We start from the raw sequence: 57671 nt of genomic DNA on the forward strand, positions 1-57671 counted from the left end.
AAACAATTGATTGGTAAGTTTTTCACTGTGGGTATTGAAGGAAATAATTGTCGATTGAGGCATCGCATCAGGCGAGGATTTAGGAGAAGCTGTAACTTCTCCAAAAAGCTTGAGAATCATTTCAAAGCGTTTGATTTAGTGTTCTTTTATATCAACAATGGATCCGTCTAATGCCAGCATACTTTTTGAAACACCACCGCTTATTTAACTTTCAACAGTTCCACATCAAAAATTAAAGTGCTATTGGGGCCAATGGCATCGCCTGCGCCAATTTCACCATAACCGAGTTTCGCCGGAATAAAGAAACGTGTTTTTCCACCTTCTTTCATGGTTTGTAAACCTTCTGCAAAACCTGAAACCACTTGGTTGACTGCAAAGTCCGCAGGTTGTTGGCGAGCAAAAGAACTATCAAACACTGTGCCGTCAATTAAACGACCTTCATAATTGACAGTCACAGAACTGGTTTTTTTCGGGCTTGTGCCAGTACCTGCCTTTAAGACTTGGTACTGTAAGCCAGATGCTGTGGTAATCACACCGGGTTTTTTCGCATTTTCAGCTAAGAATGCTGCACCATTTTTAGCATTGACTTGCGCTTGCTGCTGATGTGTTTGTAAATCTCGGGCTTCGGCTTGTTTTTTATATTCAGTTAAGGCATTGCCCATTTGTTGTTCAGACAGTGCTGGGGGTTGATTATTCGCAGCAGCACCTAGCCCTTGGGTGAATGCCTCTAAATTGAGACCTTTAATCGCATCGATATTATTTTTACCCAATAAAAAGCCAAAACTATAACTGGCTTGATCGTTCATTGAGCTTTTTGCATTAATGCTTGGTGCGGCCCATGTAGTTGACGTAAACCAAACCAAGGCAAGGCTTAAGCTAAGCGTTTTTTTCATTATTGAGATCCTAAATAATGGGTAATTAACAGTTTCTATACTATAGGGATTTATTTGACACGAAGTAAATTAACTTTAAAGATTAAAACGCTGTTTGGCGGAATAGACACATTGCCTTCTGCGCCATAAGCCAATTTTGCAGGGATATACAGCATGATGCTGCCACCTTCTTTAATTAAAGGGATACCTTCTTGCCAACCAGTAATTACATTTTTGAGTGGAAATTCAACAGGCTCGTTGCGCTTAAAGCTGCTATCAAACACCGTACCATCAGCTAATTTACCTTCGTAATTGACTTTAACCGTCGAATTTCGTGTGGGTTTTTTGCCTGTACCTTCTTTTAACACTTGATACTGTAAGCCAGACGCAGTGGTTTTAATGCCTGGTTTTTTAGCATTGTTGGCCAAGAAGGTTTTATTGAGCTCTTCTAGCGAGTTGGTTTTGCTCTGCATTTCTTTCTGGTAGGTAATAAATGCTTGTTTCAACTGTTCATCGTTATAGGCAGGTTTATCGTGTTTTTGACCATCGCGAACACCATCAGCAAAATAATCCGTTGCAACATCGGCAGGCATTTCACTACCGATTCTATAACCTTCTGCATAACTGATTATATCAATAGGTTTGGTTGAATGCTCTGGTCTATTGTTAGATGTTGATTCGAAAGTTGTATTGGTATTTGTTTTTTTCTCGGTGAGCGTTTGAGATGGTTCCGCCCAAAGGCTAGAGCAAATCAGCAAAGATGATAGTCCAAGTATTCTTTTCATTATTGATATCCTTAAAAGCATTATGGCGCGTTTAAAGCGCGCCATAATAAGAGTTTTATTTAACTTGAAGCAAGTCAACTTTAAAAATTAAGACACTGTTTGGTGGAATGGCTGGATTGCCTTGTTCACCATAAGCAAGGTTTGCAGGCACATATAACATGATACTGCCACCTTCTTTCATCAGTGGAATGCCTTCTTTCCAACCCGGAATGACATTTTGTAATGGGAATTCAACTGGCTCATTACGTTTAAAGCTGCTGTCAAAAACAGTGCCATCGGCTAATTTACCTTCGTAATTCACTTTAACCGTCGAATTAACTGTAGGTTGTTTGCCTGTACCTTCTTTTAACACTTGATACTGTAAGCCAGACGCAGTGGTTTTAATACCCGGTTTTTTTGCATTGTTGGCCAAGAAGGTTTTATTGAGCTCTTCTAGCGAGTTGGCTTTGCTTTGCATTTCTTTCTGGTAGGCAATAAATGCTTGTTTCAACTGTTCATCGTTATAGGCAGGTTTATCGTGTTTTTGACCATCGCGAACGCCATCAGCAAAATGATCGGTTGCCACATCGGCAGGCATTTGACTACCCACTTTATAGCCTTCTACATAACTGATCACATCAACAGGTTTGGTTGAAAGCTCTTTTTTGTCGCTTGAAGATGGGTGTTGAGTGGCATAGTAGATAGGAACAAGGGCTGCTCCACCTAAAATAACCGCAATCGCAACGGGTAACGCTTTACTCATGGGTCGAGATGTCCAAATTGATTTATGGTGTAAATAAGCGATTGGCACGGCCAATTACTTCGTTGATTAGCATATAACGTATTGTAACTAAACGTCCAAATATTTTCAGATAAAGCTGTGGATGAAAGAGATAAAACGTGTTTTAAAACTGTAACCCATGTCAAAAGTCTGTTTCAGTTTGGCTGTTTTTATCCGAACAAGAAAAGTCATTTCTGTTATGATTGCGGCTATTGATTTGGCTATTTTTAACTTTTTAGGATCGGACAGTTTATGTTGCAACAAGATCAACTTAAAATCGCGATTGTCGGTTTAGGCTATGTGGGACTGCCACTTGCGGTCGAATTTGGTAAAACGATTGCAACGGTTGGTTTTGATATTCAGCAAAAACGCATTGATGAGCTCAAAAATGGTCAAGATCATACCCTTGAAACCTCATCTGAAGAATTACAACAAGCGCAGCACTTAGGTTACACCACCCAAATTGACGATTTAAACGCGTGTAACTTTTTTATTGTGACCGTTCCAACCCCAATTGATGACTCAAAACAACCCGATTTAACGCCATTAATTAAAGCCTCTGAAAGCATTGCCAAAGTGCTAAAAAAAGGCGACATCGTGGTGTATGAGTCGACCGTATATCCGGGGGCAACCGAAGAAGTTTGTATTCCTGTACTTGAGAAAAATTCAGGTTTAATCTTCAACCAAGATTTTTATGCAGGGTATAGCCCAGAACGGATTAATCCGGGGGATAAAGAACACCGTGTCACCAATATTTTAAAGATTACCTCAGGCTCAACCCCTGAAATTGCCGACTTTGTCGATGCGGTGTATCAACGGATTATTGTTGCAGGCACGCATAAAGCGCCAAGTATTAAAGTTGCCGAAGCGGCTAAAGTGATTGAAAACACCCAGCGCGATGTCAACATTGCCTTAATTAATGAGTTGGCGCTGATTTTTAATAAAATGGGCATCGATACCGAAGATGTGTTAAAAGCGGCAGGTACCAAATGGAACTTTTTACCGTTTCGTCCAGGCTTAGTGGGCGGGCATTGTATTGGCGTCGACCCGTATTACTTAACCCACAAAGCGCAGGCGATTGGTTATCATCCTGAAATTATTTTGGCCGGCCGCCGTTTAAATGATGGCATGGGCGCCTATGTGGTGACTCAATTGGTGAAAACCATGCTGAAAAAACGCATTCAGGTGGAAGGCGCAAAAGTTTTAGTTTTAGGCTTAAGTTTTAAAGAAAACTGCCCTGATATTCGTAATACCCGTATTATCGATATCATTCACGAGTTGCAGGAATATCACATTCAAGCCGATATTTATGATCCGTGGGTGGATGCTGCTGAAGTTAAACACGAATATAATTTGGAATTAAGCACTGAATTAAAACAGCATTATTACGACGCAGTGGTGTTGGCGGTGGCGCATCATCAATTTAAAGCGTTCAACCGAGAAGATATTGCCAAACTCTGCAAAGCTAATTTTGTGTTATACGATTTAAAATATGTGCTGGATAAAGACAGCGTTGATATTCGCTTGTAAGTTGCACTATGTCTAAAAAAGTCTATTTAAACTCGATATGGATGATGGCTGAAAAGCTGTTGTCCATTTTTGGTTTAATCTTTGTGACCTCGTTTGTGGCGCGTTATATTGGGCCTGCCAATTTTGGTAAGCTCACCTTTGCCACCTCCATTTTTGCCATTGTGCAAACTTTATCGTTATTTGGTTCAGACAATTTAATTTTTCAAAAAACCAGTCAGAACCGTAAAACAGGTGAGCATTTAATTTATGCCAGCCGTGCGTTACGTAATGTCTTTTTTGCCTTTTTTGCCAGTGCGGTGTTGCTCTATTTATATTTAACGGTTGATGCACTGACCTTTATTTTTTCGGTGGCGGCCTGTATGGGCGTGTATTTTTCCCTGCACGATACTGCCTATAGCCTATATTTTAATGCCACATTGCAGTCAAAATTTAACACCATGTGTAATGTGGTGGCGATTGTAGTCAGCTTAACGGTGCGATTCTTGATTGCAAAATTGCAACTTCCAGTCAGTTATTTAAGTTTGCCGATTGTGTTGGTTGCCTTAGTGCCATTTTTAATGCGCCGCGTCATTTTTCAGCGCAAACAACTGTCCAATCCACAAAAAATGGGCGCAAAATTAGCCCATTACCGTGGCTATGTGCTGAAAGTTGGGCGTAAATTGGTGTTATATAGTTTATCGATTGCTATTTTTACCAAAACGTCACAGCTATTTTTAGGCATGAAGTCGCAGCACGATTTAGGCATTTATTCGGTGGCAATGACGCTGGGCAGTAGTTTTTATTTTGTGTTGAATGCCTTTATTTCATCTTTTTTAACCCAAATTTATGCCGAAAAAGATTTTGAACGTAGCCAAAATATGGTGGCACGCTTAAATTTAATGGTCATTGTGATTGCATCCAGTGCAGCCGTCTTTTTTGCGCTATTTGGGCATTGGATTATTGCGTGGCTGTATGGTGCAGCGTATCAGCAAGTCAATGATTTACTGGTGATTGCTGTGTTTGTGACCTTGTTTTCTGGCATGTCGACTGTAGCAGAGAAATATTTAATTAAATTTAATGCCTATGATTATTTACATCATAAAACGTTATTATTGGTCGCCTTTAATGTGCTGATCACTTTTTTTGCAATCCATTATTTTGCGTTATATGGGGCAATTTTTGCCATTTTAGCCACTGAAATTTTATCTTTAACCCTATTTAATTATTTTTATAAGCGCGGTTTAATTTTAGATACGCATCTTCGTATTTTTAAGCCCTCCACCTATTGCAAACGCTGAGAAATTGCCGATGAAGCTAAGCTTGATCATTCCTGTGTATAATGTTGAACGCTATATCGAGCAATGCTTAGCGAGTATTTGTCAGCAATTGCCACAGCCAAACTTTGAAATCATTATTGTCGATGATGGCAGCCCTGACCAAGCGATTGCCACAGCGAAACGTTTTTTGCAGCAGCAACCCGAGGATGTTCGCCGTCAATTTAAGATTATTCAACAAAAAAATCAGGGCTTAAGCGGCGCACGCAATACCGGCATTGCGCATGCGCGTGGCGAATATGTGGCGTTTTTAGATTCAGATGATTTTCTCAACCGCAATTATTTTGCCGAGGTGTTCAAGGGCATTCAAACCGAAGCCGACATTATTCAATTTGCCGTGCAGCGCGTAGATGATGCAGGTCAGAAATTTCCTTTTTTGCACCCGATGTCAAAGCAAGGTTTGCATGGAATCGACCGTGATATTTTGCTTGAGCTTTCGAATCGTGCTGCGTGGTTTGCATGGCTGCGGGTCTATAAAACGTGTTTATTTGGGCATATTCGCTTTCCTGTGGGCAAAAATTATGAAGATGCTTACACCACGCCGTTTTTATTTTTTGCAGCAAAAACGGTGTATTTTTGCCCTGACGTGTTAATCAATTATCGCATTAATCCAACCGGCATTACCGCCACAAAATCTGCTAAAAATATGGAAGATTTAGGCAATGTGCCGATTTTTTATTTAAAGCACTTGGCGCAGCATCCCGAGCTTGCTGCAAGTTTAGTGGCAATTAGCCAAACGTATATTATGGATGTGTTGAATATCGATGGTTTTGCCGCGGCACAGCGCCGTTGGGGTGCATTAAAAATGCAAATTCAACAGCAAAAAATTCAAGCGGATGTACTGCGGAATCGGGGTAATCGTTTATTTTTAAAGTATGGCGTGTGGTTTTTATTGCTAGATCGTTATCTTCGCCGCGTAGGTTTAAAAAAATGAGTGGCAAAATTTGCTTTTTAATTGGTAATTTAAACTTATCTGGGGGCACAGAGCGCGTTACTACTTTGATTGCCAATAGTTTGGCGGCTGAAGGCGAGCAAGTTTGTATTTTAAATTTATCGCAGGGGGAAACGCCTTTTTTTCCTTTAGATGCACGCATCGAAAACTATGCTCTCTATCCACATGCTGTGTCGATGAAACGGCAGTTTCTTGCCACTGTGGTGAAAATTCGCCAATTTGTAAAACAGCATTGCATTCAACATTTGGTGGTGGTGGATAGTATTTCCTGCGTTTTTACTGTGCCTGCGTTAATCGGTTTGAAGGTGCAGCATATTTGTTGGGAACATTTTACCTTTAATGTCGATTTAGGGCTGCGCTTACGTCAGATTGGGCGATGTTTAGCTGCGCGTTATTGTGATGCCGTGGTGACTTTAACTGCAAAAGATGCCGAATTATGGCAACAGGCAATCGCTCAGCTTCGCGCTAAAATGGTGACGATTGCCAATCCATCACCTTTTAATGTTGCAGCGACTTTGCCAACTCAAGCCGTGAAAACTGTGCTTGCGGTGGGACGTTTGCGTCCTGAAAAAGGCTTCGATTTATTGCTACAGGCTTGGCAGCAAGTGATCAAAAATGATTCTGACTGGACCTTGCGCATTGTGGGCAGTGGCGAGCAAGAGCAAAGCTTAAAACAACTGGCAAAGCGCTTAGATATTGATCCATATGTGCAATGGATTGCTGCGACCCCCAATATTTCTACAGAATATCAACAGGCTTCGCTGTATTGTTTAAGCTCGCGTTTTGAAGGTTTTGGCATGGTGTTGCTTGAAGCTTTAAGTTTTGGTTTGCCGATTGTGAGTTTTGATTGTCCGATTGGACCGCGTGAAATTCTAAAAGACAGCTCTAATCTTCTCATTGAAGCGGAAAATATTGAAGCCTTAGCCGCGGGCCTTGAACAAATGATGCACTTAGAATATTCGGCTTACAGTCAGCTTTGCAAAGACAATCAACACCGCGTTGCCGATTATTCGGCCGCAAAAATTGTGCAACAATGGCAAAAATTATTGGCCCAAGCTTAGAGCATAAAATGAAAATATTATTTTTAATAACAGGCTTAGGATTGGGCGGGGCAGAAAAAGTGGTGACCAGCCTTGCCGATCAACTTTTTTTGGCGGGGCATCAGGTTAAAATTGCCTATTTAAAAGGCGAGGTGATTGTTCGACCTGAACAAGACGACATTGAGCTGATTGATTTAGGTTTTCATGGTATTACCAATCTGATGCACAGTCTGCAAGCAATGAAGCAATTGTTACAACGCTTTCAACCCGATGTTGTTCATGCGCATATGTTCCATGCCATTGTCTTTGCGCGGTTATTAAGAACTCATCTGCAAATTCCGTATTTAATTTCTACCGCACACAGTAAAGCTATTGGCGGGCAGTTACGGAAATTTTTATATCGTCTGTCTGATCGATTCAGTGATCTAAATACCAATGTGAGTGAAGAAGCCACGGCTTTTTTTGTTGCACAAAATGCCTTTTCGGCGACAAAATCGGTCAGTGTCACTAATGGTATTGATACGCAAAAATTCCAATTTTCACCCCAAATACGTCAGCAGATGCGTCAGCAGTTTCAGTTGATGGATAATGTGCCTGTATTCATGGCGGTGGGGCGTTTAAATCCCGCCAAAGATTATCCAAATTTAATTGCAGCGTTTGCTTTATTACATGCAAAACATCCACAGGCCAAGCTGTTTATTGTGGGCGAAGGCGAACAGCGCTCAGGCTTAGAGCAACAAGTCCATAAGTTAGGCCTACAAAACCAAATTCATTTTTTAGGTGCAAGGCCCGATGTGAACGCCTTGTTGTCGATGGCAGATGTGTTTGTGTTAGCCTCGGCTTGGGAAGGTTTTGGTTTGGTGGTGGCTGAAGCCATGAGTTGTGAACGCGTGGTGGTGGCAACCGACTGCGGCGGTGTGAAAGAAGTTTTAGCGCAGCCAGAATGGTTGGTTGAGCCGCAAAATACACAAATGCTTCACAAAAAAATGGAGAACGCGTTACAATTATCTGAAAATGAAAAAGCCCAATTAGGTCAGAAAAATCGACAACGTGTGATTGCCCAGTATTCGATGCAGCATATGTTGCAGCAATGGTTGGCGCTTTATCGTCAAGCAATATAGAGAAACTCAAATGACTCAATATCAACAGTGCTGTGAGCAATTGCAGCGTCAGCCGAAAATGTGGTTAATTACTGGTGTTGCTGGCTTTATTGGCTCAAACCTACTTGAAACTTTATTAAAATTAAATCAACACGTGGTCGGTTTAGACAATTTTTCTACTGGTTTTCAGCATAATTTAGATGAAGTGCAGGCGAGTGTATTACCCGAACAATGGGAAAATTTTAAATTTATTCAAGGGGATATTCGTAGTTTAGAGGATTGCAGAACTGCCTGTGCCAATGTGGATTATGTGTTGCATCAAGCCGCACTTGGTTCGGTACCGCGTTCAATTGCAGACCCGATTGCCACCAATGCCTCTAATATTGATGGCTTTTTAAATATGTTAGTGGCGGCAAAAGAAGCGAAGGTACAGAACTTTGTTTATGCCGCAAGTAGCTCGACCTATGGCGATCATCCTGCGCTACCCAAACAAGAACCAAACATTGGTAATCCACTGTCGCCGTATGCGGTGACCAAATATGTGAATGAATTGTATGCCAACGTGTTTCAGCGTTGTTATGGCTTCAACTCAATTGGGCTGCGTTACTTCAATATTTTTGGTAAACGCCAAACGCCTGAGGGTGCTTATGCTGCGGTGATTCCAAAATGGACGGCTGCCATGATTCAAAATCAGCCGGTGTATATTAATGGCGATGGTTCGACCAGTCGCGACTTTAATTATATCGACAACGCTGTACAAGCTAATGTATTGGCTGCAACCACAGAAAATACTGCAGCGCTGAATCAAATTTATAATGTTGCCGTTGGTGGCAGAACCGATTTAAATCAGTTATTTGCGATGTTAACAGACACTTTGGCAAAAAATCATGTCAATTATACCCAAACCGCAATTTATCGTGATTTTCGTGCTGGCGATGTACGTCACTCTCAAGCCGATATTTCTAAAATTGCCACTTTGTTGGGTTATGTACCGGCTTTTGATATTGCTCAAGGTATTGAACAAGCCATGCCGTGGTATGTGCAGCATTTAAAGCATACGGCTCAATAATTCATGAAATTTTGTATTATTTCTAATGATTTACACAGTGTGCGTAATTTTCGTGGTGATCTGTTAAATGAGATTGCCGCACGAGGCTATGCTGTGCATATTATTGCACCCAATATTCAAAATCACCCCAAAGATGCAGCACATTTTCAAAAACTGGGCTTTCAATTACATGCCTTTTCAATGCAAAAAATGGGCACTAATCCCATTGCAGATACGAAAACAATTTTAGATTTATACCGAATTTTAAAACAAATTCAGCCGCAAAAAGTGCTTAGTTACACCATTAAGCCGGTGATGTATGGCAGCATCGCGGCCTATTTTGCCAAAGTGCCTGAGCGTTATCTATTATTGAGTGGTTTAGGATTCGCTTTTCAGCAAGATAATCGTGAAGGTGGTTTTAAATATATTAAAAAATTTTTTGATCAAGTCTTCCATTTTGCTTTAAGTAAAGCCTCTCGTGTTATTTTTCAAAATGCAGATGATTTGGCGTTAATCCAATCGCTCGGTCATTTAAACAATATTCCCACTGCGGTGGTGAATGGTTCAGGGGTCGATGTCGAAAAATTTGCTGTCGCTCCTTTGGTTTTAAGTGAACAACAGCAACCCAAACCTATTTTTTTAATGGTGGCTCGCTTATTAAAAGATAAAGGCATCCTTGAATATATTGCAGCCGCACGGCAAGTCAAACGCATTTACCCAAAAGCCGAATTTCATTTGGTGGGCTTTATTGATGCAAATCCTAAAGCCATTCGCCAAGCTGAACTTGATGCGTGGATTGCAGAAGATCTCATTCATTATTGGGGGAAATTAGATGATGTGCGTGTTGCAATTGCACAGGCCAATGTTTTTGTGTTGCCTTCGTACCGAGAGGGTATTCCGCGTTCTGTGTTAGAAGCGATGTCTATGGCGCGTGCGATTATTACGACCGATGCACCGGGTTGTAAGGAAACCGTAGTTGAAGGGCATAATGGGTTTAAAGTGCCTGTAAAAAATGCAGATGCGTTGGCCAATGCAATGCAGCACTTGATTGTTGAACCAGCACAAATTCAGTCTATGGCGATGGCATCGCGTCACATCATATTAGAAAAATATGATGTTAAAAAGGTGAATGAGGAGATGCTATGGTTTATGAAATTATGTAAAATATAATTCTTTCAGAATTTACTTAAAGGCTGTTCTAAGTCTTTATTAAGGTAAATGTTATTTTATAAAATATATAAGTGCAGTTAAGTATGAAAATTTTAGTTACAGGTGGTGCTGGTTTTATTGGATCAGCTGTTATTCGCCATGTTATTCAAAATACACAAAACCATGTATTAAATGTCGATAAACTCACCTATGCGGGTAATTTAGAATCTCTATCACTGATTGAAAACAATCCTCGCTACCAATTTTCGCATACTGATATTTGTGACCGTGCTGCACTGGATCAAATTTTCGCTGATTTTCAGCCAGACCTTATCATGCATTTGGCCGCGGAGTCACATGTCGACCGTTCGATTACTGGTTCGGCAGCCTTTATTGAAACCAATATTATTGGGACTTATCAATTATTAGAAGCCACTCGTCACTATTGGAGTGCTTTAGCAGAAAATAAAAAAACAGCATTCCGCTTTCACCATATTTCCACCGATGAAGTGTATGGTGACTTAGAGGGCACAGACGATTTATTTTTAGAAACTACGCCATATGCGCCAAGTTCACCGTATTCGGCCAGTAAAGCCAGTTCGGACCATTTAGTGCGTGCATGGAATCGGACCTATGGTTTACCCACGATTATTACCAATTGTTCAAACAACTATGGCCCTTACCATTTTCCAGAAAAATTAATTCCACTGGTGATTTTAAATGCCTTGGCAGGTAAATCTTTACCTGTGTATGGCAATGGTGCGCAGATTCGTGATTGGCTTTATGTAGAAGACCATGCTCGTGCGTTGTACCAAGTGCTGACTGAAGCGCAAGTGGGCGAAACCTATAATATTGGTGGGCATAACGAACAGCAAAATATAGATGTGGTGCATGCGATTTGTGATTTACTGGAAGAGCTTGCGCCAAATAAACCGGAAGGCGTAGCGCAGTATAAAGACCTAATTACCTATGTCACCGACCGCCCAGGGCATGATTTACGTTATGCGATTGATGCGAGTAAAATCAAACAAGATTTGGGCTGGGTACCACAAGAAACCTTTGCAACGGGTTTGCGTAAAACCGTGCAATGGTATCTAGATAACCAAGATTGGGTGGCTAACGTACAAAGTGGCGAATACCAAAACTGGGTGGCGCAGCAATATCAGTCAGAACAGGCGTAATCCGAGTTATTTATGAAGATTTTATTACTCGGTAAAAATGGCCAAGTGGGTTGGGAGTTGCAACGTGCATTACAGCCCTTAGGTGAGGTGATTGCACTGGATCGACATCTTGATTCACTGAGTGGCTTAAGTGGTGATGTTGCAAATTTTGATGCTATTTCAATGGCTATAGCACAAATTCAGCCCAATATTGTGGTGAATGCCACAGCATATACTGCGGTTGATCAGGCAGAGTCTGATGTTGAACAAGCCGATTTAATTAATCATTTGGCGGTGAAGCACTTGGCAGTGCAATGTCAAACACATCAGGCATTGTTGGTGCATTACTCTACGGATTATGTATTTAGTGGTGAAGGCACAACCGCTTGGCAAGAAGACGACCAAACTGCACCGATAGGTGTTTATGCTAATACCAAGCGTGCGGGTGAAGTGGCCATCGAGCAAAGCAATGTCGATTTTCTGAACTTTAGAACCTGTTGGGTCTATGCATCCCGTGGGCATAATTTTATTAAAACCATGCTCAAGCTTGCTCAGTCACGTGAAGAGTTAAATATTATTGCAGATCAAATAGGCGTACCGACTGGTGCAGCCTTGATTGCGGATGTCACCGCTCAAGCCTTACGTTTTTATCTATTACAAAGTCGTGAAGCACAGCAACAACTGCACGGGCATTATCACCTTGCGCCACAAGGCGAAACCTCGTGGTATGACTATGCACAGTTTATTTTTGCAACTGCGCAACAAAAAGGGCAAGATTTGTTGGTGAAGCAAGTCAATCCGATTGCAACCACAGCGTATCCAACCCCTGCCAAACGTCCACTTAATTCACGTTTAAATACCCATAAATTACAACACAATTTCCAACTCCATTTGCCGGATTGGAAAGTGGGTGTGACTCAAGCTTTAGAGGAAATTATTCAATGACTCAAGTAAACCGTAAAGGGATTATTCTGGCTGGTGGTTCGGGTACACGCCTATACCCAATTACCATGGGGACCTCAAAACAGTTACTACCGATTTATGATAAGCCAATGATTTATTATCCATTGTCAGTTTTGATGTTGGCGGGGATTCATGAAATTTTAATTATTTCAACGCCTGAAGATTTACCGAATTTTGAAAAATTATTGGGTACAGGTGAAAAGCTTGGCATTAAACTTTCTTATAAAGTACAACCCTCTCCAGATGGTTTGGCGCAAGCCTTTATTTTGGGTGAAGAATTTATTGGTCAAGATAATGTTACGCTCATTTTAGGCGACAATATTTTCTATGGTCAGCATTTTAGTGAGCAATTAAAGCGTGCAGCAGCTCAAGAGTCTGGTGCTACGGTGTTTGGTTATTATGTGAATGACCCTGAGCGTTTTGGCGTGGTTGACTTTGATGCTTCAGGTAAAGCACTCAACATTGAAGAGAAACCTGAACAACCGAAGTCAAACTATGCTGTAACTGGTTTATATTTCTATGACAATAGCGTGGTCGAAATTGCCAAGAACATTAAACCCTCACACCGTGGTGAGTTAGAAATTACCGATGTAAATAACGTTTATCTCGAGCAACAACGTTTAAATGTTGAAGTACTGGGGCGTGGTTTTGCGTGGTTAGATACTGGTACGCATGACTCATTGCTTGAAGCGAGTCAGTTTGTACAAACCATTGAACACCGTCAAGGTTTAAAAGTGGCAAGCTTAGAAGAGATTGCTTTTAGCAATGGTTGGATTAATGCTGATCAATTAAAAGCACAAGGTGAATACTACAAAAAGACCGGTTATGGTCAGTATTTACTGAAGCTACACCAAGAGCATCTGAAAAAAGCCTAAGATTAAGCGAAATATCGTGAGCACCTTTTTGGAGTGATGTCAGAAAGGTGCTTTATAACGTCTAAGATTGAGTTGTTGTCATGAATATTATTGAAACTAAAATAAAAGGCTTGTTGATTTTGGAGCCTCGTGTTTTTGCAGATGACCGTGGTTGGTTTATGGAAAGTTTTAACCAACAGAATTTTGAAAATGCATTAACTGAACGTGGCTTAGATGTTCCGAAGTTTGTGCAAGACAATCATTCCTATTCACAAAAAGGGGTGTTGCGTGGTTTGCACTATCAGTTAAATCCGCATGCGCAAGGTAAGTTGGTGCGAGTTGTACAAGGTCGCGCGTGGGATGTAGCCGTAGATATTCGCCAAGATTCAGAAACTTTTGGACAGTGGGTTGGGGTTGAGCTGACCGGTGAAAACCATAAGCAGTTCTGGATTCCTGCGGGTTTTGCGCATGGCTTTATTGCGCTTGAAGACAATACGCAGTTTTTATATAAAACCACGAATTATTACTCTAAAGAGTGTGAAAGAAGCATAGTGTGGGATGATGCTGAGGTTGGGATTGAGTGGCCAATTGAAAATGGTTTGGAATTGAAGTTAACGGATAAAGATAAGTTGGCTGCAACATTTCAAATGATGAAAAATATACAAAATATCTTTTAAACTCACAAGACAAAAGGCTACTACATTTATTTTGAATGAGTGAATGCAGTAGCCTAAATATTTATTAGATAAAGCCATGGGAAAAATTAATTAGATTGATCCCTCTTAAGTTTTTAGATCCAGAAGGTTTGTTGATTAACATGCGATAAAAATGATCCTTCTCAGAGGGGTCTAATAGACTTTGAATAAGTAAGATATCTTGAATACTACAAACGTCTCTGAATAATAAGTCTAATTTAATAATTGGTAATCCTAAATAAACAAGTTGTATGCAATTATTGTGGATTTGGGATCCTTGTATAAAATCGGATACATATACACCGATAATTTGTCTTTTTAGTATTGTGTTTTCTTTAGATGGAGAGAAATCATAAGAATTAAAAAAATCTTCTATTTCTTGTGCCTTTAACTTTTTCGCTTTTAAATTTAAATATTTCTTTATAGCTGTTTTAATGGATATATTTTGTTCGAAAGATTCTGTGATTGTTTGATAATTCCAAAATTTTTTATTTGTACCTTGTCGTTTGAATTTGTAGTAATTTTTAAAATAATCCTCATTATTTAATAAGTTTTTTTCTAGGAATTGACTATCATAATAGGCTTTAAAACCACAATCCATATTAGTTAAGCTTTTTAATACATTGGTTAAAGCCATTTCTCCATTTTTAATAACTAAAGGGCGAGTATTAGTGTTTTTATAGTTCTTCCAATAATTAATAAGCTTTGGATGATTCATTATATGGTTGTTTATGGAAATACAAAATGAACCTAGATGATGAGATATTTCATAATTTTCTGTTGCACCTAATACATCAATGTTAGACTTGATCAAGTTATTAAGGAAAATCTCTAGATTTTTTTTAGAATAAAATAAACTATCATTCAAAATTAAAAGGCGAGAAAGGTCTTCTGAAATTTTATTGTCATAAAGATATTTCATTCCACATTTGTAACTTCCAAAATCACGCCCAAAATTATCTTTTTCTATATAAACATCAATAAGGTCAGATCTATAATTTTCTGGTAATATTTTTAGGGTATTTACAGCAAGAATATATAAACCTTGATTTTTAGCAGCTTGTAATAAATTAATAATATCTTCACGAAGTTTTTCTTTTTCATATAAGGCTAAGAGTAAGACTGGCCCACCATTAAAATTATTAGCAAATTGGACTTTTGTGTATTTTTTAGTTTTTAGATATTCTTTATAAGATTTATATCCATTATACGTAAGTAAAAAAGATTTTATAAAGCATTTATTTAAAAAAGATTTAAGAGACATAAGCTTACCTAATCAAATTTCGTGAATAGTTTGAATTGAACCGTGCTCAAGTGTAATTACCTTGTTGCATAGCCGATTAATCATATCGGGGTCGTGTGAGGCGATAATTAAAATAGAGGATTTTTCAACCATATCTTGCAGTCTTTTCTTTGCTTTTTGGCTAAAATTAGCATCACCCACAGAAAGCCATTCATCCATTAAAATAATATCCGCAGGAAAGCTTGTAATAATAGAAAAGGCTAAACGCATAACCATACCACTAGAATAGGTGCGGATAGGCATATTTAAGAAATCTCCAAGTTCACTAAACTCAGCAATATCATTTATTTTTTGTTCGATTTCTTTGGGTGAAAATCCTAAAAGCACGCCACGAAGCATGATATTCTCAAAGCCTGTAGATTCACCATCTAAACCCACACTAATATCAAGTAAGGAGACGACTTTCCCTTGTACGTCAATACTACCTGAAGATGGCGAATAAACACCTGAAAAAACACGTAATAAAGTAGATTTTCCTGCACCATTGTGTCCAATTAAGCCAATTTTATCCCCTTTTTGGATATTTAAATTAATGTCAGTTAAAGACTGAATAACGACCTTTTTACTGGAATCAGAAGCAATTTTTCCTCCTGTTGCAGCATTTAAAACACGTTTTTTGAGTGAACGATTAGACGTATTGTAAATTGGAAAAGCCACAGAGACATGATTTAGGATAATATGAGCATCAGACATAAGTTATAACCAATATGCAATACGATTTCTAGATTTGTTTAATAATGAATATGAAATAAGTATTGTTGCGAGGAGAAGAAAGATAGAAACTAGCCAGTTGAGTAAAGATGGGGCACTTCCGAGTAAAGGTTGACGGACTAAACTAATCAGGTGTGCAAAGGGATTAAAATGAATAATCCAATGGTATTTTTCTGGTAAAGTTTTTTCCTGCCACATAATAGGTGTCATAAAATAAGCAACCATAATCATATTTTGAATAATAGGTGCTAAATCACGGTATCTTGTACTAAGAATAGCAAAGATAAATGAGCAAAAAAAAGTAACAGCGGCTAACAATATAAAACCAGGGATTGCAATTAATGTTTTCCAGCTCCAATCATAAATTGAAAAGCTAATAATAATAAAAATTAAAATAAAATTATGCAAAAAAATAATAATATTTTGTGAAAGTTGTCTGAGTATATAACTTGGATAGGGAAGTCTATGTTGTTTAATAATATGGGTAAAATTAATAAATCCTATTGTAGATTCATTAAATTGCGTTGAAATAAACACCCATAAAATATTGCCAACAGCAAAGTAAGGTAAATATTCTGCTAAAGGCATTTTAAATAGTGTGGACCAGAGTAAGCCTAAAGCAGAAATCAGAATTGCTGTACTAATAGTGATCCAAAATGGGCCTAAAACTGAACGGCGATAGCGTTGTTTGATGTCAAACCACGCTAGAAGAAGCCATTGATGTGGGTGCTTAAAGGCATGAATAAATTCATGAAATGTGGACTTATAGAACATTTTCAAATTTAAGTTGCATATGCGATTGTATGAATTTTATCAGAAAACAGCATCTTTTATTACTATGATCTGTTATTTTTTTAAAGTGCTATGTGGGGCTAAAACTGTTATAATTTCTAAAAGAATTTATTTTAGTAAGTGAATGAAAATAGCTGTCGTCATTGTGACTTATAACCCAATAGAATCCATTTTATTAGATTTGGTGGAAACTATAAAGGGATGTGTAAATTTTGTTTTTATAATTGATAATTGTTCCCATAAAAGAGATGGGTTGGCAAATAAACTTTCAAAGATAAGTTTTTTCACTCAATTAGAAGAAAACAAAGGGTTAGCCGCTGCTCAAAATTATGGAATTGAACAAGCAATACTTCATGATACGGATCTAATTTTCTTTTTTGATCAAGACAGTGCTGTAGATGAAATATTTGTTCAGAGTATGATTGCTGATTATAAGACTCTTAAAAAAAGTACTATCAATTTAGGCGTGTTGGGTCCAAGAGTTTTTGATGTTAAAGACCAGCACTACTACAAGCCGATTAAAATTAACCGCTGGGGAAAGCGGCTTGCTTTAGTTAACCGAAGCCAACACGCTCCAATAGAAACTTCTTTAGTTATTTCATCTGGTTGTTTGGTCGAAACTAAAGTGCTAAAAGATGTAGGTCGAATGAATGAGGCATATTTTATTGATTACATTGATACCGAGTGGTGCCTAAGAGCTATTCATAAAGGATATCGTAACTTTATTTCTCAAAAAGCTATTTTAAAGCATAATATAGGGGATGATTTTATTTCTTTTGTTTCTCTTAGAATTCCAATGTATTCAAAAAATAGAATTTTTTTTCGAATTCGTAATGCATATTGGCTTGCTAAATGTACTCATACTCCATTGGTTTTAGGTGTAAGAGAGATTGCTAAAAATATTTTTTATCAACTGATTCTTGTTCTTAATAGCCGTTCAAAGTTAGATTTATTAAAAATACTAATAAAGGCAAATTTTTTGGGAATAGTCAACAATGGTGATAAAAATGATTAATAAAATAATTAATGTATCATTAGTAATTTATCAGCATGCTTATGAAGATGTTTCTGATGCAATAAATAATTTACTTTGTAGTCCATACTTGAACCGCTTAATTATCATTGATAATGATGAATGTGATTGGGTAGAAAAATTAAATGATCCTCGTATTTTTTATATAAAATCAGAAAAAAATAATGGTTTTGGCTGTGCTCATAATCTTGCCATTAAAAGATTCGCACATGAGTGTGAATTTTTCTTAATTTGTAATCCAGATATTTATTTTGATCAGGAAGATTTTAATTTATTGGTTGACTTCGCTATAAAAAATAAGGATGTAGGCTTATTTTTACCTAAAATTATTTATCCAGATGGTACAAATCAATTTGGAGCAAGACTACTACCCTCTCCAATAAATTTGTTGGCACGGCGCTTTATTCCTTTTATATCAAATATATTAGATCGAAAATATTTGTTAAAAGATTATGATACTTCTGTACCATGTGCTGTTCCAAACCTATCGGGCTGTTTTATGTTTTTTAGATCGAAGCCATTAATAGAATTGGGGGGGTTTGATGAGCGTTTTTTTATGTACATGGAAGATATCGATTTATCTAGGAGATGTGTAAATCAATTTGGTGGCTTATATTATCCATTGGCTCAAGTCACACATGTTCATAGTCAAGGTTCATATAAAAATAAAAAACTTTTAAAAGTTCACCTTAAAAGTGCGATACAATATTTTAATAAGTGGGGGTGGGTACATGACCCTATGAAGCAGAAGCTAAACCAAACATGTATTTTAGAACTAGGAAAGAGTAAACATATTTAGTCGTCTTACTCGTTTTTGTGGAACAGAATATGCTTAAGCGCTTAGTCGATATCATTATTGCATCGATTGCATTTACAATCTTGCTGCCGGTCTTTTTATACGTTGCATTTAAGGTAAAAAAGAATCTTGGTTCGCCCATATTTTTTTATCAGGAACGCCCAGGTAAAAATGGCAAACTTTTTAAAATGATGAAGTTTAGATCGATGAAAGATGCGATAGATGCTCAAGGTTATCCTTTGCCAGATGAAGAACGGATTACGCCTTTTGGACAAAAATTACGCTCCACCAGTTTAGATGAAATGCCACAGCTTTTAAATGTCATTAAAGGTGATATGAGTGTTGTGGGTCCTCGGCCTATGCTGAAAGAGTTTGTGGCACACTACACCCCAGAACAAGCACGGCGTTTAGAAGTGCGCCCAGGAATGACAGGTCTTGCTCAAATTAGTGGTCGTAATGAACTCGATTACGAAGAGCGCTTTAAATATGATGTTTGGTATGTTGATCATCACAATATTTGGGTCGATTTTAAAATTATGTTTAAAACCGTAGCGGTGATGTCTAAAAAAGAAGGCATCAATGCCCCAGGTCATGTTGGTCCATCTTTATTTACTGGGAATAGTCCAGATTCTTCAAAACAATCTAAATCTTAAAGAGATTTTTATGATTAAAAAAGCCATTCTTCCTGTTGCAGGTTTAGGTACACGGTTTTTACCTGCAAGTAAATCCATCCCTAAAGAAATGGTGACCGTGGTTGACCGACCTGCCATTGAATATGTGGTTAAAGAAGCTGTTGCGGTGGGTATTGAACAAATTATTTTAGTGACACACAGTTCAAAAGCGTCTATTGAAAATTATTTTGATCGTAATTTTGAGCTGGAAACCACATTAGAACAAAAGAAAAAATATGATCTTTTGGCTGAAATTACCCAAATTGTGCCTGAGCATGTGCGTGTGATTAGTGTACGTCAGCCTCAGCCATTGGGTTTAGGCCATGCAGTGCTTTGCGCCAAAGAAGTGGTTGGCGATGAGCCATTTGCTGTACTGTTACCCGACGTTTTGGTAAAAAATGATGCCAATACCCATGATTTAGCACAAATGATTGCACAATATACGCAGTCGAAAGCGGCACAAATTATGGTTGAAGCTGTACCTGAAGATTTGGTTGATCAATATGGTATTGTTGATGTTGCAGTTATTCCCGAACAAGGTGAAAGTCAGGCGATGCAAGGCATTGTAGAAAAACCTGCAATTGGTAAAGCACCGAGTAACTTATCGGTAATTGGCCGTTATGTGTTGCCTGCTAAAATTATGTCATTGCTTGAACAGACGCCGCGTGGTGCTGGCAATGAAATTCAGTTAACTGATGCGATTGCAATGTTGCAGCAGTCTGAAACTGTAGAAGCCTATCGCATGTGTGGGCAAACTTTTGATTGTGGTAGTAAGCTTGGCTATTTGAAAGCTGTTTTGCATTATGGTGTTGCGCATCCTAAATTAGGGCAGCCCTTTATTGATTTGATTAAAGAACTTAAAATTTAGAAAGAGAACAAGCCATGAAAATCGCGGTTTATGGAGCAACATTAAATGCGGGTGTGATGGCGGGATTATTTGCAGAATATGGGCATGCTGTTTCTTGGTGCCCCTTTGCAAAAGATGATGAAAGCAGCGCGATTCAGTATCAAGATAAAACAGTCAATCAACTGATTGCGACACAATCACAAAATAAACGCTTAATGATTTGTGCTTTGAATGAGATTCCCTTAGATGTTGAAGCATATTTTTTCGCCTTTAATTCTAATGAATTACAACAACTTGATTTAATTTTAGAGTATTTGCAGCAGCAGCCGATTATTCATCCCAAACTCATGATTAACGGCTCGAGTTTTGGTTTAAATGGTACCACCTTATTACAACAACGACTGCCACAAGACTATTGGTGTTATTTGCCCGATATGGTGCAAGAAGGTAATGCCATACAAAGTGTTTTACAGGTAAGTCATGTGGTGATTGGTGTTGACCATCTCGATGTGAAGATACAAATTAAAGAAGTATTGCGTCCTTTTTATCGCGCCAATCATCATTATGTATTTATGCCGATACTCGATGCTGAATTTACCAAGCTGAGTATTTCAGGCATGCTGGCAACAAGAATCAGTTATATGAATGATTTGGCGGTCGTTGCTGAAGATTTGGGTGTGGATATTGCCAATGTACGTTTAGGCATGGGTGCAGATACGCGAATTGGTGGCAGTTATTTGGCTGCGGGAGTTGGTTTTGGGGGGGAGAATTTCTTACATGATGTCCGAACTTTATCGCAAACCATTGCTGCAGCTGGGGTTAAAAATCAGTTATTAGAACAAGTGCTCGATATTAATGAGCAGCAAAAAGAAATTTTATTCCGTAAATTATGGAATTACTATCAATGTGATCTCAAAGGCAAAATTATTGCAATTTGGGGGGCTTCTTTTAAAGAAAATACTCCGCGTACGAATTTTTCGCCTATTCATGCCATGTTAACCGCACTTTGGGCGCAAGGTGCGATTGTGCAATTGCATGATCCACAAGCATTGCCGTTGATTGCACGTCAATATGGCCCACGGGATGATTTAATTTTATGTGAAGACCCGTATGAAGCGGCGCAAGGCGCATCGGCGCTGTGTTTATTAACCGCATGGAAACAATATTTAAGTTTGGACTATAAGCAGTTACAGCAGTGTATGCAGCATCCCTTAATTTTAGATGGCCGTAATGTGTACGATCCGGCCTATGTTAAAGCCCAAGGGTTTGCTTATGAAGGCGTGGGGAGAAAATGATGGAGCAGATTATGTTTAACCCAAAACCATCGTCTCAACAGTGCCTTCTCGATTTGGTCACTCAATTTAAAGCACAGCATTTAACTTCGTTATTTGAACATGACCCAACGCGCTTTGAAACTTTTTCTGTGCGCCATCAAGATTTATTTTTAGATTACAGTAAACAGCGCGTAAATAAAGAGATTATTAACCACTTGGTGCAATGGGCGAAGCAACAGCAATTAGGGCATTGGATTCAGCGCCTATTTTCAACTGAAGCGATTAATTACACCGAACAACGTGCGGCAATGCATTGGGCGCTGCGCTTGCCTGTACAAGATGATCAGCATCCAGAATTAGCTTGTGCTGTGCATGCGCAGCTTGAACGCATGTATGCCTTGGTGGATAAAATCCATGCAGGACAATATCGGGGTTCGACCGGTGAAGTCATTCAAGATGTCGTCAATATTGGGGTAGGTGGTTCCGACTTAGGTCCATTAATGGCCAGCCATGCCTTGTCTGACTTTAAAATTAAAACCGCCAAACCCCTACAGGTGCATTTTGTATCGACGATGGATGGCAGTCAGCTTTCCGATATTTTGCATCAATTACGCCCTGAAACTACTTTGTTTATTGTTTCATCGAAATCATTTGGCACCATTGATACCTTATCGAATGCACAAACTGCGCGTTTATGGTTAGAAAAAGCCTTAGGTACCCAAGATAAAGTGGTAAAAAGCCACTTTGTGGGTGTATCGACCAAACCTGAAAAAATGTCTGCATGGGGCATTGCTAAAGATAAACAATTCCTGCTTTGGGATTGGGTGGGTGGCCGTTATTCTTTGTGGTCATGTATTGGTTTGCCGATTGCATTAAATATTGGTGTGGCCGGATTCCGGCAATTTTTGGCGGGTGCATATGCAATCGATCAGCATTTTCAGCAAACCGCATTCGATCAAAATATTCCAGTACTCATGGGCTTGCTAGGCGCATGGAATACGAATTTCTTAGATATGCAAACCCATGCCGTATTGCCGTACGATGGGCGTTTAAAATACTTTGCTTCATATTTGCAGCAGTTAGAAATGGAGTCGAATGGCAAATCGACTCAACGAAATGGTCAGCCAGTTACCACACAAACCTGCCCGATTCTTTGGGGTGAAGTGGGACCGAATGCGCAACATGCCTTTTATCAATTGTTACACCAAGGCACACATGCTGTCAGTTGTGACTTTATTGCACCCGTGAAGCGTTACAATGCCGATCAGTTTACCTATGCAAATAATGCGCAGGCGTTAACGGAACAGCATCATTTAGCCTTGTCTAACTGCTTAGCACAAGCACGTTTATTGGCCTTTGGTAACCAAGCTTTGGATACATCAGAATTAGAGCACTTGCCAAAATATCAGCAGTACGAAGGCAACCAAGCCAGTTCTATGCTGTTGGTTGATGAACTGAATCCCTATAGTTTGGGGATGCTGATTGCTTGCTATGAGCATAAAGTGTTTGTGCAATCGGTACTTTGGAATATTAATCCGTTTGACCAATGGGGGGTTGAAAAAGGCAAACAAATTGCCAATCAACTCTTGCCTATTTTAAATGGTGAAACAGTCGATTGTTCGAGTTTAGATTCCTCGACTCAAGGTTTATTACAGATTTTATTAGGAAAGAGCAATGGCTAAAATTTTAGTTACAGGCGGTGCCGGTTTTATTGGCTCTCATACCTGTGTTGCTTTATTAGAAGCTAACCATGACGTGGTGGTGATTGATAATTTAAGCAATAGTCGGGTTGAATCTTTACTGCGCGTACAAGAGCTGACCTCTAAATCGCTTACGTTTATAGAAGCCGATATCCGTGATGAAGCCAGTTTAGATCAAATCTTTGCAGCGCATGAGATTGATGCAGTGATTCATTTCGCCGGCTTAAAAGCTGTTGGTGAAAGCCAGCAATTTCCGCTACATTATTTCGAGCATAATTTAGCTGGCAGCATTCAATTGTTCAAAGCCATGCAGCGCGCCAACGTGTTTAAATTAGTGTTCAGTTCATCCGCGACGGTGTATGGCGATGATCATGCTTCGCCATTACACGAAAATTTACCGACAGGCATGCCGAATAATAACTACGGTTATACTAAATTGGTGATTGAGCAAATGCTTGAAAAATTAGCAGCAGCAGAACCGCGTTGGTCGATTGCGCTATTGCGTTATTTTAATCCAGTTGGAGCACATAAAAGTGGCCGCATTGGCGAAGACCCACAAGGTATTCCAAACAATTTAATGCCTTATGTAACCCAAGTGGCTGTGGGGCAGCGCGAAAAATTATCCATTTTTGGTCAAGACTATGACACAGTCGATGGTACAGGTGTACGGGACTATATCCATGTGGTTGATTTAGCCGATGCTCATTTATGTGCACTGAATAACCGGTTAGAAAATACAGGATGTCGAGCGTGGAATATTGGCACGGGGCAGGGTTATTCGGTATTAGAGATTAAAAATAGCTTTGAGCAGGTGAATGGTGTTGCGATTCCTTTTGAATTTGCACCGCGCCGTGCCGGTGATGTTGCGACCTGTTTTTCAGACAACCAACGCGCCGTGGCTGAATTGGGCTGGACGCCAAAATTTGGCTTAGAGGATATGTTGCGCGATAGCTGGCATTGGCAAAAGCGGAATCCGCAAGGTTATCAGTAAGTCGTTCTTGAAAATAAAAACTCGGCAGATGCCGAGTTTTTTATTGCCTAGGTTTTCAATTTTAGGCTTCAATTAATTGCGTTAACTCATCCACATAACTTTGCATTGGACGTGGATTTTGGTCGCGGCGGCTTTCAATATTCAAACGCAATAGTGGTTCGGTATTTGAAGAACGCACGTTAACACGCCATGCACCAAAGTCGAGACTTACACCATCCGTTTTATCAATGCTTGGGTTTTGATCGGCATAATGATCAAAAATACGTTGAATGGTCGCTTGGCTATCGGCCACTTTAAAGTTAATTTCACCACTACATGGGAAGTTTGCTATCATCTCTTCGACTAAGCTAGAAAGAGACTGCTTGGTTTCCGACAACAATGCTGTCGTCAGTAACCATGGAATCATGCCGCTGTCGCAATAGGCGAAATCGCGGAAATAATGATGGGCGCTCATCTCGCCGCCATAAATGGCATTTTCTTCGCGCATGACTTGCTTAATAAAGGCATGCCCAGATTTAGATTGCACCGTTGTGCCGCCATGTGCTTGTACCACTTGTTCAGTGTTCCAAACCAAACGTGGATCATGCACAATTTTTTCATTCGGATGTTGCAATAAGAAGGCTTGAGCAAGTAAGCCCACAATATAATAACCTTCGATAAATTGACCTTTTTCATCGAATAAGAAACAGCGGTCAAAATCGCCATCCCATGCAATGCCCATATCTGCAGCATGTTCAAGCACGGCTTGGCGAGTGCTGTCGCGGTTTTCAATTAACAATGGGTTAGGAATGCCATTCGGGAAATTGCCATCGGCTTCGTGGTGAATCTTAATAAATTCAACCGCAATCTTTAAATCGGCAAAGCGTTGCTCTAATGCATCAATCACATGACCTGCCGCGCCATTGCCAGCATTGACTATCAATTTCAATGGGCGGATTTTTTCAGGTTGAATGTAACTTAAAAGGTGTTCGACAAATTCAGGCAAAATATTGTACGCCTGCGTTGTGCCTTTATGGGTAGCCTCGGTAAATTGGTTACTTTCTGCGAGCGCTTGAATTTCTTTTAAACCGGTGTCGGCGCTAATTGGACGTGCATTTTCACGCACCAACTTCATGCCGTTATAATCCATTGGATTGTGGCTTGCAGTCACTTCAATGCCGCCCTGCACATCTAAATGAAATGCTGCAAAATAAACTTCTTCAGTTCCCGTCATGCCAAGGTCAAGCACATTGACACCAGCATCGTTTAAGCCTTGAATGGTCGCTTGCTTTAAGCTTTCACTGCTGAGGCGGATATCACAGCCTACAACCACTGTTTTTGGTTGGTAGATTTGCCCATAGGCGCGTCCAATTTTATAAGCAATCTCTTCATTGAGTTCAGTTTCTAGTTTTCCGCGAATATCGTAGGCTTTAAAGCAGCTCAGCGTGGTCATAATTCAGATTTTAATATGTTGATTTGAAGCCAGTATTATAGCGATTCAGTTGGAAAAATCTGCGCATAAAATGTGAAAATTTTGGTGCGTGCAACAGGTTCTATTAGTAAGATATTTTTCCGATGATTGCTGCTTAATCTGATATGGTTTCAATAAATTGAAGTGGTTGATATAAATACTTTTATTGATAAAAACAACAAAAATATGCATAAAATGATTGTTACTGTTTTATAGAAATAAAATTAAATACATGAAATGTATGGGTAAAATATAAACTATAAAAAATATTGCTATTAGATACACATTTTTGTGTTGACGAAAGAATAGCCTATGGGTACATTAGTCGCGTTTTTAATGGAGCGGCCTCGAAATTGGATTTCGACTTATATGCTTTATTTTCTCTCATCTTCTGCTGTTATTGTCTACTGACTTTGTCATTCATTAACGAGATCGTATAAGGTTTTAGCCTATGAATAAAGTAAAGATTAGTCTTGCTTGGCAAATTTTAATTGCGCTTATATTGGGTATTATTGTGGGTACGGTTCTACATAATGAACCAGATTATCAAGCCTATGTGGTGGGTAATATTTTAAAACCTGCAGGTCAAATTTTTATTAATTTGATCAAAATGATTGTGGTACCAATTGTTATTTCAACGTTAATTTTAGGTATTGCTGGCGTTGGTGACTCGAAAAAACTGGGTATTTTAGGCGTAAAAACTATTGTTTACTTCGAACTAATTACCACAGTTGCCATTGTGTTAGGTATTTTGTGTGCCAACGTATTCCATCCTGGTGCAGGCATTGATATGTCTTTATTACACAAGGTGGATATTTCACAATACGAGCACACCACTGAAGAAGTGCAGTCCGGTGCACATGGGTTTATGCAAACCATTTTATCGCTGATTCCGTCGAATATTTTTAGCGCGATGGCCAGTGGTTCAATGCTACCAATCATTTTCTTCTCGGTGATTTTTGGTACTGGTTTAGCGGCACTGCCTGCCGAAACCAAACAGCCTTTATTAGATATTTTAAAAGCTGTATCGGAAACCATGTTTAAAGTGACGCACATGATTATGCTTTATGCACCTATTGGTGTATTTGCATTGATTGCAGCGACTGTAACCACCTTTGGTTTCGCTTCATTATTACCTTTAGCAAAATTGGTACTGTTGGTTTACGGTGCGATCATCTTCTTTGCAGTGGTGGTCTTGGGTGGCGTTGCCAAAATTTGTGGCTTCAATATCTTTACTTTGTTCAAAATTTTAAAAGATGAATTGATTTTAGCCTACTCAACAGCAAGCTCGGAAACCGTTTTGCCACGTATTATGGAAAAAATGGAAGCTTATGGTGCGCCAAAAGCGATTTCGAGTTTTGTGGTGCCAACCGGTTATTCATTTAACTTAGATGGTTCGACACTGTACCAAAGTATTGCGGCGATTTTTATTGCGCAGCTTTACGGCATTGAGCTGTCTTTGAGCCAAGAAATTATTCTGGTCTTAACCTTAATGGTGACCTCAAAAGGTATTGCGGGTGTACCGGGTGTGTCATTTGTGGTTTTATTGGCAACCTTAGGTTCTGTCGGTATTCCATTAGAAGGCTTAGCCTTTATTGCAGGGGTAGACCGTATTTTAGACATGGCGCGTACTGCATTAAACGTGGTCGGCAATGCATTGGCTGTATTGGTCATTAGTAAATGGCAAAAACAGTTCGATACCGAAAAAGCAGCAGCGTATGAAGCAAGTTTTAAATAAGCTTGAAAGCGCATAAAAAACGGCTCAACTTGAGCCGTTTTTTTATGCCGAACAGTCAACTAAGCTGACTGTTTTTTGCGGTGCAGGGCATAACTATAAAAGAAAATAATTAAACCTGCGGCATATAACGCCACAGAAAGTCCAAGCAAAGATAAGCCTGCGGCATATAACAACCACAGTGCATAAATAGTTGCAACCGAGGCAATGGCAATATGTTTGGCCTGACGTTTTTTACTGGCTTCTTTTAAATAAAATGCAGAAACTAAAAAGTACGGCAGTAAAATCATCACAGATGAGATAAGCAACAATTGGGTATAGTTTTTATTGAAGAAACACACCGCAATTAATGAAAGTTGCACCACAACCGAGGTCAACCATAACGATGAAATGGGTACATTATTGGCATTCGTCTTTAAAAACACCGCTGGGAAAGCGCCATTTTTAGCCGCTAAGAACGGAATTTCTGTGGCAAACAACGTCCAACTTAAGTAAGACGAAGACACCGAAATAATCAAACCCACGGTAATAATAATAGTGCCGGGTAAACCAATCAGTTGCGTTAAAATGGTTGCCATCGATGGATTATGCATTGCAGCAATATCGGCACGGCCGCTAATCCCATAAGATAAAACCGTAACCATGACATAAAAGGCCAGCGCAACCAACACCCCAAAAACGGTGGCTTTACCAATATCGTGGCGGCGCTGCGCCCGTGACGATAACACCACAGCACCTTCAATGCCGGTAAATACCCATAATGTAATCAGCATTAAGTCTTTCACTTGCTGCCACAGCGGCACTTTAAGCGAGAAATCGAGTAGGTTTTTGTTGAATAAATCCAGTTTAAAGGCAATAAAACCAAAGACGATAAACACCACCATCGGTACAATTTTAGCAATGGTGGCAATTAAGTTCACCACTGCTGCTTCTTTAATACCACGGCTGACCAGCCAATGAATGAGCCAAACAAAAATAGATGAGCCAATCAATGCATACAGCGTATTGCCTTCGCCAAAAATAATATGGTCGGGGCGATCGGTAAACATGCCGACACTTGAAAAAGCAATCACCACGTAACCGACAATACCAATGGTGGTACAGAGCCAATAGCCCCATGCCGAACAAAAGCCAATCAGCTCGCCAAAGCCTGCGCGAGCATAGTTATAAATCCCGCCATCCAGTTCAGGATATTCACGCGACAAATACAGCAAGGAAAAGGCTAAAAATAAGATTCCCACGCCAGTAATTAGCCACGCAATTAGCAGTGCAGAACCATTTGCGACCGCAGCCATATTTTGGGGTAAGCTAAAAACCCCAGAACCAACCATCGAACTAAAGACGAGGGCGGTTAAAGAAAGTAAACCAATTTTTGCAGAGGACATGAAGGTTATTCTTTAAAAAATGCCGAAAGTTGTGCGATATGCGATGGTGTAATACCACAGCAACCGCCAATAAGTGTTGCACCTGCTTGTTGCCATTGCTGTGCAAAATGCAGATAAGATTCTGGGGTTAAATCTGGACGAACCTCATCTAAACCATCGTTTGCGGTGGCATTTTCATCTTGTGGCGGAAATGCATTAGCATAGGCACCAATGGTCAGTTCTGGCGCAAGTTGTTTAATTTCTTGTACGGCTTGTAAAATCACTTCAGGTTGGCAGCAGTTAAATAACACTGCTTCTGCACCGATGCGACGCAGCACGGCCACAGCTTGTTCGAGGTTTTCACCCGAACGTAGTGTTGCGCGTTCTTGCTGTAAAACATCGTTAAGGGTAAAAGACACCCAATAGGCTTTACCATCTTTGGGTAACAAGCCATGCACCATTTCAACTTCAATTAAGCTAGATTGCGTTTCTGCAAGCCAAAAATCGACCGCAGGTGCAAGGGTTTCAATAATCGGTAACGCAAGCTCTTTTACATGATCTTCTTGGAATAAATCGGCACGGTACGAACCAAATAAAGGCGGTAAACAGCCGGCAATTTTTACATCCTTGCCACTTTCTTGTACGGCTAATTTTGCTTGATCAATCGCAACTTGAACCAATTCACGGACTTGTTCGTCAAAACGTTCTTGCCCAATGTGAAATGGCACCACCGCATAATTGTTGGTGGTAATGACTTCAGCACCTGCCTGAATAAAGTCAAGATGCACATCTTTCACAATTTCAGGGGCTTCCCATAATGCCAAAGCAGACCATTCTGGCTGACGAAATGGTGCCCCGCGTCGTGCAAGTTCTCGGCCTACACCACCATCTAAAATTTTCATTGTTGCATGTGTCCATTTGCCTCATTTAGGGCAAACAGTATAAAGAAAAGTCATTCTTAGGTTAATGTTGTTTTTGCTATAGTCTTCAGAAAAGATGAAATAGTTCGCCGGCCGATTATAACGCGCCAAGTTTTTGCCATGTTTCGCCGGTTTCAAACGAGGCATAATGTTGCTTGAGTTGCACAAGGCTTTGCTGTTCGGTGTAGCCTAAAGCCAGTAAACCAAGCAGAAATGTGCAGCGCAAAAAAGCGCTATATTGCGTTAAATGTGTATGCCGCGCCCAATAAAGCGCCGAAATTAAAACAGGCAACAGCAAGACCCACATTAAAGATAAATTTTCCCGAAGCATCCATGCACTACAAAAACTAATGACGGCAGTAATACCATAAAACCAAGTTTGGTGAACGTTAGACTGCGCCAAAATATACAGCAGCCAGAAGCCCAACACGAGCCCAAAATAAACGCCAGTGCCGCCTAAAATCGCTAATTTTGCTGCATAGAAAAAAAGCACGCTAAATATAAGATGCGGCAGATATTGATTAAACTTGAAGCAATAACTAGGCATAAGTACTCGAGATCAATTTAAGATACAGATGAATCGTTCGATTCCGGTTTGAGCGTGAACTGCAATAAATTTCGCGTGCGTGCGTAGGTGAGACCCACACTCAGCAAAGATAAACTCCCGCCAATCAGCATAGCAGGGATAATGGTAAAATAACGCGCCATAATGCTTGATTGTAGCGCTCCCAATTCATTGCCTGAAGTCACAAAAATACCATTAATGGCGGCAACACGTCCAAGCATCGCTTTGGGTGGAATCCATTGCAGTAAGGTTTGTCGAATGACAATGCTAATGCTATCGCAAGCCCCCATCATCAGCAGCACAATGATGGCGCTATATAAATGCCGAACTTGGGTGAACATGAGCGTGCAACAAGCAAAGCCAAATACGGCAATTAATAGGGTGCGCCAAATGTGTTGTTGTGGTGGAAATTTGACTAAAAAACTCATAGTAAGCAACGAACCAACGGCAGGTGCTGCGCGCAGTACGCCAAAACCATCGGCGCCTAAATGTAAAATCTCACTGCTAAAAATAGGCAGCAATGCCAGAATTCCGCCAAAAAACACCGAACTTAAATCTAAAAAAATCGCCCAAAACAGCATGGGCTTTTGCTGAATAAAATCGGTGGCTTCTTTTAAACTGCTGATCATTGAATGGTGTTGTAAGGCAGGAAAATGCCGTGCTTGCATTTGCCACAATGCCCAACTGCCTAAAATGAATAACGCCACAGTGACTGCGAAGGTGCCATTGATGCCCACGCGTGCAATCAGTAATCCTGCAAAAATAGGCGCGAGAATGGCATTGATTTGCCAACACAATGCCGTCCATGTGGCAGCCTGACTATAATGTTCTCTTGCAATTAAAAAGGGGCGTAACGAATTAAAACAAGGGCTATAAATTCCGCGGATACACCCCAATAAAAATAAAATGCTATAGGTGAAGGCTAAAAAGAATGGCGTGCTGAGGTTATGTTGATGCTGAGCATAAAAAATGAGCCACAAGGCGAGTGCCAAAGGAATCGAACAACTAAAGCTCCATTGCAGGATTTTTTGTCGATTAAAACGATCGGCGATATAGCCACCAAAAATAGAGAAACACACAAAAGGAATAAATTCGACCACACCGACCAAGCCCAAGCTTATCGGATTTTTGGTCAGTTGATATAAAGCATAAGCAATTAAAATTTCTTGAATTAAAATCGCTTGGGTCAGGCAGCACTGATTTAACGTCAGTCGGGAAAAATCACGATATCGTAAAAAAGAAAACGAGCCGACAGACGAGGAAATAGCTGACATAAAAAATAAGAACAAATTAGGCAAAAGAGAATAAAAAGGACGAACCGAAGTTCGTCCTTTTTCAACACATCACTGGCTTATTGCGCAGTAGGCTCTGCTTGCACAGCTGCGTGAACAGGCGTGTAATGCAAGCCAAGCGTTGAACTGGTGTATTGACGAACTTTATCCAACAACACAGGATCTTTAATTAAATCTTGTTTGTACGATGGAATAATGTCGTGCAATTTAGCATTCCATTCCCCTTTAGTTTGTTCAGGGAAGGCTTTTTCAAGCACATTTAAAATGATGTATGGCGATGTTGATGCACCTGGAGATGCACCCATTAATGCAGCAACGGCATGATCTTCAGAAACAAAGACTTCTGTACCAAATTGCAATTTGGCAGGTTTGCCCGGTTCTTTTTTGATGATTTGAACACGTTGACCACCTTGGCTTAAATGCCAGTCTTTAGGATCGGCATTTGGATAGTAACGTTTCAATTCTTTGAAGCGGTCTGCGTCAGACATCATGACCTGACCAATTAAGTATTTAACGAGGTCTAGATTTTCAATGCCCACAGCAGTCATTGGTAAAACGTTGTTTTTGTTGGTGTTTGCAAGTAAATCAAGCTGCGAACCATTTTTCAGGAACTTGTTTGAATAGGTTGCAAATGGGCCAAACAGGGTATATTTTTTGCCATCGATATAACGCGTATCAATATGCGGTACCGACATCGGCGGCGCACCAAAATCGGCACGACCATACAATTTAGCCGTATGTTCAGCCGCAACTTTTGGATTATCTGTGATTAGGAATTCACCACCCACAGGGAAACCAGCATATTGTTTTGCTTCAGGCAAACCAGTCATTTGCAGCATTTTAATGGCTGCACCACCTGCACCAATAAACACAAAACGTGTTTTCACATGGTTGGTTTTGCCAGTTTTTAAATCTTTAAATTCAACCGACCACGTCTTGTCTGCATTTGGACTAATTGCAGTAACTTCTGTTGAAGTTTGTAATTTAAAGTTCGGATCTTTTTCAAGATGTCCAACCAACTGCGTTGTAATTGAACCGTAGTTGACATCGGAACCGATTTCCATGCGTGTCGCAGCAACTTTTTGCTTTGGATCACGACCTTCCATCACCAAAGGCGCCCATTGTTTAATCTGATTTGGATCTTCAGTAAACTTCATGCCTTGGAAAATTGGGCTTTTAATCATTGCCGCATAACGTTTTTCTAAGAATTTAACGTTGTCGTCCATTACAAAAGCATGGTGAGGCACAGGATTAATAAAAGATGTTGGCTGACCTAAAACATTTTGCTTAACTTGGTATGACCAGAACTGTTTGGCAACTTCAAATTGAGAAGCGACTTTTTCAGCTTTAGAAATGTCCATTTTACCGTCTTTTTCTTCGGTATAATTCATTTCCATAAAGCCTGAATGTCCAGTTCCTGCATTGTTAAAGCCATTTGAACTTTCTTGTGCAACTTTATCTAAACGCTCATACATACGAATTTGCCAATTTGGCTGCAATTCGTTTAAGTAGGTGCCGAGCGTTGCACTCATAATACCGCCACCGATGAGCACGACATCTACAACCGGTTCGTTCGCTTCAGTTTGGATGGATTTAGACGCAACAGGTCTAAATAAGAAAAGAGTGGCTAATACGATTAGTGCTATCAGCAGCACCAATAAGCCTTTTAAGATTTTATGCATTCAATTGCCTTAAATTTAAATAACTTGCCTGACACTAGGCATAAAGATCTAACATTAAAATGAATGTAATCGGTTGATGTGATGCATTCATATAAAGCCAATGTTAGAGAAAAATTCCCATATTCATACTTTAGTAGTATAACAATTGTAAAATTAAATAAACAGATCAAGCCGAAATTGTTTAGATCAATGCTGTTTTTAAATCAATTTTTATTTTAAAAGTGTTTTGAATGAATGGTTTAAGTTTATAGATTATTTTCTGCATTCAATGGAATTGTAAGTTTTAATTAACAATAAAATTGCGCGTTGAAAAGAGAAAAACTGACCGTTTTTTAATGTTTTAAATGCCGTTACAGTCTCATGCGATGCAAAAAAATTTGTGCAAGTTGTATTTTTGAATACTCACAATAAAAGAGCTGAAAGGTAGACTTGAGGGGGAGTGTTGATCATTATGTGCTATTGGGGCGTATTTTTAGCTATTGTTTTAAGCGATAAAAAAACTGAATCCGAAGATTCAGTTTTTTTATATTTAAATAATGGCTTTAAGAAGCAGTCACCACTTTTTCTGGCTGGGCAAGCTTTTGTTTTACGAACGCATAAGCCACGCCTGTAACGACACTACCAATCGCGATTGCGAGTAAATAGAGTCCAGCAGGGTGAATGGCACCCGGAATTAAGAGTACAAAAATACCGCCATGTGGTGCCATCAATTCACATTGAAATAACGCCACCAATGCACCGGTTAACGCACCGCCGGCAATGGTACATGGAATCACACGGATGGGATCTTTGGCTGCAAACGGAATAGCACCTTCTGAAATAAAGCACAAACCGAGAACAAAAGCGGCTTTACCTGCATCACGTTCGCTTTGTTCAAATTTTGCTTTGGCCAATAGGGTTGCAATGGCCATACCAATTGGTGGAACCATCCCTGCGGCCATGGTAATCGCCATTGGTAAATAGGTGTGTGTGGTTAACAGCCCAACGGTGAAGGCATAAGCGGCTTTGTTGATTGGGCCACCCAAATCCACACACATCATGCCACCTAAAATAATGCCCAGTAAAATTGCATTGGTGGTGCCCATGCTATTTAAGAAATGTTGCATGATTTCAAAAATGTGCGCAACCGGTTGACCGACCACATAAATCATCAGCAAACCAACAATTAAACTTCCCAATAATGGAATAATTAAAATGGGTTTAAGCGCTTCTAAACTGGTTGGTAGTTTTACTTTTTTGGCAATAAACAGGGCCAAGTAGCCGGCCAAAAAGCCTGAAATAATGCCACCTAAGAAACCTGCTTGTAATTGGCTTGCCAATACACCACCAATTAACCCCGGTGCTAAACCCGGACGGTCGGCAATGGAGTAGGCAATATAGCCAGATAACATAGGCACCATGAGTAAAAATGCCGCATCGCCCACTTGCTTGAGTGCAGCAGCCAATGTGCCTGCTTCTTTAAAGGCTTCAATACCAAAACAAAACGAGAGCGCAATCAGTAATCCACCTGCCACCACCATCGGAAGCATGAACGATACGCCGGTCAGCAAATGCTTATAAATGCCAACTTTTTCTTTCTTTTCGGTCGTTTCAGTTGAAGCACTTTGTTTGCCTGAATCTAATACTTTGGCATCGCTAATTGCCGCTGCAAAAGCTTTGTCAGTTTGTTTTAAGGCGAAGCCCGTACCACAGCGGTACACGCGTTTACCCACAAAACGGTCGGTGTTGACTTCAATATCGGTGGCTAAAATGACGATGTCTGCTGCGGCAATTGCCTCAGGCGATAAAATATTTTTTGCACCCACCGAACCTTGGGTTTCAACATCAATTTGATACCCGAGTTTCACCGCGCCTTGTTGTAAGGCTTCGGCGGCCATAAAGGTATGCGCAACGCCTGTTGGACACGCAGTGATGGCAACAAAACGCGTGGCTGTGCTGCTCGTTGCTGCCGCTTTGGCATCTTGTGCTTGGCTTAAGGCTTGTTGAAGGGTCTGCTCAATGTCGTCATTGGCTTGTTCAAGGCCAATCACCGCAACTTTTTGCTGATCGTTGAGTTTGAGGTTTGCAAGCGCTTGCCCAACCACAATCACCAAGTTGGCATCGGTTGTTTCAACAGCATCTGGTGAGGCTGCAAGTGTTGCAGCATAGCCCAAAGTTGACGCAGCTTGAGTGAGCTTTCTCGCCAAAATCAACGCATTGACAGCCTGTTCAGGATGATGCGGGACAAATAAAATGTTCTGATGTTCTGACATGATATTAACTCAATGAATTGATGACGATTTGTTGCTTCAAAGCATCAATCACGTCTAAATTGGGTACATGGAAGCCAATTTGGGTGACGGCATGGCTTGCAATGGCTGTGGCAGTTTTCAGCGTTTCTTCAGCACTGGCGTGATTAACCAAACCGTGAATCATACCTGCAACCAGTGAATCGCCCGCACCAACCGTACTTTGTACGCTTACGCGTGGCGCAGAGGCATGTAATGGATGCTGCGGATGCAACCAGTTCACGCCATGTTCACCCATCGATACAACGATGTGTTCAATCTGCATGTTGGGTAAATCGTTAAACAATTGTTGTTGTTGTTCAACGGTGTCGGCCGCACGCGCATAGGTTTCGGTAAGCTCATCGGTATTGGGTTTAATCAACCACGGATTCGCCGCAATGGCCGCCTCTAACGCTGCGCCACTGGTGTCAACCGCAACTTTTTTACCTTGTTGCTGTAACCATTCAATCAATTGTTGCAATTCTTGTGCACTAAAGCCTTGCGGCAAGCTGCCTGCAACGACAATCACTTCGACTTGGTCGAGTAACTGGGTCAGTTGATTTTTTAACTGTTGTTTTGCCGTCGCATCGACCCAAAAACCTTTGCCGTTAATATCGGTCATGCGACCAGATTGTTCAGCAATTTTAATGTTTTGACGGGTTTCACCTGCAACATAAACAAATTGATTGTCAAATTGTTGAGTTTGAAAGTGTTGTTCGAACACCTGACGATTGTCTAGCCCCAAAAAGCCGCTCACAATCAGTTCGTGGCCTAAATCTTTGAGTACCTGTGCAACATTCAGCCCTTTACCTGCCGCATGACTTTGTGCTGTTTGTTGGCGATTAACTTCGCCGACACGTAAGCTGTCTAACTGCACGGTAATATCAATGGCAGGGTTTAGGGTAATGGTTAAAATTTTTGCCATAACTTATTCCACCAAATCGCGTACAGCCAGTGCGCTTTCACAGCGAAGGGCTTGTTGGGCCAATTGTTGGCAATGTGCGTAATTTAAAGTACGAATTTGTGCTTTCACCAATGGAATGCTCGCACTCGACATACTGAGTTCGTCTACGCCTAAGCCAAGCAATACTGGTACTGCTTTCGGGTCTGCGGCCAATTCACCACAAATACCGACCCATTTGCCATATTGATGCGCTGAACGCACCGCTTGGTCAATCAGTAATAATACACTTGGATGCAAACCATCAGCTTCTGCAGAAAGCAGTGGATGACCGCGGTCAATTGCCATGGTGTATTGGGTTAAATCGTTGGTGCCAATACTAAAGAAGTCGACTTCTTGCGCCAAAATTGGGGTCAATAATGCCGCAGCAGGCACTTCAATCATCACGCCAACTTGTAAGTTGTCGCAAGGATATTCAGCACGGACTTCATCTAAAATGGCTTTTGCTGCACGCCATTCTTCCACACGTCCAATCATTGGGAACATAATGCGAAGTGGGCGATTATCGGCTGCTTTTAACAATGCCGCCAATTGTTGACGTAACAATTCAGGCTTACGTAAAGTTAAGCGAATACCACGTACACCAAGGAACGGGTTTTCTTCAGGTGCAAGCGGAAGGTATGGCAAAGGCTTATCACCGCCAACGTCTAAGGTACGTACCACCAGTGGGCGACCTGCTAAAGCATCAAGTACGACACGGTAGTCGGCTTCTTGGGTAGCTTCATTTGGTGCGCTGTTGTGCGACATAAATACCAATTCAGTCCGCAATAAACCAATCGCTTCGGCACCGTATTTGACGGCTTGCGCGGTGGCTTGAACTTTACCAATATTCGCTGCAATTTCAACATGATGTTGATCTAGCGTGATGGCTGCATCTAAGCAGTGTTGTTCAGCTTCTGTACGTAATTGTTGTTGCTTAGCACGCTCAGCCATGGCATGGTCGATTAAGCTTTGTTCAGGCTCAATTACAAATTCGCCATTATCACCATTGATCAGCACGGTGGTGTTGCTGTCAATGTTGAGCACATCTGCACCCGCACCGACTACAGCAGGAATGCCTAAGGCGCGGGCCACAATCGCACTGTGTGCACTTGCACCGCCCACAGCAGTTAAAATGCCTGCAACGCGGTCTTTGTTTAAACGCGCAACATCGCTTGGGCCAACATCGTGCATGATTAAAATGTACGGTTGTTCAGGCTCCGAAATTTCAGGCGCGCCACACAATACGGCTAAAACACGTTCGCCAATGTCGCGTAAATCGGCGGCACGTTCGGCAAGTAAACGGTCTTTTAAAGCTTCTTGGGCTTTGGCCGCAGACTCAATATAGTCATGCCAAGCTGCAGCAGCAGATAAGTTTTGCTTTAAGCCACGTTTTACATTTTGGATTAAATCCGGATCATCCAGCATTTCCAAATGTGCCAAGAAAATTTGTTTAATTGCACTCGATTGCGTTTGCGCAATAAATTGGCGAATGCTGTTTTTGACTTGGCGAATGGCAATATCAAGACGTTCGTTTTCTTGTTTTAAGCTATGGCCAAAACGGTCGTATTGGAATTCACGTGGTTTGACCACATGCGCAGGGCCAAACGCCAAACCCGCAGATGCGGCAATGCCTTTGTTGTTGCCGTCATTGGGTTGTTCAAAGGTCAGTACTTCAGGCACTTGTGCAACAGGTGCTGTATGTTCATCAATCGGTTCAACTTCTTCGCCCAAGCCATCTTTCACGGCTTGAATCACGGCATCTAAACCGGCAACGGCATCGGTTTCTGGTTCAGCAATAAAAGTTAAAGTTTGGCCGCGGCGACAACCAATCGACAATAACTTAGTTAAACTTTTTGCCGACACAAAAGCGCCGTCATCGGCTGCAACTTGAATCTCACCTTGGAAATTTTTAGTGATATTCACCAATTGCGTTGCAGGGCGGGCATGTAAACCATGAGCATTGGCTAAAATAATTTTACGCGCTGGCCAATCGGGAATAACTTCTGCACCAATCAACTGCGCAATTTGGTGACTGTTTTGTTCTTGGTGAATTTTGCTCAGCTGCGCAGGGTCGAACAAAATATCCATTAGACGATTGAACTGCGGCATGTCAAGCTGATCGTTGCTGGCTACGCAAAGTAAGCTGCTGAGTTCTTTGTCCTGATGACGAATCGGTTGTTCCGATTTAATAATACTCACCGCAGGGCTTAACACATGCTGATTGGCGGTGATCGACCAAATGCCTTCACCTAAATGAATCATGTGTTTTGGATTCAGTGCCGATAAAAATCCGCATTCAACCAATTTTTGTTGTTTGAGTAACTGTGTGCCGTGCCAAATTAAATCTTCAACGTCTTCTGCTGCAACTTGAGTGGCAATTAAGTTTTCATGCAGCGCAAGCGATGGTGGCTGCGCATGTAATAACTCAATAATTTGTTCGGCAGATTGGGCGTTTTTGACTTGCTCGGACACATCGTCAATGAGGGCACGGGTTAAAATCTGTAAAACTTGTAAGTGTTCATCTGACTTAGCAGCAATGACTACCGCCAAATAAATTTTATTTTCTCCATCCCAGACCACACCTTCAGGGAAATGCGCCAAACGCACACCTGTTTCTAAGATATATTGGCGAGATTGAGGTGTCCCATGTGGAATCGCAATTCCTTGACCCAAATAGGTAGCACTTTGCTGTTCACGAGCCGTTAAACCTTGTAGATATTCGGGTGTGACCAGCTGATCTTCAACCAAAATATTCACTAGACATTGCAACGCCTGTGCTTTATCTACAGCATGTTGATTCATGCGAACATGTTGTATATCTAGCGCGATCATAAAAATTCCTTGAAAAACATCATAATTTGAATTGAGGCGGTGCCTTTCTGGAGAAAAATAAAAGCCGAATTTTACTCGGATTTGTCGCGAAAATCAGTCTTTTTTTAATCATCCATGGGGTTTTTTGTGAAGATGTGAAATCGATGCAGTTTTGAGTCGAACGATTCACTGCTAAACCCGCGACGTCTTGTCTGCGGGACTGATGTTTTATCTTAACGTAGAATAGTGTGCTTGTATCATCGCAGCCATGTTATCTTTAAAAAAATTGTAAAAGTGGAACATGAGATGACACCGGCATGTCGATTATTAAAATCTAAAAAAATTGAATTTAGCCTGCATGAATACGAACACGACCCACACGCCAAAAGTTTTGGTTTAGAAGCCGCAGAAAAGCTGAATTTGGCCGTGCATGAAGTCTTTAAAACGTTGTTAGTCACCGACGATAAACAGCATTATGTGGCCATTTTACCTGTGCAACATCAGCTTAATTTAAAGAAAGTTGCCGCGGCATTTGGCTGTAAAAAACTACATATGGCCGACCCGAAAGATGCCGAACGCTTGACCGGTTATTTGGTCGGAGGCATTAGCCCACTGGGGCAAAAAAAGCGTTTAAAAACCGTGCTCGATGCCAGTGCAGAAACCTTGGGGAAAATGTATGTCAGTGGCGGAAAACGTGGTTTGGATATTGGCTTAAAACCGCAAGATTTAGCCCATATTTTAGAGGCGAAATTTGTTGATGTTTTAGACGATGGTTAAAATGAAAACAGGGATCGAATGATCCCTGTTTTATGGTTAAATGTTTATTTTTAAATAAATTGTAAGAACAGCCAATATAAGCTTGCAGACAGAATCATGGCACATGGCAGGGTGAGTACCCACGCCATTAAAATGCTTTTTACGGTTGCCCATTGCAGCCCCGACTTATTGGCAGTCATGGTCCCGGCAACGGCACTGTTAAGTACGTGTGTGGTGCTGACTGGTAAACCGAATTTATCCGCGGCAATAATCGTGCTCATGGCTACAAGCTCGGCAGACATGCCTTGCGCATAAGTTAAATGGGTTTTGCCAATGCGTTCGCCAACCGTCACTACAATTCGTTTCCAGCCCACCATTGTGCCTAAGCCTAAAGCCAGTGCCACAGCCACTTTCACCCACGTTGGAATATATTGTGTCGCTTTATCTAGGTTTTGACGATAATCCGAAATGGTCGCTTTTTGAGCTGCGTTAAGCTGATTGAGATGCTGGCCTTTATCTAACTGCTTTAAGCTGGTACTGCTTAAATACATATCGTTGCGTAAATTAATGGTCGCTTGTTCAGGAACTTTGGCGATACTGCCGTAACTTGCCACCGCTTGTCCTAAATGATTAGACAATGCCGCAACCGCAGGAATCACTTGATCATTCATTTGATGGTTTTGAATAAACTTGGTCAGAATATTGCGCGCTTCAGGATTTTGCATTGCGTCGGGGTTGACCGTTAAGGTATGTGCCGCTTTTTCTGAAAGTGCAGCAAAGGACTGAACTTGGCTTTCATCCATAGTTTGGTTGAGTGAATAGGCCAAAGGCACAATACCAATTAAAATGAGCATAATTAAGCCCATGCCTTTTTGACCATCATTTGAACCATGCGCGAAACTGACCCCTGTACAGGTCAAAATCAGTAAAATACGCACGATGAACGAAGGTGGTTCATTGCCTTTAGGTGCTTCAAACACTTCAGTTTTGCGTTTTTTTAACACCACTTTAAGAATTAAAAAAGCTACAGCGGCTAAACCAAAACCAATTAATGGCGAGAAAAATAACGCTTTTGCAACTTTAAAAATTTGCTCTAAGTCGACACCACTCACGCCATCGGTCGCTGAGTGTAAGGCTTGGTTCATGATACCCACGCCAATAATTGAGCCAATCATGCTGTGTGAACTCGATGCTGGAATGCCAAAAAACCACGTGCCCAAATTCCAAATAATGGCAGCAATCAGCAAAGCAAAAACCATGGCGAAACCGGCACCGCTATTCACGTGCAGAATTAATTCAACAGGCAGCAATGCAATAATGCCGTACGCCACCGCACCACTTGCGGTCAGCACCCCTAAAAAGTTGAAAAAACCAGACCACATTACTGCCACTGGAGCAGGCATGGCATTGGTGTAAATGACCGTTGCCACTGCATTGGCGGTATCGTGAAAACCATTTACGAACTCAAAGCCCAGCGCAATAATTAACGCGACCCCAAGCATAATGAATGAAAATGCGCTTAAAGGTGGGACATGAGATAAATCGAATTGAAGCTGAATGCCAATATAAACGATTGCGCTTAAAATGACGGTCGCAAAAATATATTTAAACCAAGATGGCGCAGGTGCATTAATATGAGAAGACGTTCTTGGAAAATATGCTTGTTTTGGAGCAGAAGTCGAAACAGCCGATGTCTGATGATTCATGCGAAGGGTGTAGTGAATGAAATTGCATGAATTTTGAAACTTTAATATGACAGTTCAATGACATTTTAGCTTTCAGTTGACGAATGAAATGTTACCCGTTTTATATATTTTTTGAATGGTGTGAAGTTAATTGATTTGATATTGAGCAGTTTTTTATTTTAGTTTGAAAAATTAAAAACTTAAATTGAATCAATATGCCGTTATTTTTTTCAAAAAAGTGTTTAGATCAAAAAATGCATAGAAAATTGCCGGTTTTTTGCATAAAAAATCATCAAAAGATTGGTGTTTCATTGCATTGCAGGCTTGGTTTTGTGACAACGTCAGATGTTTTATTGAGCATGATCTGACGTTGTTAAGTAAACATTAGCTACCCAGTGCGGCAGCTAAAAATCGCTTTTTTTAGGCAATTGGCGTGACTTTGAGTGGATTGAAAGATTGCGATGTCGGCATGATTTCAATCCGATTAATATTGATATGTGGTGGTTGCGACACCACCCAAGCCACGGTATTGGCAATATCTTCGGCCACTAAGGGCTGCGTGTTTTGATACAACTGTTCGGCTTTTTCTGCATCGCCATGAAAACGCACCACTGAAAACTCTGTGCCGCCGCACAACCCCGGCTCGATATTGGTCACACGCACTCCCGTTCCAGCCAAATCGGCACGTAAATTTAAGCTAAACTGCGCCACAAAAGCTTTGGTTGCACCGTAAACGTTGCCTCCCGGATACGGATAAGTCCCAGCAATAGAACCTAAATTAATAATTAGCCCCGTTTGGCGTTTGACCATATACGGCAAAACCAAGCGAGTCATGTTGATTAACCCTTTGGTATTGGTATCAATCATGGTGTTCCAATCGTCTAAATTGGCCTGATCGGCGGCGTCCAATCCTAGCGCAAGCCCTGCGTTATTGACGAGAACCATGATCTGATCTAATCCAAAGTCTGCTGGCAGTTGTTTTAAACAGGCTTCAAGGGTGTGATGATCTGCACTGACATCTAATACTAAAGGAAAAAAATCTGCGCCTAGTTCAGCCTGCAGCTGTTGTAATTTGTCTAAGCGTCGTGCCGCACCAATGACCCGATAACCTTGTTGTATTAAGGATTTGCAAATAGCAACGCCAAACCCTGCAGATGCACCTGTGACTAAAGCAAGCATAAAAATTTCCTTATAAAATATGGAGACTAAGACTGATTATTAATAAAACAACGCTTAAAACAAGGACTTTTTGCACCAGTCGGCCATTGCTTGAAATGGTGTGTTGGCTACCAAAATGATTGCCAACAATATTGGCCAATATCATGGGGATGCTAAGCAAAAACATTAATTTCCCTGCCATTAAAAAGGCAATCAGCGCGCCAAAATTCGAGCAGAAATTAAAGATTTTGGCTGTTGCAGAAGCATTTAATAAGGTAAATTGATTAATTAAAAACAGCGCAATAATAAATAAACTGCCTGTTCCTGGGCCAAAAAAACCATCGTAAAAACCCACGCTTAAGCAAACCATGCTCAGAAGCAGTTTGGATGAGGTAAATTGTCCATTTTCACGATCATTGGCACGGGCCAAGAGTCGGCTTTTACATAATGTGATGATTAATCCAATCGGTAATAGACAAATTACCACGAGGGTAAGGACTTTAACGGGTAAAATCAGAACGCATTTTGCACCCACATACGCGCCTAAAAGTGCCATTACTACGCCAAGCGGCACCACTTGCCAAATAATGGCTCGGCTGCGCATAAAATTACGAATGGCAGCCAAGGTTCCCACCATGCTGACTAATTTTTCTTGGCCAAGGGCAACTTGTGTAGGTAGGCCCAGCATAATCATGGCGGGAATCAGTAATAAACCTGCACCGCCTGCAACTGCATCGACATAACCTGCAATCAGTGCCGCCAAACTCAGAAGAAGTAATCCCCATAAAAAATGTTGCTCAAGAAGACTTTGCGCAATAAACATTTAACCCATAACCTGCCAATCAATGATGCTCCTTTATGCCATGACGATACTGGTAAAAGTAGCATCAGCCGGTTAGAATTTAAAAAAACTGTTTGGGTGACACAGAAGCAACTGTTATGGTCAATACACAACAACCAACCAAAATAAATCAGGTCATTGACTATATTTCTGAGCGCATTCAAAGCCGCCAATTTTTGGTGGGGAGTAAGTTGCCATCCTTGCGTAAACTGGCTCAAACATTACAGGTTTCTGTTTCAACCGTTTTAGAAGCCTATGAGCGCTTATTGGCAGAAAATTTAATTGAAGTTCGCCGTGGCTCGGGTTATTTCGTACTGAATCAACAGCAAGCAACAGGCATTGATTTGCCCAGTACCCAAGCGGAAATGGCGACGCATCCTTTTTGGGTTGCACACCAAGCGCTGATTGCACACGATGCAAAATTTACTCCCGGTTGTGGCTGGTTGCCTACAAATTGGATGCCAGAGGCGATTGTGCGTAAATCGTTACGACATGCCTTAAATGCCAGCGCTGAAGATGTATTGGCTTATAGTCCTGTTTTGGGCTTTGAACCTTTGCGGGAATTATTAAGTCAGCGCATCCAGCATTATGGCGTGAATCTTCATCCCGATCAGGTGTTATTAACCGAAAATGGCACACATGCTTTAGATTTAATTTGCCGAACATGGCTGAAACCGGGCGATGTGGTGGTAGTTGATGACCCTTGCTATTTTAATTTTTTTACCTTATTAGAACTATTACAGGTTCGTGTGATTGCCGTGCCATTTACCCCAAATGGCCCCGATTTAAATGCCTTTGCCGAGGCCATGCAAGCCGCGCCTAAGCTGTATATCACCAACGCGGGACCACATAACCCAACCGGTGCAAGCTTGAATTTGGCGGTTGCGTATCAGGTGTTAAAAATGGCTGAACAGGCTAATATGCTCATTATTGAAGATGATGTTTATGCCGACTTCGAGTTAGTCCCCGCGCCACGCTATGCCGCCTTGTCTAATTTTGAACAGGTTATTCAAATTGGTAGTTTTTCTAAATCGTTGTCTGCCGCGTTTCGTTGTGGCTATATTGCAGCAAAATCTGAATATATCGATTTATTGGTCAAGGTGAAAATTGCCACCAGTTTTAGTTGTAATCAGCTAAATAGTTTATTGGTGTATCAGACCTTAAAACATGCGCAGTATCGGCGTCATTTAGACTATATCAACCAACGGTTAAATGAGGCGCGGCGCTTTGTGGTGGGGCAGTTAGAAGATTTAGGCATTGTGCCGTGGACCATTCCTAAAGCGGGCATGTTTTTGTGGTGTCAGTTACCACAGGGCGTTCAGGCTGAAAGCTTGGTGCACGCGTGCCGACAAGACCATGTGATATTAGCCGCAGGAACAAATTTTAGTCATAGTCCAACCGCGCAGCAATTTATGCGTTTTAATATCTCGCAATGTGTCGATCCTTCTTTATTTGAGCTTTTAGCCAAACACATTGCATAAAAAGTGATGCTCAAACAAAAGTATATTTTTTGCGGCATTGCTTAAACGTATTTAAGTGGATGATGTTGTACTTTGCCTGATTAAAACCACACCATCAAATGGCGAAGCCTGATCATTGATAAAAGCTAAAATGTCATCAAATCTTCATGTTGGTTGTGTTTAAATAATCATTCATCTTTTTCTGACCTGTTTTTCGGGAGCAATCTTTTGACCTTAAAAAACCCGTTATTAGCACATCATATTTCCTCGCAATTTAACGAAGAAATGCAGGAAGTGAACACCAAATTTATGGCGATGGGTGGGGTCATTGAACAACAGGTGACCAATGCCATTCATGCCTTGTTGGATATGGATGTCAATCTTGCAGTAGATGTGCAATACACTGAAAAAACAGTCAATCGTCTAGAATTAGAAATTGATGAAAGTTTGACTTTTATTTTGGCGCGCCGTCATCCTGCCGCCATTGATTTACGCATGGTGATAGCCATGAGTAAAGCCAATACTGACCTCGAACGGATTGGCGATGAAGCGTCTAAAATTGCCAGCATTGCACAAAGTTTGTGTGAAGAAGGTGGCTCACCGCGCGGTTTTATGGAAACGCGTCATATCGGTAATCAGGTGCGCGTGATGATTCACGATGCCTTAGATGCCTTTGCACGTTTAGATGCCGATCAAGCGGTGAATGTATTACGTGCCGATGCCGACATCGACCGCGAATATCAATCTGCTACGCGTACCTTAATGACGTACATGATTGAAGATCCGCGTTATATTTCGCGGGTGCTGAATGTTTTGTGGGTGTTGCGTTCCCTAGAACGGATTGGCGATCATGCACGCAATATTTCAGAACAAGTGATTTATATCGTGAAAGGCTTAGATGTTCGTCACAGCAGTGTCGATGAAATTGCCCAGCATGTGCAGAATCAATAAAGCGCTTTGTATGTAATAAAAATAACCATCCCAAGAATAAAAAAAATCCCAGATCTGGGGGAACCTGGGATATATAAAGGGGTATTACATCAAGCATGGATTTCATCTTGATGAAGTTAAGATAACAATAACCACTGCTGCTGTCAGTGTAAGTCTTGTGATAACATGTTATTTTGTATGCATGTTTGTAAGTTGTTGTGAATAAAATAAAAAAAGCAACGAACTTGTCGCTGCTTTTTTAGAATAATTCACCGCTGTGGCTTATTTTTTTTCGGCGGTCCAGCCTTCGGCTTTTTCAACGCTATCATCGTTACTTAAGAACTTTTCGCGTTGTTCTTCTAAGAATTTTTTCGCTTCAGGGTCAAACACATTTAAGCGTTTTTCGTTAATTAGCGTGGTTTGGTGTTTTAACCATTCTTGCCATGCTTGTTTAGAAACGGTTTCAAAAAATTCTTGACCCTTTGCGCCAGGGAATGGTGCAAAATCGAGTCCATCTAAGTCTTGCTGATATTTACGGCAAAATACTTGTCTGCTCATGGCTTATCCTTGGGTGTAAAGTGCAGCTAAACGTGTGTGTGCACGGGCAATAGCCGCTGTCACTTGTGCTGGCGCGGTGCCGCCAATGTGGTTACGTGCATTGACTGAAGCTTCTAAAGTTAAGGCTTGATCGAACACATCTGCGCTAATTAAGTCAGAGAACTGTTGTAATTGTTCAAGGCTTAATTCAGATAAGTCTTTTTCTTCTGCCACGCCTAAAGCCACCGCTTTACCCACAATTTCATGCGCATCACGGAAGGCGATCCCTTTTTTTACTAAGTAATCGGCAAGGTCGGTTGCCGTTGAGAAACCACGTAACGCAGCTTCACGCATAACCGCAATGTTTGGAACCAACGCAGGAATCATATCGGCAAAGGCCATCAGTGAACCACGAACGGTATCAATGGCATCAAACAACGGCTCTTTGTCTTCTTGGTTGTCTTTGTTGTACGCCAGTGGTTGACCTTTCATTAAGGTTAATAAGCTAATTAAATCGCCAAAGACACGACCTGATTTACCACGAACCAATTCGGGTACATCTGGGTTCTTCTTCTGCGGCATGATGGATGAACCTGTGCAGAAACGGTCAGGAATTTGCACAAACTTAAATTGAGCCGATGTCCATAAAATTAATTCTTCCGACATGCGTGATAAATGCATCATAATTAATGCGGCTGCGGCATTAAACTCAATGGCGAAGTCGCGGTCAGATACGGCATCTAGCGAGTTTTCAGACACCGCTTCAAAACCTAATAGTTCAGCGGTATAGGCACGGTCGATTGGGTAAGTTGTACCTGCCAAAGCAGCAGAACCTAAAGGCATACGATTCACACGTTTACGGCAGTCTTGTAGGCGTTCAGTGTCACGCACCAACATTTCAAACCATGCCAATAAATGATGACCAAAAGTCACCGGCTGTGCAGTTTGTAAATGGGTGAAGCCTGGCATAATGGTGTCGGTGTTTTTTGCAGCAAGCGCCAAAATACCATTTTGTAAGCGCTGTAAAACCACTAAAATCGCGTCAATTTCGTCACGTAAATATAAACGAATATCGGTTGCCACTTGGTCGTTACGGCTACGGCCGGTATGTAATTTTTTACCCGTAATACCAATGCGGTCGGTGAGGCGAGATTCGATGTTCATGTGTACATCTTCTAAATCAATGCGCCATTCAAAGTTGCCGGCTTCAATTTCTGCTTGAATGGCGGTTAAACCTTGAATAATGTCGTTGCGTTCTGCTTCGGTCAGCACCCCGACTTTGGCCAACATGGTTGCGTGGGCAATTGAACCCGCGATATCTTGTTTATAAAAACGTTGGTCAAATTGCACAGAAGCGGTAAATTCAGCAACAAAAGCATCAGTCGCTTCGCTAAAGCGACCGCCCCACATACCAGATGTGGCTTGGGGATTATTTGAGGATTGAGAAGATGTGGTCATGGCGGCTCAGCAAAATAAAAAAGAGTATAGCAAAACCTGACCCGTTTGCCGATGGACAACGTTTGTACGCCAAACCATCATCCAAAGCTGTGCGTCAGGAACAATCTGCCTATTTTTTTACGAAAATTGGCCGTTGGCAATATTTAATCGAATTATTTCTTGCAAGTGCGGTGCTTTCAGTCTTAATTGCATTGGCAGAAGCACAGACATGGCAAGCACTCAGCGTGGCTCGAATCTGTGAAATATTGCTGTATTTTTATTGGGTGGAAGTGGTTTTTGCATGGATTGTCGATCGCTACCAAAGCCAACTAAATCGGTTGTCTCATGTGGCTGCGCTCAGTGTGGGTGTGCTTATTTTACAAAGTATTATTGTATGTACCACCTTATTTTTAAATGGATTGTCTATACTTTCGCATCACCACGCAGCTTCGGCATGGTCATTTGAAAACCTATGGCGCGGTCTGCCTTTACATTTAAGCTATGGTTTGTTGCTGAGTATTTTTTGTTTACGTTATTTATATATCCGCGATCAGTGGGTAAAACAACAACACAGCGAGTTACAAGCGCGTATTCAAGCCATGCAAGCCAGAATCCAACCGCATTTTTTATTTAATAGTTTAAATAGTGTGGTTAGCTTAATTGCGACCGACCCCGACAAAGCCGAAGATATGCTCATTAACTTATCTCGTTTATTTCGTGCAAGTTTACAAGAGCTTAAACTGGTGCCACTGCATGAAGAACTGGCGTTGTGTCAGCATTATATGGCCATTGAACAGATGCGTTTGGGCGAGCGTTTAGATATGGATTGGCGCTTGCCGGCGCTGCCGCTACTGTATGGCATTCAAATTCCATTATTAAGTTTACAGCCGCTATTAGAAAATAGTATTTTTCATGGTGTTGAAAAAATGAGCGGTGCGTGTAAGATCAGTCTATTGGTTGAAGTGTTAGAACAACAAGTGAATATTGTGATTAGCAATCCTTATCAACCAAAACAACAAGAACAGCGCCAAGGGCATGGTTTAGCACTTGAAAATGTTAAACAGCGATTACGTGCTTATTATGGTTATGCTGCCGATGTTCGGTTTTTTGCAGTCGATGGGATTTTTACCACCGTTGTGCGGTTTCCAAGCAAAATTAACCTAAAAAGCTAACTGCGTTTGAGATGAAGAACAAACATGAAAATATTAATTTGTGATGATGAGCCTTTAGCGATAGATCGGTTATCACGTTTAGTGAGTCAGTTGGGGCACGAAGTGGTTGCCACCGCACAAGATGGTGTGGCGGTGATGGCATTGGTTGAACAGTTTCGCCCAGATGTGCTGTTATTAGATATTCAAATGCCCGAATTAGATGGTTTAAGTTGCGCCAAGCAATTGGCAAATTTGTCGTTTAAACCCGCCATTATTTTTTGTACCGCCTATGATCAACATGCTTTGGCGGCATTTCAAGCACAAGCACAGGCGTATTTACTGAAACCGATTGCCAAAGCCGAATTACAACAAGCGTTAGAGCATATTGTGCAGCCCAATCAAGCGCAGTTAAGCCAACTAAAGCACGCCGAAAGCAGTCAGTTACCACAAACTTTATCGTTACAACGACAATTTATCACTGCGCGTTCGCACCGTGGCGTCGAGCTCATTCCAATAGAGCGGATTTATTATTTTCTTGCCGATCAAAAATATGTTTCGGTGCGCCACGATCAGGGCTTGGTGTTAATTGATGAAACACTCAAAGAATTAGAATCGGAATTTTCTCAAAATTTTATCCGAATTCATCGCAACGCATTGGTTTCAATTCAAGACTTAGATGGTTTGGAAACGTTAGGTGCAGGGCAGTATCAAGTGCGGTTTAGGAAAATTGACGATAAATTGGCTGTCAGTCGCCGGCATTTGCCAGTCTTGAGGGAAAAATTAAATCGTTTATAACAATTTAGCCTGAAAACTTGCATTTTTGTTAGATCAGGTTAAGTTTATGCTTATTCTTTTGCAGCATATAGAAAATCAATGAAATGCTTAAAAATTGCAACACGCCAAAGCCCTTTAGCCCTTTGGCAAGCAGAACATATTAAAGCGCGTTTAGCTGCGTTGTATCCAGAACTTGAGGTTGAGCTGGTAAAGTTTGTCACGCAGGGCGATAAAATTTTAGATACGCCATTGGCAAAAATTGGCGGTAAAGGCTTATTTGTAAAAGAATTAGAACATGCCTTATTAGAAGGTCGTGCCGATTTAGCCGTACATTCAATGAAAGATGTGCCGATGCAATTTCCGGAAGGATTAACACTTGCGGTGATTTGTGAACGCGAAGATCCAACCGATGCTTTTGTGTCGCATCAGTATGCACATTTTGATGATTTACCACAGGGTGCGGTGGTCGGTACATCGAGCTTACGCCGTAAATGCCAAATTTTACAAGCCCGACCAGATTTAGTCATTAAAGATCTTCGCGGCAATGTCGGAACGCGTTTATCTAAATTAGATGAAGGTTTGTATGATGCGATTATTTTAGCCAGTGCTGGTTTAAAACGCCTAAAACTGGAATCAAGAATTCGTCATGAACTCGACACCACAATGAGTTTGCCTGCCGTTGGGCAAGGGGCGCTAGGCTTAGAGTGTCGCAGTCAAGATCAAGCCGTTTTGGAACTGATTGCACCGTTGCAGCACACTGAAACCGAACTGTGTGTTCGTGCCGAGCGCGCATTTAATACCTATTTAGAGGGCGGTTGTCAGGTACCAATTGCAGGCTTTGCCACATTGGCGCAAGGTAAAATTTATATGCAAGGCCGCGTAGGTAGTGTTGATGGGCAAACCTTACTTAAAGCGCAAGGTGAGGCGATGGCCGATTTAGACGCTGCAGAAGCATTGGGTCGGCAGCTTGCACAACAATTGTTAGACCAAGGCGCGGCTGAATTATTAAAGGTACTGCATTAAACGATGTTGTTGATTAACACCCGTCCAGCACATCGAGCGCAGGCACTATCTGCACCACTGCGTGAGTTTGCGCTAGAGGTGCTCGATTTACCGTTGTTGGAACTGCGACCAGTTGCATGGAATGCCACGTTATTAAGGCAATATCAACAGTTACTTCACGCACAAATCATTGTTGTTGTGAGTCCGACTGCGGCAGAAATTGGTCTCGCTTACTTAAAACAAAGTGGTTTAAGTTTGGCAGAATTGGCGCATGTTCAATGGATTGCGGTGGGAGCTGCAACGGCAGAGTATCTTGCACAGCATCAGATTCATGCGCATGTGCCCGAAGTTGAAACATCGGAAGGGATGCTATCTTTACCGATTTTGCAGCAGTCGACAGTGCAATCTGTGGCGTTTTGGCGGGGCGAAGGTGGGCGTCAGTTTATGATGCAGCAATTGCAGCAACAAGGCATTCAACTGCTAAATTTTGTTTTATATACTCGGCATTGCCCCGATAAAACGGCTGTGATGTTTCAGCAACAATTGCCTTACTTACAGCACAGCAAGAAAAAGATATATGTGTGTATTAGTAGTGAAGCCAGTTGGCTCAATTGGCAAGCGCTCTGTCAAAATGCGCCTGAACTGTTAAAAAAATGTCATTATTTAGCCTTAGGCGAACGCTTATATCGTTTAATTTTAACAACGCAAAATTTAGACGGACAAGCACAGGTGACGGCATTTGCGCGCTTAGCGCCGGATGTGATTTATCGTTATTTATTAGAACAAAAAGGGTTGGCATGAAAAAACGCTTTATCGTGGTTGGTTTGATCGTGTTCATTTGGTTGTTAAAAATGAACTATGACCAAATTCAAAGTGACACTCAACTGCAAAGCTTACAAACTCAACTGACGCAGCTTGAGCAAAATAATGCCAATTTAAACGATCAATTGGTGGCTTTACAGCGTCAAAGCACTGCCGTGCCTGAACAAAATAGCTCAACTACGGCCGCAAACGTGCAGCCTCAAGTGGTGCAACATTCGGTTTTATTGGTGAAGCAACAATTACAATTGGTACAGTTTGCATTACAGCAACAGCAAGAGATTTATGCCTTTGAGCAACTGACTCAATTACAAAAACAAGTGCCGAATTACGATATTGCACCGGCATTACAGCAAAGTCTAGAGCAAGGTATCAGCAAAGATTTAGCCTTGATTCAGCAATATCATGACTTGCGACAAGCACAGCGTGATCAGGCCAATTTACTGTTTAAAACCCTCGATCAACAGTTGAATCGTTTAAGTCAAAGTCCGGATCGGAGCTATCAAAAAACCACCAACGCGCATTTTTGGAATAACTGGTTCAAAGTTGAATCAGTTGCGCAGCCTAAAACTGAACTCATGAACCAACATTTGGTGATCAAAGAAATTCAAATTCGTTTGTTGTTGGCAAAACAGGCTTTTGATGCCGGCTTAACCGATGAATATCAACAAAGTTTAAAGCAAGCGAGTGCTTTATTCAGCCAAGCACCCGCATTGCAACAGCCATCTGTACGTGCAAGCTTAGACAAGGCCAAACAGCTTCCAATTCCACCTATTCCAACGTTAAGTACGTTGGCATTGCTGAATTAGGAGGAAGAGATGACGTCTCTATTGCGCGCCTATTTTTGGGTGGGTTTATTGCTGATGGCGCTGCTAAGCGTATTCAGTTATGGCTACGGTGTCGGATATGTCTATATTTATTTGCGCCATTGGCAAATTGAAAGCAATATTTGGGTGCTGATGATTGGGTTGCTGTGCTTGAGTTTTGTGCTGCAAGTGCTGTGGCTCGGACTCAAACGCTATTTAAGCAAGCGCATGCGCAAAGAACAGCAAATTCTGAGTTTTGAACAATTGCATCCGTATGAAAAATTGGCGGTGCTTAAAGTGCTTGAAGCGGGGCACGAACAAGAAAAAATGTTACAAGAGCTTTATCAGCCCTCGGTCTTGTTCAAAGAGATTGTTCAAGCAAATATGCTGTGGCGTGCTGGCCACAGTCAGCAGGCATTAGATATTTTGGCGCATAGCTCGACTTTGGCATTTGAGCTGGCGGCTTTTTTGCGTATAGAAATTTATCTATCACAAATGCAAGGGCAGCAGGCGTTGAGTCATTTAGAGTTTTTATCACAACATGATTTGTCACCGTGGTTGCAAGATTTACAACAAGGCTACGAGCATAAACTAACCCAATTATGGGGTGCTTTTGCGACCCAATTTCCATGGTTATATTTATATGCCAGCCAATTTGGGCAATTACATGCCGAAGATAAAACGCATTGGTTGCAACAAATTCTAAGTCAATATGATCAGGCCAGTGTCGAAGATTTAGAAGCATTACAGCAGTGTTATCATCAATTGGTTTATGTGCAGCACGTGAATATGGCACGTGAAAATAAAATTTTATGGTTAAAAATTTTAGCCCGAATGCCAGAAATGGGGCGTGAGCATACGCTTTTGGCTGAAGATTTATTGGATGAATTATTTGACCAAGAAGTCTTTTATTTGTGGTTTGAAACGCAATTATTAAAACAACAACCCGATTATTTAGAAATTGAGCAGCATGTAAATGCGTGGGAGCAAAAATATAATCAACTGCCTATTTTTGCATTTGCCAAATGGCATGTTTATCAAGCAACGCATCGTATTGCAGAATCTGAAGCGTTATTGTCGCTGTATCCAGATAATGTTTTGATGAGTTATTTAAGAATTAAAATACAACTGCAAGGCAATGAAGAGTTGAGTGAACAGTTAAATTTATTATTTGAAAGTAATAGTAATTATTTAAAAATTAATATTTAAGGATGGATTATGCAATCATTAGAAAAATACCCCATTATTTATCAGCAAAGCGTTGCTTGGGGCGATATGGATGCTTTTGGGCATGTGAATAATGTGGTGTATTATCGTTATATTGAATCTGCTCGCATTGAGTATTTAAATGCACTTCATTTATTTGATGAAGAAATATATAGCGTGGTTGCATCGAGTCAGTGTCAATATTTAAAACCGCTATTTTTCCCCGATCAATTAAAAATAGGGGCACGTGTTGTAGAAATGCGTAATAGTGCTGTGCGTATGGAATATCTGCTGTGGAGTGAAAAACAACAATTGGTTGTTGCTTTGGCTGAGGCGGTTATTGTTTTTGTCGATCCAGTACAACTAAAAAAAATGCCCATTCCAGAGAAAATACGTCAGCAGTTCATTCAATTAGAGCAAAAAGTTAATCGTCAGATTTTAATATCAAACTAATATCGTTTTATTTTTAAAACTATACTTTTTTTGTTATCTTGATTATGATAAACCATACTTTAAAAGTTATTTTAAAAAATACTGGAGAAACTTGTGCAAGATATTACTAATTTAACGGTAGAAGAATTAAAACGTTTACAACGTGAAGCGGAAGTTTTAATTGCATCTAAAAAAGAACAAGCGATTGAAGATGCCTATAATCAGGTCATTGAAATTGCATCTAACTTAGATTTAACCATCGATCAATTGTTAGAATATGGCGCGCAAAAACGTAAAAGCACGGTGCGTAAACCGGTAGAGCCACGTTATCGCAATAAAGCCAATCCGAAAGAAACTTGGACGGGGCGTGGTAAACAACCACGTTGGTTGGTTGCGCAATTAGAAAATGGCGCGAAATTAGAAGACTTTCTTATCTAAACTGAATTAGATTAAAGATATTATTTAAAAGGTATTAAATGCAAATTTAATACCTTTTTTATGCATGATATAGCAAGTAATATATTATCTATTTAGGATTTATTTTAAGCGATACTGTGCTTTAAAATAGCCGTTTGCTGGGAATAAATTTAAACATGTTATGCTAGCAGGAAAAGAAAATAGGATTTTGGCATGAACTGGAAATTACACGCGCTTGCAAATGAGTTGACTGACCAAGAGATTAGCATCGACCGAAGCATGACCATTGGTCGTCATCCTGACTGTGATCTGGTTTTACAGTCTGCGGCCATATCGCGTCAGCATGCGGTCTTTAATTTGAATGAAGATGGCGTGTGGTTAAAAGATGCAGGCTCATCGAATGGTACTTTTGTGAATGATGTGCGAATTGATGCGGAAACGTTGCTTCAAGATCAGGATGTCATTCAATTTGCCCATTTGAAGTTTTTGGTGCTTGCTCCAGCAGTTGAAGAAAAACCAGCAGAACCTGTTGCGGCACAGATGAAAGACCAAGGCATGCCAAGTTTAGCTGAACGTGGCGATACGCTGGTCAATGCAGAAGGGATGCCGCAAAAAATGGCCATTCCTGTGCCTGCGCCTTTGCCTGAAGGTGTCGACATTCATGCCAAAGCTGAGCCAACGCCAGTTTCTGTTGAAGTTGAACCATCACGCGTTGAACAAAAAATTGAAGAAAAAAAGAATGCTTCGGTTGGGCTGCTTAGTATTGTGGTGCTCATTGTTTTAGCGGTCATTGCGTGGCTGCTGTTAAAGTAAAACAGACAAGGCATTTTCCAAATGCCTTTTAATCAATATGTCAGAAGGAAGCGAGCATGCAAGTACGTCCTTTAAATGAACGACACTTAATTCTTTTTGATTTAGATGGCACCTTAATCGACACAGCCGCAGATATGTATCGTGCCATGAATGCCGCCTTAACCAAGTTGGCGCTGCCGTTGGTCACAGAACCACAAATTCGACAATGGGTGGGTAAAGGCACCGCCAAGCTGTGTGACAGTGTTTTATTGCATTTGGCAGGTACAATTGACGCTGTGCAGCATCAGCAATTATTGGCGTGTTATTTACAGTGTTATACCGAAGGATTGTGTATTTCTAGTCAGCCTTTTGCTGGAGTGCTGGCTTTTTTGAATTATTGCCAAGCCCAGCAATTACACATGGCTTGTGTGACCAATAAGCCAGAGGCACTCGCTAAGCAATTATTGCAACAATTACAACTCGATCATTATTTTGGTTTGATTCTTGGCGGCGACAGCTTACCTGTGCGTAAACCAGATCCTTTGCCGTTATTACATGCTGCGGCATTTTTTAACTGCTCGCCTGAGCAGACCTTAATGATTGGTGACTCAAGTAACGATATTGAAGCTGCAAGAAATGCCAGAATCGATTGTATCGTGATGAGCTATGGCTATAATCATGGAGAAGATATTTATGCTTGCCATCCACAGCAAGTGATTGATACTCTCGAAACGCTTATTCCATCATAAATACTGCTTAGGAAGCCCAAAATGAAATACCTGCAACTTTTTCGATGGCGTCGCTCATTCTAAACCATGATGCACCACGTTAAATTGACATAGATAAAAAGGTATTTCTAATGATGACTTCTGAACAATTCGCACAATTGCAACAACAAGGCTACAACACCATTCCCGTATATCGCCAACGTTTGGCTGATACCGACACGCCATTGTCTATTTTTGCGCGACTCAAAGACAATCAGCATGCGTATTTGTTCGAATCGGTTGAAGGGGGAGAGAATTGGGCGCGTTATTCGATGATTGGTCTGGGCGAATCGACTGTATTTTCATGCAATAACGGTGTTTTAAGTATTCAACATGCCAATGGCGCGCTTGAACAGCAAGCCTGTGTTGATCCTTTTGCCTATATTCGCAATTTTCAGGCGCAATTTAAAGTCCCGACCAAAGCTCAGTTACCTGAATTACCAAGTTTTACTGGGGGCTTGGTGGGGTATTTGGGCTATGATGCTGTGCGTTATATTGAACCACGCTTAAAAAATGTGCCTGAACAAGACCCTGTGGGCTTGCCTGATATTTGGATGATGCTGTCTAAAACAGTTATTGTGTTTGATAATTTAAAAGATACCCTGTTTTTGATTGTACATGCCGATGCTACCCAGCCAGATGCTTACCTGAAAGCACAGCAGCAGCTCGATGCATTAGAAGCACGTTTGGCCACGCCAATCAGCTTACAAGCTAAGCCACATACTGCACCGCATTTTGAATCGATTACAGGTAAAGAAAAGTTCTTACAGACGGTCGAAAAAGTCAAAGAATACATCCGTGCGGGCGATGTCATGCAAGTTGTGCCCGGTCAGCGGATGGTGTCTGACTTCGATGGCGAGCCATTACAGGTCTATCGCGCATTGCGGCATTTAAATCCATCGCCTTATTTGTTTTTAGTACAAGGCCAGACGTTAGAAGATGGCAAGCCGTTTCATGTAGTCGGTTCATCGCCTGAAATTTTGTCGCGCCTTGAAGATGGAATTGCCACAGTCAGACCGCTTGCGGGAACTCGCCCACGTGGAAAAACCAAAGAAGAAGATTTGGCACTCGAACAAGATTTGTTGTCGGACGAAAAAGAAATCGCCGAGCATTTAATGTTAATTGATTTAGGCCGTAATGATGTTGGGCGAGTAGCCAAAATTGGTAAAGTGCAAGTCACCGATAAAATGGTGATTGAGCGCTACTCGCACGTCATGCACATTGTCTCGAACGTACAAGCTGAAGTACGCGATGGCGTGGATGCTTTGGATGTCTTTAAAGCCACGTTCCCTGCAGGAACGTTGTCAGGCGCGCCAAAAATTCGTGCCATGGA

The 57671-nt window shown here is 41.0% G+C and carries 54 protein-coding genes (1 of these 54 running past the window's edge); 34 read left to right on the top strand and 20 right to left on the bottom strand.

Annotated elements, in window-relative coordinates; genetic code table 11:
* The coding region (locus tag I2F62_RS08720) for an IS1 family transposase (protein ID WP_324625973.1) at positions 1–171 on the top strand (171 nt) is incomplete at its 5' end.
* 29 nt (positions 172–200) lie between these two features.
* Here the strand turns inward: I2F62_RS08720 and I2F62_RS08725 are convergent.
* From I2F62_RS08725 to I2F62_RS08735, 3 genes are read right to left on the bottom strand one after another with little or no spacing between them, the layout of a single operon-like run.
* Positions 201–893, bottom strand: a complete 693-nt coding sequence (locus I2F62_RS08725) for an FKBP-type peptidyl-prolyl cis-trans isomerase (RefSeq protein WP_324626630.1) — start codon at positions 891–893, stop codon at positions 201–203.
* A gap of 50 nt (positions 894–943) precedes the next feature.
* Positions 944–1657 (bottom strand): FKBP-type peptidyl-prolyl cis-trans isomerase, encoded by a 714-nt coding sequence (locus I2F62_RS08730; RefSeq protein WP_324626631.1) that lies wholly within the window; start codon positions 1655–1657, stop codon positions 944–946.
* Positions 1658–1712: 55 nt separating this feature from the next.
* Positions 1713–2399: an FKBP-type peptidyl-prolyl cis-trans isomerase gene (locus I2F62_RS08735; protein WP_324626632.1), complete on the bottom strand. Its 687-nt coding sequence runs from the start codon at positions 2397–2399 to the stop codon at positions 1713–1715.
* 270 nt (positions 2400–2669) lie between these two features.
* On the opposite strand from I2F62_RS08735, the gene tviB reads away from it, so the two are divergent.
* The 11 genes from tviB to rfbC all read left to right on the top strand — a co-directional run bounded on the left by tviB (position 2670) and on the right by rfbC (position 14203).
* Positions 2670–3947 (top strand): Vi polysaccharide biosynthesis UDP-N-acetylglucosamine C-6 dehydrogenase TviB, encoded by a 1278-nt coding sequence (tviB, locus tag I2F62_RS08740; protein ID WP_324626633.1) that lies wholly within the window; start codon positions 2670–2672, stop codon positions 3945–3947.
* An 8-nt stretch (positions 3948–3955) separates the two neighbouring features.
* Complete coding sequence (locus tag I2F62_RS08745; protein ID WP_324626634.1) at positions 3956–5224, top strand: oligosaccharide flippase family protein; 1269 nt, start codon at positions 3956–3958, stop codon at positions 5222–5224.
* Between the two features lie 10 nt (positions 5225–5234).
* Positions 5235–6194: a glycosyltransferase family 2 protein gene (locus tag I2F62_RS08750; protein ID WP_324626635.1), complete on the top strand. Its 960-nt coding sequence runs from the start codon at positions 5235–5237 to the stop codon at positions 6192–6194.
* Positions 6191–7273, top strand: a complete 1083-nt coding sequence (locus tag I2F62_RS08755) for a glycosyltransferase family 4 protein (RefSeq protein ID WP_324626636.1) — start codon at positions 6191–6193, stop codon at positions 7271–7273. The genes I2F62_RS08750 and I2F62_RS08755 overlap by 4 nt, the downstream gene beginning before the upstream one ends.
* Positions 7246–8373: a glycosyltransferase gene (locus tag I2F62_RS08760; RefSeq protein WP_324626637.1), complete on the top strand. Its 1128-nt coding sequence runs from the start codon at positions 7246–7248 to the stop codon at positions 8371–8373. Before I2F62_RS08755 ends, I2F62_RS08760 begins: the two co-directional genes overlap by 28 nt.
* Positions 8374–8383: 10 nt before the next feature.
* Complete coding sequence (locus I2F62_RS08765; protein WP_324626638.1) at positions 8384–9421, top strand: NAD-dependent epimerase/dehydratase family protein; 1038 nt, start codon at positions 8384–8386, stop codon at positions 9419–9421.
* Between the two features lie 3 nt (positions 9422–9424).
* Positions 9425–10570 (top strand): glycosyltransferase family 4 protein, encoded by a 1146-nt coding sequence (locus tag I2F62_RS08770; protein WP_324626639.1) that lies wholly within the window; start codon positions 9425–9427, stop codon positions 10568–10570.
* 83 nt (positions 10571–10653) lie between these two features.
* Positions 10654–11730, top strand: a complete 1077-nt coding sequence (gene rfbB / locus I2F62_RS08775) for a dTDP-glucose 4,6-dehydratase (RefSeq protein ID WP_324626640.1) — start codon at positions 10654–10656, stop codon at positions 11728–11730.
* 12 nt (positions 11731–11742) lie between these two features.
* Entirely contained in the window at positions 11743–12654 is a 912-nt protein-coding gene (rfbD, locus tag I2F62_RS08780) for a dTDP-4-dehydrorhamnose reductase (protein ID WP_324626641.1), read from the top strand.
* Entirely contained in the window at positions 12651–13547 is an 897-nt protein-coding gene (gene rfbA / locus I2F62_RS08785; protein WP_324626642.1) for a glucose-1-phosphate thymidylyltransferase RfbA, read from the top strand. Before rfbD ends, rfbA begins: the two co-directional genes overlap by 4 nt.
* Before the next feature lie 80 nt (positions 13548–13627).
* Positions 13628–14203 carry a dTDP-4-dehydrorhamnose 3,5-epimerase gene (gene rfbC / locus I2F62_RS08790; protein ID WP_324626643.1) on the top strand — a complete coding sequence of 192 codons (576 nt, stop codon included), beginning with the start codon at positions 13628–13630 and terminating at the stop codon, positions 14201–14203.
* A 64-nt stretch (positions 14204–14267) separates the two neighbouring features.
* On the opposite strand, the gene I2F62_RS08795 is transcribed toward rfbC, so the two are convergent.
* Genes I2F62_RS08795 through I2F62_RS08805 form a run of 3 tightly spaced genes read right to left on the bottom strand, consistent with a single transcriptional unit; the run spans position 14268 to position 17009 of the window.
* Entirely contained in the window at positions 14268–15485 is a 1218-nt protein-coding gene (locus tag I2F62_RS08795; RefSeq protein WP_324626644.1) for a rhamnan synthesis F family protein, read from the bottom strand.
* Positions 15486–15497: 12 nt separating this feature from the next.
* Positions 15498–16217, bottom strand: a complete 720-nt coding sequence (locus I2F62_RS08800; protein WP_324626645.1) for an ABC transporter ATP-binding protein — start codon at positions 16215–16217, stop codon at positions 15498–15500.
* 3 nt (positions 16218–16220) lie between these two features.
* A complete protein-coding gene (locus tag I2F62_RS08805; protein WP_324626682.1) occupies positions 16221–17009 on the bottom strand; it encodes an ABC transporter permease in 789 nt (262 codons plus the stop codon).
* 142 nt (positions 17010–17151) lie between these two features.
* On the opposite strand from I2F62_RS08805, the gene I2F62_RS08810 reads away from it, so the two are divergent.
* The 7 genes from I2F62_RS08810 to galE are packed head-to-tail and all read left to right on the top strand — an operon-like array spanning position 17152 to position 24339.
* Complete coding sequence (locus I2F62_RS08810; RefSeq protein ID WP_324626646.1) at positions 17152–18042, top strand: glycosyltransferase family 2 protein; 891 nt, start codon at positions 17152–17154, stop codon at positions 18040–18042.
* Positions 18035–18859 (top strand): glycosyltransferase, encoded by an 825-nt coding sequence (locus I2F62_RS08815; RefSeq protein WP_324626647.1) that lies wholly within the window; start codon positions 18035–18037, stop codon positions 18857–18859. The genes I2F62_RS08810 and I2F62_RS08815 overlap by 8 nt, the downstream gene beginning before the upstream one ends.
* Before the next feature lie 29 nt (positions 18860–18888).
* Positions 18889–19509, top strand: a complete 621-nt coding sequence (locus I2F62_RS08820; protein WP_324626648.1) for a sugar transferase — start codon at positions 18889–18891, stop codon at positions 19507–19509.
* Positions 19510–19519: 10 nt separating this feature from the next.
* Positions 19520–20395, top strand: coding sequence for a UTP--glucose-1-phosphate uridylyltransferase GalU (galU, locus tag I2F62_RS08825; RefSeq protein ID WP_324626649.1), 876 nt, complete (start codon positions 19520–19522; stop codon positions 20393–20395).
* 14 nt (positions 20396–20409) lie between these two features.
* On the top strand, positions 20410–21669 hold the full coding sequence (locus I2F62_RS08830; RefSeq protein WP_324626650.1) for a UDP binding domain-containing protein: 1260 nt from the start codon (positions 20410–20412) through the stop codon (positions 21667–21669).
* Between the two features lie 11 nt (positions 21670–21680).
* Positions 21681–23330: a glucose-6-phosphate isomerase gene (gene pgi, locus I2F62_RS08835; protein WP_324626651.1), complete on the top strand. Its 1650-nt coding sequence runs from the start codon at positions 21681–21683 to the stop codon at positions 23328–23330.
* Entirely contained in the window at positions 23323–24339 is a 1017-nt protein-coding gene (gene galE, locus I2F62_RS08840) for a UDP-glucose 4-epimerase GalE (protein ID WP_324626652.1), read from the top strand. The genes pgi and galE overlap by 8 nt, the downstream gene beginning before the upstream one ends.
* A gap of 61 nt (positions 24340–24400) precedes the next feature.
* Here galE and I2F62_RS08845 read toward each other — a convergent pair whose 3' ends face one another.
* Positions 24401–25771: a phosphomannomutase CpsG gene (locus I2F62_RS08845; protein ID WP_324626653.1), complete on the bottom strand. Its 1371-nt coding sequence runs from the start codon at positions 25769–25771 to the stop codon at positions 24401–24403.
* 469 nt (positions 25772–26240) lie between these two features.
* Between I2F62_RS08845 and gltP the strand changes: the two genes are divergently transcribed.
* Complete coding sequence (gltP, locus tag I2F62_RS08850; RefSeq protein ID WP_324626654.1) at positions 26241–27527, top strand: glutamate/aspartate:proton symporter GltP; 1287 nt, start codon at positions 26241–26243, stop codon at positions 27525–27527.
* A gap of 59 nt (positions 27528–27586) precedes the next feature.
* Here gltP and I2F62_RS08855 read toward each other — a convergent pair whose 3' ends face one another.
* From I2F62_RS08855 to ptsP, 8 genes are all read right to left on the bottom strand, one after another.
* Positions 27587–28909 carry a basic amino acid/polyamine antiporter gene (locus I2F62_RS08855; protein ID WP_324626655.1) on the bottom strand — a complete coding sequence of 441 codons (1323 nt, stop codon included), beginning with the start codon at positions 28907–28909 and terminating at the stop codon, positions 27587–27589.
* A gap of 5 nt (positions 28910–28914) precedes the next feature.
* Positions 28915–29790 carry a homocysteine S-methyltransferase family protein gene (locus I2F62_RS08860; protein WP_324626656.1) on the bottom strand — a complete coding sequence of 292 codons (876 nt, stop codon included), beginning with the start codon at positions 29788–29790 and terminating at the stop codon, positions 28915–28917.
* A 115-nt stretch (positions 29791–29905) separates the two neighbouring features.
* On the bottom strand, positions 29906–30355 hold the full coding sequence (locus I2F62_RS08865; RefSeq protein ID WP_324626657.1) for a hypothetical protein: 450 nt from the start codon (positions 30353–30355) through the stop codon (positions 29906–29908).
* 17 nt (positions 30356–30372) lie between these two features.
* Positions 30373–31647 (bottom strand): MFS transporter, encoded by a 1275-nt coding sequence (locus tag I2F62_RS08870; RefSeq protein WP_324626658.1) that lies wholly within the window; start codon positions 31645–31647, stop codon positions 30373–30375.
* A gap of 77 nt (positions 31648–31724) precedes the next feature.
* A complete protein-coding gene (gene mqo, locus I2F62_RS08875) occupies positions 31725–33347 on the bottom strand; it encodes a malate dehydrogenase (quinone) (RefSeq protein ID WP_324626659.1) in 1623 nt (540 codons plus the stop codon).
* A 542-nt stretch (positions 33348–33889) separates the two neighbouring features.
* A complete protein-coding gene (locus I2F62_RS08880; protein WP_324626660.1) occupies positions 33890–35599 on the bottom strand; it encodes a fructose-specific PTS transporter subunit EIIC in 1710 nt (569 codons plus the stop codon).
* 4 nt (positions 35600–35603) lie between these two features.
* Positions 35604–36539, bottom strand: a complete 936-nt coding sequence (gene pfkB / locus I2F62_RS08885) for a 1-phosphofructokinase (protein ID WP_324626661.1) — start codon at positions 36537–36539, stop codon at positions 35604–35606.
* A 3-nt stretch (positions 36540–36542) separates the two neighbouring features.
* A complete protein-coding gene (ptsP, locus tag I2F62_RS08890) occupies positions 36543–39389 on the bottom strand; it encodes a phosphoenolpyruvate--protein phosphotransferase (protein WP_324626662.1) in 2847 nt (948 codons plus the stop codon).
* A gap of 285 nt (positions 39390–39674) precedes the next feature.
* Between ptsP and ybaK the strand changes: the two genes are divergently transcribed.
* Positions 39675–40145, top strand: a complete 471-nt coding sequence (ybaK, locus tag I2F62_RS08895; protein ID WP_324626663.1) for a Cys-tRNA(Pro) deacylase — start codon at positions 39675–39677, stop codon at positions 40143–40145.
* A 50-nt stretch (positions 40146–40195) separates the two neighbouring features.
* Here ybaK and I2F62_RS08900 read toward each other — a convergent pair whose 3' ends face one another.
* The 3 genes from I2F62_RS08900 to I2F62_RS08910 all read right to left on the bottom strand — a co-directional run bounded on the left by I2F62_RS08900 (position 40196) and on the right by I2F62_RS08910 (position 43790).
* Complete coding sequence (locus I2F62_RS08900) at positions 40196–41830, bottom strand: inorganic phosphate transporter (RefSeq protein ID WP_324626664.1); 1635 nt, start codon at positions 41828–41830, stop codon at positions 40196–40198.
* Positions 41831–42229: 399 nt separating this feature from the next.
* Entirely contained in the window at positions 42230–42988 is a 759-nt protein-coding gene (locus I2F62_RS08905; RefSeq protein WP_324626665.1) for an SDR family NAD(P)-dependent oxidoreductase, read from the bottom strand.
* A gap of 10 nt (positions 42989–42998) precedes the next feature.
* Positions 42999–43790, bottom strand: coding sequence for a TSUP family transporter (locus I2F62_RS08910; RefSeq protein ID WP_324626666.1), 792 nt, complete (start codon positions 43788–43790; stop codon positions 42999–43001).
* Between the two features lie 116 nt (positions 43791–43906).
* Between I2F62_RS08910 and I2F62_RS08915 the strand changes: the two genes are divergently transcribed.
* Together I2F62_RS08915 and phoU are read left to right on the top strand one after the other, a co-directional pair.
* The gene (locus I2F62_RS08915; protein ID WP_324626667.1) at positions 43907–45289 is read left to right on the top strand and encodes a PLP-dependent aminotransferase family protein; all 1383 of its coding nucleotides are present in this window, start codon (positions 43907–43909) and stop codon (positions 45287–45289) included.
* Positions 45290–45496: 207 nt separating this feature from the next.
* The gene (phoU, locus tag I2F62_RS08920; RefSeq protein WP_324626668.1) at positions 45497–46219 is read left to right on the top strand and encodes a phosphate signaling complex protein PhoU; all 723 of its coding nucleotides are present in this window, start codon (positions 45497–45499) and stop codon (positions 46217–46219) included.
* A 261-nt stretch (positions 46220–46480) separates the two neighbouring features.
* Here the strand turns inward: phoU and I2F62_RS08925 are convergent, their stop codons facing one another.
* Entirely contained in the window at positions 46481–46756 is a 276-nt protein-coding gene (locus I2F62_RS08925; protein ID WP_324626669.1) for an oxidative damage protection protein, read from the bottom strand.
* 3 nt (positions 46757–46759) lie between these two features.
* Positions 46760–48193 carry an argininosuccinate lyase gene (gene argH, locus I2F62_RS08930; protein ID WP_324626670.1) on the bottom strand — a complete coding sequence of 478 codons (1434 nt, stop codon included), beginning with the start codon at positions 48191–48193 and terminating at the stop codon, positions 46760–46762.
* Between argH and I2F62_RS08935 the strand changes: the two genes are divergently transcribed.
* The 11 genes from I2F62_RS08935 to trpE all read left to right on the top strand — a co-directional run.
* A complete protein-coding gene (locus tag I2F62_RS08935; protein ID WP_324626671.1) occupies positions 48184–49344 on the top strand; it encodes a sensor histidine kinase in 1161 nt (386 codons plus the stop codon). The genes argH and I2F62_RS08935 overlap by 10 nt on opposite strands.
* A 24-nt stretch (positions 49345–49368) precedes the next feature.
* Complete coding sequence (locus tag I2F62_RS08940) at positions 49369–50118, top strand: LytTR family DNA-binding domain-containing protein (protein ID WP_324626672.1); 750 nt, start codon at positions 49369–49371, stop codon at positions 50116–50118.
* A 78-nt stretch (positions 50119–50196) separates the two neighbouring features.
* A complete protein-coding gene (hemC, locus tag I2F62_RS08945; protein ID WP_324626673.1) occupies positions 50197–51120 on the top strand; it encodes a hydroxymethylbilane synthase in 924 nt (307 codons plus the stop codon).
* 3 nt (positions 51121–51123) lie between these two features.
* On the top strand, positions 51124–51900 hold the full coding sequence (locus I2F62_RS08950; RefSeq protein WP_324626674.1) for a uroporphyrinogen-III synthase: 777 nt from the start codon (positions 51124–51126) through the stop codon (positions 51898–51900).
* Entirely contained in the window at positions 51897–52727 is an 831-nt protein-coding gene (locus I2F62_RS08955) for a hypothetical protein (protein WP_324626675.1), read from the top strand. Before I2F62_RS08950 ends, I2F62_RS08955 begins: the two co-directional genes overlap by 4 nt.
* A gap of 9 nt (positions 52728–52736) precedes the next feature.
* Entirely contained in the window at positions 52737–53933 is a 1197-nt protein-coding gene (locus I2F62_RS08960) for a heme biosynthesis protein HemY (protein ID WP_324626676.1), read from the top strand.
* 9 nt (positions 53934–53942) lie between these two features.
* Entirely contained in the window at positions 53943–54383 is a 441-nt protein-coding gene (locus I2F62_RS08965; RefSeq protein ID WP_324626677.1) for a thioesterase family protein, read from the top strand.
* A 93-nt stretch (positions 54384–54476) separates the two neighbouring features.
* On the top strand, positions 54477–54800 hold the full coding sequence (locus I2F62_RS08970; RefSeq protein WP_420713750.1) for an H-NS family nucleoid-associated regulatory protein: 324 nt from the start codon (positions 54477–54479) through the stop codon (positions 54798–54800).
* 192 nt (positions 54801–54992) lie between these two features.
* Positions 54993–55592 (top strand): FHA domain-containing protein, encoded by a 600-nt coding sequence (locus I2F62_RS08975; RefSeq protein ID WP_324626678.1) that lies wholly within the window; start codon positions 54993–54995, stop codon positions 55590–55592.
* A 56-nt stretch (positions 55593–55648) separates the two neighbouring features.
* Positions 55649–56320 carry a phosphoglycolate phosphatase gene (locus I2F62_RS08980; protein WP_324626679.1) on the top strand — a complete coding sequence of 224 codons (672 nt, stop codon included), beginning with the start codon at positions 55649–55651 and terminating at the stop codon, positions 56318–56320.
* A 110-nt stretch (positions 56321–56430) separates the two neighbouring features.
* Positions 56431–57671, top strand: partial view of an anthranilate synthase component I gene (trpE, locus tag I2F62_RS08985; RefSeq protein WP_324626680.1) — the 5' portion only. Its footprint extends 253 nt past the window's final position; only the first 1241 of its 1494 coding nucleotides appear in the window; its start codon is at positions 56431–56433; the stop codon falls past the right edge of the window.

It is taken from the genome of Acinetobacter sp. MD2(2019) (assembly GCF_035615615.1).
Classification (GTDB): Bacteria; Pseudomonadota; Gammaproteobacteria; order Pseudomonadales; family Moraxellaceae; genus Acinetobacter.

Coding starts and splice junctions, on each gene's coding strand:
- I2F62_RS08800 (WP_324626645.1), bottom strand. CDS start 16,217: ATGTCTGATGCTCATATTATCCTAAATCATGTCTCTGTGGCTTTTCCA.
- I2F62_RS08810 (WP_324626646.1), top strand. CDS start 17,152: ATGAAAATAGCTGTCGTCATTGTGACTTATAACCCAATAGAATCCATT.
- I2F62_RS08880 (WP_324626660.1), bottom strand. CDS start 35,599: ATGTCAGAACATCAGAACATTTTATTTGTCCCGCATCATCCTGAACAG.
- rfbB (WP_324626640.1), top strand. CDS start 10,654: ATGAAAATTTTAGTTACAGGTGGTGCTGGTTTTATTGGATCAGCTGTT.
- I2F62_RS08905 (WP_324626665.1), bottom strand. CDS start 42,988: ATGCTTGCTTTAGTCACAGGTGCATCTGCAGGGTTTGGCGTTGCTATT.
- I2F62_RS08900 (WP_324626664.1), bottom strand. CDS start 41,830: ATGAATCATCAGACATCGGCTGTTTCGACTTCTGCTCCAAAACAAGCA.
- I2F62_RS08865 (WP_324626657.1), bottom strand. CDS start 30,355: ATGCCTAGTTATTGCTTCAAGTTTAATCAATATCTGCCGCATCTTATA.
- I2F62_RS08770 (WP_324626639.1), top strand. CDS start 9,425: ATGAAATTTTGTATTATTTCTAATGATTTACACAGTGTGCGTAATTTT.
- I2F62_RS08950 (WP_324626674.1), top strand. CDS start 51,124: ATGTTGTTGATTAACACCCGTCCAGCACATCGAGCGCAGGCACTATCT.
- I2F62_RS08760 (WP_324626637.1), top strand. CDS start 7,246: ATGGCAAAAATTATTGGCCCAAGCTTAGAGCATAAAATGAAAATATTA.
- I2F62_RS08755 (WP_324626636.1), top strand. CDS start 6,191: ATGAGTGGCAAAATTTGCTTTTTAATTGGTAATTTAAACTTATCTGGG.
- rfbA (WP_324626642.1), top strand. CDS start 12,651: ATGACTCAAGTAAACCGTAAAGGGATTATTCTGGCTGGTGGTTCGGGT.
- I2F62_RS08855 (WP_324626655.1), bottom strand. CDS start 28,909: ATGTCCTCTGCAAAAATTGGTTTACTTTCTTTAACCGCCCTCGTCTTT.
- I2F62_RS08940 (WP_324626672.1), top strand. CDS start 49,369: ATGAAAATATTAATTTGTGATGATGAGCCTTTAGCGATAGATCGGTTA.
- gltP (WP_324626654.1), top strand. CDS start 26,241: ATGAATAAAGTAAAGATTAGTCTTGCTTGGCAAATTTTAATTGCGCTT.
- I2F62_RS08870 (WP_324626658.1), bottom strand. CDS start 31,647: ATGTCAGCTATTTCCTCGTCTGTCGGCTCGTTTTCTTTTTTACGATAT.
- I2F62_RS08910 (WP_324626666.1), bottom strand. CDS start 43,790: ATGTTTATTGCGCAAAGTCTTCTTGAGCAACATTTTTTATGGGGATTA.
- pfkB (WP_324626661.1), bottom strand. CDS start 36,539: ATGGCAAAAATTTTAACCATTACCCTAAACCCTGCCATTGATATTACC.
- ptsP (WP_324626662.1), bottom strand. CDS start 39,389: ATGATCGCGCTAGATATACAACATGTTCGCATGAATCAACATGCTGTA.
- galU (WP_324626649.1), top strand. CDS start 19,520: ATGATTAAAAAAGCCATTCTTCCTGTTGCAGGTTTAGGTACACGGTTT.
- I2F62_RS08980 (WP_324626679.1), top strand. CDS start 55,649: ATGCAAGTACGTCCTTTAAATGAACGACACTTAATTCTTTTTGATTTA.
- hemC (WP_324626673.1), top strand. CDS start 50,197: ATGAAATGCTTAAAAATTGCAACACGCCAAAGCCCTTTAGCCCTTTGG.
- galE (WP_324626652.1), top strand. CDS start 23,323: ATGGCTAAAATTTTAGTTACAGGCGGTGCCGGTTTTATTGGCTCTCAT.
- argH (WP_324626670.1), bottom strand. CDS start 48,193: ATGACCACATCTTCTCAATCCTCAAATAATCCCCAAGCCACATCTGGT.
- I2F62_RS08795 (WP_324626644.1), bottom strand. CDS start 15,485: ATGTCTCTTAAATCTTTTTTAAATAAATGCTTTATAAAATCTTTTTTA.
- mqo (WP_324626659.1), bottom strand. CDS start 33,347: ATGCATAAAATCTTAAAAGGCTTATTGGTGCTGCTGATAGCACTAATC.
- I2F62_RS08820 (WP_324626648.1), top strand. CDS start 18,889: ATGCTTAAGCGCTTAGTCGATATCATTATTGCATCGATTGCATTTACA.
- I2F62_RS08745 (WP_324626634.1), top strand. CDS start 3,956: ATGTCTAAAAAAGTCTATTTAAACTCGATATGGATGATGGCTGAAAAG.
- I2F62_RS08765 (WP_324626638.1), top strand. CDS start 8,384: ATGACTCAATATCAACAGTGCTGTGAGCAATTGCAGCGTCAGCCGAAA.
- I2F62_RS08845 (WP_324626653.1), bottom strand. CDS start 25,771: ATGACCACGCTGAGCTGCTTTAAAGCCTACGATATTCGCGGAAAACTA.
- rfbC (WP_324626643.1), top strand. CDS start 13,628: ATGAATATTATTGAAACTAAAATAAAAGGCTTGTTGATTTTGGAGCCT.
- I2F62_RS08725 (WP_324626630.1), bottom strand. CDS start 893: ATGAAAAAAACGCTTAGCTTAAGCCTTGCCTTGGTTTGGTTTACGTCA.
- I2F62_RS08975 (WP_324626678.1), top strand. CDS start 54,993: ATGAACTGGAAATTACACGCGCTTGCAAATGAGTTGACTGACCAAGAG.
- tviB (WP_324626633.1), top strand. CDS start 2,670: ATGTTGCAACAAGATCAACTTAAAATCGCGATTGTCGGTTTAGGCTAT.
- I2F62_RS08735 (WP_324626632.1), bottom strand. CDS start 2,399: ATGAGTAAAGCGTTACCCGTTGCGATTGCGGTTATTTTAGGTGGAGCA.
- I2F62_RS08915 (WP_324626667.1), top strand. CDS start 43,907: ATGGTCAATACACAACAACCAACCAAAATAAATCAGGTCATTGACTAT.
- I2F62_RS08955 (WP_324626675.1), top strand. CDS start 51,897: ATGAAAAAACGCTTTATCGTGGTTGGTTTGATCGTGTTCATTTGGTTG.
- I2F62_RS08935 (WP_324626671.1), top strand. CDS start 48,184: ATGTGGTCATGGCGGCTCAGCAAAATAAAAAAGAGTATAGCAAAACCT.
- I2F62_RS08750 (WP_324626635.1), top strand. CDS start 5,235: ATGAAGCTAAGCTTGATCATTCCTGTGTATAATGTTGAACGCTATATC.
- I2F62_RS08830 (WP_324626650.1), top strand. CDS start 20,410: ATGAAAATCGCGGTTTATGGAGCAACATTAAATGCGGGTGTGATGGCG.
- I2F62_RS08730 (WP_324626631.1), bottom strand. CDS start 1,657: ATGAAAAGAATACTTGGACTATCATCTTTGCTGATTTGCTCTAGCCTT.
- I2F62_RS08815 (WP_324626647.1), top strand. CDS start 18,035: ATGATTAATAAAATAATTAATGTATCATTAGTAATTTATCAGCATGCT.
- I2F62_RS08965 (WP_324626677.1), top strand. CDS start 53,943: ATGCAATCATTAGAAAAATACCCCATTATTTATCAGCAAAGCGTTGCT.
- rfbD (WP_324626641.1), top strand. CDS start 11,743: ATGAAGATTTTATTACTCGGTAAAAATGGCCAAGTGGGTTGGGAGTTG.
- I2F62_RS08860 (WP_324626656.1), bottom strand. CDS start 29,790: ATGAAAATTTTAGATGGTGGTGTAGGCCGAGAACTTGCACGACGCGGG.
- I2F62_RS08925 (WP_324626669.1), bottom strand. CDS start 46,756: ATGAGCAGACAAGTATTTTGCCGTAAATATCAGCAAGACTTAGATGGA.
- pgi (WP_324626651.1), top strand. CDS start 21,681: ATGTTTAACCCAAAACCATCGTCTCAACAGTGCCTTCTCGATTTGGTC.
- ybaK (WP_324626663.1), top strand. CDS start 39,675: ATGACACCGGCATGTCGATTATTAAAATCTAAAAAAATTGAATTTAGC.
- I2F62_RS08805 (WP_324626682.1), bottom strand. CDS start 17,009: ATGTTCTATAAGTCCACATTTCATGAATTTATTCATGCCTTTAAGCAC.
- I2F62_RS08960 (WP_324626676.1), top strand. CDS start 52,737: ATGACGTCTCTATTGCGCGCCTATTTTTGGGTGGGTTTATTGCTGATG.